47 protein-coding genes (2 of these 47 only partly in view) are annotated in these 57,671 nt (G+C 42.7%); 40 read left to right on the top strand and 7 right to left on the bottom strand.

What is annotated here, in order from left to right; translation table 11 throughout:
• From dgoD to AC58QC_RS03745, 12 genes are all read left to right on the top strand, one after another.
• Positions 1 to 346, top strand: partial view of a galactonate dehydratase gene (dgoD, locus tag AC58QC_RS03800; protein WP_497413863.1) — the end only. It extends 803 nt beyond the left edge of the window; 346 of the gene's 1,149 nt are visible here — the last part of the coding sequence; the start codon falls outside the window, past its left edge; it ends in the stop codon at positions 344 to 346.
• A 4-nt stretch (positions 347 to 350) separates the two neighbouring features.
• Positions 351 to 992 carry a bifunctional 4-hydroxy-2-oxoglutarate aldolase/2-dehydro-3-deoxy-phosphogluconate aldolase gene (locus tag AC58QC_RS03795; RefSeq protein WP_497413862.1) on the top strand — a complete coding sequence of 214 codons (642 nt, stop codon included), beginning with the start codon at positions 351 to 353 and terminating at the stop codon, positions 990 to 992.
• 94 nt (positions 993 to 1,086) lie between these two features.
• Positions 1,087 to 2,007, top strand: a complete 921-nt coding sequence (locus AC58QC_RS03790) for an ArsR/SmtB family transcription factor (RefSeq protein ID WP_497413861.1) — start codon at positions 1,087 to 1,089, stop codon at positions 2,005 to 2,007.
• 215 nt (positions 2,008 to 2,222) lie between these two features.
• The gene (locus AC58QC_RS03785) at positions 2,223 to 4,943 is read left to right on the top strand and encodes a glycoside hydrolase family 2 protein (protein WP_497413860.1); all 2,721 of its coding nucleotides are present in this window, start codon (positions 2,223 to 2,225) and stop codon (positions 4,941 to 4,943) included.
• A 222-nt stretch (positions 4,944 to 5,165) separates the two neighbouring features.
• A complete protein-coding gene (locus AC58QC_RS03780) occupies positions 5,166 to 6,479 on the top strand; it encodes an extracellular solute-binding protein (RefSeq protein WP_497413859.1) in 1,314 nt (437 codons plus the stop codon).
• An 81-nt stretch (positions 6,480 to 6,560) separates the two neighbouring features.
• Complete coding sequence (locus AC58QC_RS03775; RefSeq protein WP_497413858.1) at positions 6,561 to 7,427, top strand: carbohydrate ABC transporter permease; 867 nt, start codon at positions 6,561 to 6,563, stop codon at positions 7,425 to 7,427.
• Positions 7,428 to 7,464: 37 nt separating this feature from the next.
• Positions 7,465 to 8,301 (top strand): carbohydrate ABC transporter permease, encoded by an 837-nt coding sequence (locus tag AC58QC_RS03770; RefSeq protein ID WP_497413857.1) that lies wholly within the window; start codon positions 7,465 to 7,467, stop codon positions 8,299 to 8,301.
• A 112-nt stretch (positions 8,302 to 8,413) separates the two neighbouring features.
• The gene (locus AC58QC_RS03765) at positions 8,414 to 9,559 is read left to right on the top strand and encodes an enolase C-terminal domain-like protein (protein WP_497413856.1); all 1,146 of its coding nucleotides are present in this window, start codon (positions 8,414 to 8,416) and stop codon (positions 9,557 to 9,559) included.
• A 42-nt stretch (positions 9,560 to 9,601) separates the two neighbouring features.
• The gene (locus tag AC58QC_RS03760; protein WP_497413855.1) at positions 9,602 to 10,573 is read left to right on the top strand and encodes an aldo/keto reductase; all 972 of its coding nucleotides are present in this window, start codon (positions 9,602 to 9,604) and stop codon (positions 10,571 to 10,573) included.
• Between the two features lie 70 nt (positions 10,574 to 10,643).
• Entirely contained in the window at positions 10,644 to 11,561 is a 918-nt protein-coding gene (locus AC58QC_RS03755) for an NAD-dependent epimerase/dehydratase family protein (RefSeq protein WP_497413854.1), read from the top strand.
• 183 nt (positions 11,562 to 11,744) lie between these two features.
• On the top strand, positions 11,745 to 12,062 hold the full coding sequence (locus tag AC58QC_RS03750; protein ID WP_497413853.1) for an HAD family hydrolase: 318 nt from the start codon (positions 11,745 to 11,747) through the stop codon (positions 12,060 to 12,062).
• Positions 12,059 to 12,400 (top strand): glycosyl hydrolase-related protein, encoded by a 342-nt coding sequence (locus AC58QC_RS03745; RefSeq protein ID WP_497413852.1) that lies wholly within the window; start codon positions 12,059 to 12,061, stop codon positions 12,398 to 12,400. The genes AC58QC_RS03750 and AC58QC_RS03745 overlap by 4 nt, the downstream gene beginning before the upstream one ends.
• A gap of 202 nt (positions 12,401 to 12,602) precedes the next feature.
• Here AC58QC_RS03745 and AC58QC_RS03740 read toward each other — a convergent pair whose 3' ends face one another.
• On the bottom strand, positions 12,603 to 13,490 hold the full coding sequence (locus tag AC58QC_RS03740; RefSeq protein WP_497413851.1) for a LysR family transcriptional regulator: 888 nt from the start codon (positions 13,488 to 13,490) through the stop codon (positions 12,603 to 12,605).
• 239 nt (positions 13,491 to 13,729) lie between these two features.
• Between AC58QC_RS03740 and AC58QC_RS03735 the strand changes: the two genes are divergently transcribed.
• From AC58QC_RS03735 to AC58QC_RS03685, 11 genes are all read left to right on the top strand, one after another.
• Complete coding sequence (locus tag AC58QC_RS03735; protein WP_497413850.1) at positions 13,730 to 15,511, top strand: cache domain-containing sensor histidine kinase; 1,782 nt, start codon at positions 13,730 to 13,732, stop codon at positions 15,509 to 15,511.
• Positions 15,508 to 17,163 carry a response regulator transcription factor gene (locus AC58QC_RS03730; RefSeq protein ID WP_497413849.1) on the top strand — a complete coding sequence of 552 codons (1,656 nt, stop codon included), beginning with the start codon at positions 15,508 to 15,510 and terminating at the stop codon, positions 17,161 to 17,163. The genes AC58QC_RS03735 and AC58QC_RS03730 overlap by 4 nt, the downstream gene beginning before the upstream one ends.
• Before the next feature lie 37 nt (positions 17,164 to 17,200).
• On the top strand, positions 17,201 to 18,805 hold the full coding sequence (locus AC58QC_RS03725; protein WP_497413848.1) for a type 2 periplasmic-binding domain-containing protein: 1,605 nt from the start codon (positions 17,201 to 17,203) through the stop codon (positions 18,803 to 18,805).
• 151 nt (positions 18,806 to 18,956) lie between these two features.
• Positions 18,957 to 19,922: an ABC transporter permease gene (locus tag AC58QC_RS03720; protein ID WP_497413847.1), complete on the top strand. Its 966-nt coding sequence runs from the start codon at positions 18,957 to 18,959 to the stop codon at positions 19,920 to 19,922.
• Positions 19,923 to 19,946: 24 nt separating this feature from the next.
• Entirely contained in the window at positions 19,947 to 20,843 is an 897-nt protein-coding gene (locus tag AC58QC_RS03715) for a carbohydrate ABC transporter permease (protein ID WP_497413846.1), read from the top strand.
• A 60-nt stretch (positions 20,844 to 20,903) separates the two neighbouring features.
• Positions 20,904 to 22,526: a type 2 periplasmic-binding domain-containing protein gene (locus AC58QC_RS03710; RefSeq protein ID WP_497413845.1), complete on the top strand. Its 1,623-nt coding sequence runs from the start codon at positions 20,904 to 20,906 to the stop codon at positions 22,524 to 22,526.
• Positions 22,527 to 22,824: 298 nt separating this feature from the next.
• On the top strand, positions 22,825 to 23,133 hold the full coding sequence (locus AC58QC_RS03705; RefSeq protein ID WP_497413844.1) for an L-rhamnose mutarotase: 309 nt from the start codon (positions 22,825 to 22,827) through the stop codon (positions 23,131 to 23,133).
• A gap of 69 nt (positions 23,134 to 23,202) precedes the next feature.
• Entirely contained in the window at positions 23,203 to 23,949 is a 747-nt protein-coding gene (locus AC58QC_RS03700; RefSeq protein ID WP_497413843.1) for an SDR family NAD(P)-dependent oxidoreductase, read from the top strand.
• A 15-nt stretch (positions 23,950 to 23,964) separates the two neighbouring features.
• Positions 23,965 to 25,065 (top strand): enolase C-terminal domain-like protein, encoded by a 1,101-nt coding sequence (locus AC58QC_RS03695; protein WP_497413842.1) that lies wholly within the window; start codon positions 23,965 to 23,967, stop codon positions 25,063 to 25,065.
• Positions 25,062 to 26,192: an SGNH/GDSL hydrolase family protein gene (locus AC58QC_RS03690; protein WP_497413841.1), complete on the top strand. Its 1,131-nt coding sequence runs from the start codon at positions 25,062 to 25,064 to the stop codon at positions 26,190 to 26,192. Before AC58QC_RS03695 ends, AC58QC_RS03690 begins: the two co-directional genes overlap by 4 nt.
• A gap of 55 nt (positions 26,193 to 26,247) precedes the next feature.
• Positions 26,248 to 28,104, top strand: coding sequence for a heparinase II/III family protein (locus tag AC58QC_RS03685; RefSeq protein WP_497413840.1), 1,857 nt, complete (start codon positions 26,248 to 26,250; stop codon positions 28,102 to 28,104).
• 94 nt (positions 28,105 to 28,198) lie between these two features.
• On the opposite strand, the gene AC58QC_RS03680 is transcribed toward AC58QC_RS03685, so the two are convergent.
• The gene (locus AC58QC_RS03680; RefSeq protein WP_497413839.1) at positions 28,199 to 29,089 is read right to left on the bottom strand and encodes an AraC family transcriptional regulator; all 891 of its coding nucleotides are present in this window, start codon (positions 29,087 to 29,089) and stop codon (positions 28,199 to 28,201) included.
• Between the two features lie 138 nt (positions 29,090 to 29,227).
• On the opposite strand from AC58QC_RS03680, the gene AC58QC_RS03675 reads away from it, so the two are divergent.
• The 11 genes from AC58QC_RS03675 to AC58QC_RS03625 all read left to right on the top strand — a co-directional run bounded on the left by AC58QC_RS03675 (position 29,228) and on the right by AC58QC_RS03625 (position 45,838).
• Positions 29,228 to 30,064, top strand: a complete 837-nt coding sequence (locus AC58QC_RS03675) for a phytanoyl-CoA dioxygenase family protein (RefSeq protein WP_497413838.1) — start codon at positions 29,228 to 29,230, stop codon at positions 30,062 to 30,064.
• A gap of 148 nt (positions 30,065 to 30,212) precedes the next feature.
• Positions 30,213 to 31,058, top strand: a complete 846-nt coding sequence (locus AC58QC_RS03670) for a hypothetical protein (RefSeq protein ID WP_497413837.1) — start codon at positions 30,213 to 30,215, stop codon at positions 31,056 to 31,058.
• Between the two features lie 605 nt (positions 31,059 to 31,663).
• On the top strand, positions 31,664 to 31,876 hold the full coding sequence (locus AC58QC_RS03665) for a helix-turn-helix transcriptional regulator (protein WP_497413836.1): 213 nt from the start codon (positions 31,664 to 31,666) through the stop codon (positions 31,874 to 31,876).
• Between the two features lie 182 nt (positions 31,877 to 32,058).
• Positions 32,059 to 34,386, top strand: coding sequence for a helix-turn-helix domain-containing protein (locus AC58QC_RS03660; protein WP_497413835.1), 2,328 nt, complete (start codon positions 32,059 to 32,061; stop codon positions 34,384 to 34,386).
• 181 nt (positions 34,387 to 34,567) lie between these two features.
• A complete protein-coding gene (locus tag AC58QC_RS03655) occupies positions 34,568 to 39,592 on the top strand; it encodes a family 20 glycosylhydrolase (RefSeq protein WP_497413834.1) in 5,025 nt (1,674 codons plus the stop codon).
• A gap of 237 nt (positions 39,593 to 39,829) precedes the next feature.
• A complete protein-coding gene (locus tag AC58QC_RS03650) occupies positions 39,830 to 40,774 on the top strand; it encodes an ABC transporter permease (protein ID WP_497413833.1) in 945 nt (314 codons plus the stop codon).
• Positions 40,768 to 41,670, top strand: a complete 903-nt coding sequence (locus AC58QC_RS03645) for a carbohydrate ABC transporter permease (protein ID WP_497413832.1) — start codon at positions 40,768 to 40,770, stop codon at positions 41,668 to 41,670. The genes AC58QC_RS03650 and AC58QC_RS03645 overlap by 7 nt, the downstream gene beginning before the upstream one ends.
• 26 nt (positions 41,671 to 41,696) lie before the next feature.
• Entirely contained in the window at positions 41,697 to 43,301 is a 1,605-nt protein-coding gene (locus tag AC58QC_RS03640) for a type 2 periplasmic-binding domain-containing protein (RefSeq protein ID WP_497413831.1), read from the top strand.
• A gap of 64 nt (positions 43,302 to 43,365) precedes the next feature.
• Positions 43,366 to 44,256 carry a sugar phosphate isomerase/epimerase family protein gene (locus tag AC58QC_RS03635; protein WP_497413830.1) on the top strand — a complete coding sequence of 297 codons (891 nt, stop codon included), beginning with the start codon at positions 43,366 to 43,368 and terminating at the stop codon, positions 44,254 to 44,256.
• Entirely contained in the window at positions 44,253 to 44,948 is a 696-nt protein-coding gene (locus tag AC58QC_RS03630; RefSeq protein WP_497413829.1) for a histidine phosphatase family protein, read from the top strand. Before AC58QC_RS03635 ends, AC58QC_RS03630 begins: the two co-directional genes overlap by 4 nt.
• 107 nt (positions 44,949 to 45,055) lie before the next feature.
• Complete coding sequence (locus tag AC58QC_RS03625; RefSeq protein WP_497413828.1) at positions 45,056 to 45,838, top strand: MgtC/SapB family protein; 783 nt, start codon at positions 45,056 to 45,058, stop codon at positions 45,836 to 45,838.
• A gap of 241 nt (positions 45,839 to 46,079) precedes the next feature.
• Here the strand turns inward: AC58QC_RS03625 and AC58QC_RS03620 are convergent, their stop codons facing one another.
• Positions 46,080 to 46,529, bottom strand: a complete 450-nt coding sequence (locus tag AC58QC_RS03620) for a hypothetical protein (RefSeq protein WP_497413827.1) — start codon at positions 46,527 to 46,529, stop codon at positions 46,080 to 46,082.
• Positions 46,530 to 46,823: 294 nt separating this feature from the next.
• On the opposite strand from AC58QC_RS03620, the gene AC58QC_RS03615 reads away from it, so the two are divergent.
• From AC58QC_RS03615 to AC58QC_RS03600, 4 genes are read left to right on the top strand one after another with little or no spacing between them, the layout of a single operon-like run.
• Positions 46,824 to 48,284 (top strand): sulfatase family protein, encoded by a 1,461-nt coding sequence (locus tag AC58QC_RS03615; RefSeq protein WP_497413826.1) that lies wholly within the window; start codon positions 46,824 to 46,826, stop codon positions 48,282 to 48,284.
• A 34-nt stretch (positions 48,285 to 48,318) separates the two neighbouring features.
• Positions 48,319 to 49,080 carry an ABC transporter permease gene (locus AC58QC_RS03610; RefSeq protein WP_497413825.1) on the top strand — a complete coding sequence of 254 codons (762 nt, stop codon included), beginning with the start codon at positions 48,319 to 48,321 and terminating at the stop codon, positions 49,078 to 49,080.
• The gene (locus AC58QC_RS03605) at positions 49,056 to 49,886 is read left to right on the top strand and encodes an ABC transporter ATP-binding protein (RefSeq protein ID WP_497413824.1); all 831 of its coding nucleotides are present in this window, start codon (positions 49,056 to 49,058) and stop codon (positions 49,884 to 49,886) included. Before AC58QC_RS03610 ends, AC58QC_RS03605 begins: the two co-directional genes overlap by 25 nt.
• A gap of 57 nt (positions 49,887 to 49,943) precedes the next feature.
• On the top strand, positions 49,944 to 51,038 hold the full coding sequence (locus tag AC58QC_RS03600) for an aliphatic sulfonate ABC transporter substrate-binding protein (RefSeq protein ID WP_497413823.1): 1,095 nt from the start codon (positions 49,944 to 49,946) through the stop codon (positions 51,036 to 51,038).
• A 28-nt stretch (positions 51,039 to 51,066) separates the two neighbouring features.
• Here the strand turns inward: AC58QC_RS03600 and AC58QC_RS03595 are convergent, their stop codons facing one another.
• The 4 genes from AC58QC_RS03595 to AC58QC_RS03580 form a co-directional block, all read right to left on the bottom strand.
• Positions 51,067 to 51,765 carry a response regulator gene (locus AC58QC_RS03595; protein WP_497413822.1) on the bottom strand — a complete coding sequence of 233 codons (699 nt, stop codon included), beginning with the start codon at positions 51,763 to 51,765 and terminating at the stop codon, positions 51,067 to 51,069.
• Positions 51,766 to 51,770: 5 nt separating this feature from the next.
• Positions 51,771 to 53,303, bottom strand: coding sequence for a sensor histidine kinase (locus tag AC58QC_RS03590; protein ID WP_497413821.1), 1,533 nt, complete (start codon positions 53,301 to 53,303; stop codon positions 51,771 to 51,773).
• Between the two features lie 127 nt (positions 53,304 to 53,430).
• Positions 53,431 to 54,309, bottom strand: coding sequence for a carbohydrate ABC transporter permease (locus AC58QC_RS03585; protein ID WP_497413820.1), 879 nt, complete (start codon positions 54,307 to 54,309; stop codon positions 53,431 to 53,433).
• A 34-nt stretch (positions 54,310 to 54,343) separates the two neighbouring features.
• Positions 54,344 to 55,285 (bottom strand): ABC transporter permease, encoded by a 942-nt coding sequence (locus AC58QC_RS03580; protein WP_497413819.1) that lies wholly within the window; start codon positions 55,283 to 55,285, stop codon positions 54,344 to 54,346.
• A 111-nt stretch (positions 55,286 to 55,396) separates the two neighbouring features.
• Here AC58QC_RS03580 and AC58QC_RS03575 point away from each other — a divergent pair, with 111 nt between their 5' ends.
• Positions 55,397 to 57,169 carry a sensor histidine kinase gene (locus tag AC58QC_RS03575; protein WP_497413818.1) on the top strand — a complete coding sequence of 591 codons (1,773 nt, stop codon included), beginning with the start codon at positions 55,397 to 55,399 and terminating at the stop codon, positions 57,167 to 57,169.
• On the top strand, positions 57,141 to 57,671 hold the 5' end (the start) of the coding sequence (locus AC58QC_RS03570) for a response regulator (protein WP_497413817.1). Its footprint extends 1,077 nt past the window's final position; 531 of the gene's 1,608 nt are visible here — the first part of the coding sequence; its start codon is at positions 57,141 to 57,143; the stop codon falls past the right edge of the window. The genes AC58QC_RS03575 and AC58QC_RS03570 overlap by 29 nt, the downstream gene beginning before the upstream one ends.

Here is a 57,671-nt window from a genome sequence, read left to right as displayed (position 1 = left end):
ACGCAAAATCGCAGCGATGGCGGAAGCTTACGACGTGGCATTAGCGCCGCATTGTCCACTAGGTCCAATTGCGCTGGCTTCTTGCTTGCATGTTGATATTTGTTCGCCGAATGCTTTTATTCAGGAGCAGAGTCTAGGCATTCATTATAATCAAGGCAATGATATTTTAGACTATTTAACAGACCCGAATGTATTTGACTATAAGGATGGTTTTGTCGAAAACTTGAAAGGTCCTGGACTTGGCATTGAAGTAAATGAAGAAAAAGTAAGAGAAATGGCTAAAATTGGACATAACTGGAAAAATCCAGTGTGGAGGCAAGCGGACGGTACGGTTGCGGAGTGGTAGAATGATGGATAATAACAAACAATTTGTTAATCTAGTCAAAAAAGAGAAATTAATAACGATTATACGCGGAGTTCCTCTTGAATCCATGGAGCCGCTCTTTGAGGCTTTGCAAGCGGGAGGAATTCGACTTGTCGAAGTAACGATGAATACAGCGGGCGCTTTAGCGTGTATTCGTGAGATGAATAAGCAGTTTGGTCAAGAACTGGTCATTGGGGCCGGGACCGTGCTGGATGAAGCTATGGCGCGTCAAGCAGCAGAAGCGGGAAGCCGCTTCTTGCTCTCGCCAAATTTGGATGAAGAAATGGTACGAACTTCGATTGAGCTTGGCTTGCCACCAATCCCTGGGGTGTTAACACCGACAGAGATTATGAACGCCGTGCGGTTGGGTGCACCGATGGTGAAGCTGTTTCCTGTTTCTTCCTTGGGCGCCAGATACATTCGTGAAATTTGCGCTCCGTTGAATCATATTGATATGATTGCTGTTGGCGGCATTGATGAATCCAACGCAAGTGAGTTTTTAGACGCAGGGGTTATTGGACTTGGTGTAGGGAGCAGCTTAATTGATAAAAAACAGATTGCTGCCGGTGATTTCGAGGCGATTAAAGAAAAAGCGAAACGGCTTGTAGCTGTTGTACAGCGCGGGTAAGCAGCTTTACTATATGCATTCGGCTATAGTAACGATGTATTTACGCAACTCTATTATTCGCGGTATAATAATGCAGCAGTAAAAGGAGGGATTTATGAGAACGTTACAGCTCACTTTAGACGAAGCGCTTGAAGTATGCAAAGCGTTATCGCATGAACATCGGATGCAAATTTTACATGCACTTACGCAGGGGCCGCTTAATGTAAACGAGCTAGCGCAATTGATGGAACTCCCTTTCTCAACTGCAGCCGTCAATATTAAGAAATTAGAGGACGCAGGACTCATTTCGACTGAAATGGTGCCAGGTCGAGGCAGTCAAAAAATTAATTCGAAGCGATATGATCGGATCATAATTAATTTAACACCTGCTGAGCCACAGCTTGAAAATCACCTGATTTTAGATATGCCTATAGGCGAGTATACGGATTGCGAAGTGGAACCGACTTGTGGTCTCGTTAGTGAGCACAAAATGCTAGGTATGAATGATGATCCGCGATCCTTTTATGAGCCTGAACGAAAAGAGGCGCAATTGCTTTGGTTCCGATCGGGTTTTGTAGAATATCGCTTTCCAAATCGTGTTCCTTATGGTTCCAAAACGGAGGAGATTGAACTTTCTGCTGAAATTTGTTCGGAAGCGCCGTACCATAAACTAGATTGGCCTTCCGACATTACGTTTTGGGTCAATGGTGTTGAAGTCGGTACATGGACAAGTCCTGGTGATTTTGGAGGTCAAAGAGGCTTTTTAACTCCTGATTGGTGGACAATCAATAATACGCAGTTCGGGCTATTAAAGAATTGGGCGGTTAATACGAAAGGCAGCTTCATAGACGGCAAACAGATTTCCGATGTGACGATAGCGGATTTGAATTTGACGGCTAAACCATTTATTTCTATTCGCTTGGGAATAAAAAAAGATGCCGTGAATGGCGGCGGTCTGAATTTGTTTGGTAAACGATTCGGAAATTATGAGCAGGATTTAATATTAAAAATAAAATATGCCAATGATCGTAAATAGATCGAATCATAATGAACGTCTTGCGCTTGCAAGGCGTTTTTTCATATGCAAAAAATGGTTTTTTAACCGAAACTATTGTAATAAAACAATAAAAAATGATATATTAATTAATGTGAAAAGTTGTTATTGGCTTTGGTTTTTATGAATGAAGTGATGATACAAATAAACATGTAAATGATGACATTGTGGTTAGTTTTATGAGGGAGAGATAAACGATGAGAAATCGATGGAGTCTTTCAGGAACATGGAATTTTGCCGTAGATCCGAAAGATATTGGTGAAACAGAGGACTGGTATCAAGGTCAACTGCCAACATGCAACGAAGTGCAGGTTCCCCATTTATGGCAAAGAGATGGGGGAGAATTGTTAAATTATTATGGTACTGCGTGGTACACGCGGAAGTTTAAAGTAACTGATCGCAATTGCCAAAAGCAGATGTTTCTGCATTTTGATGCTGTTGATTATATGGCACGCGTGTGGATTAACGGGCAATTCGTCGGAGAGCACGAAGGTGGGTTTACCCCATTCGAGTTCGATATTACGGATTATTTGAACGATCAGCAAGAACAGACATGTACAGTGCGCGTCTATGATCCACAGGATAACTCGGACATTCCAATTGGCAAACAGGGCACTTGGTATACGCGAGTTAGCGGCATATGGCAAGACGTATATATGGAAGAACGAGCAGGTTCATTTATCGATCATATCTGGATTACCCCCCATGTCGATCGCAGTCAAATTGATGTCAGATATCGTTTGAGCGGACGACAGTTAGCAAGCGGGGATCTTGCTTATGCCGTGAAAGTTCATTTAAATAATAATTCATCTATTATTACAGGAAAAATTGAAATTAAATCTGCGGATGGATGTTTCCGAGTCGAAATGCCAGATCCTATTTTGTGGGAACCAGAGAATCCTCACTTGTACGAACTTGAAGTTACATTAGCAAGCGGAGACGATTCTGATACGAAAACAGAGATCTTTGGTATGCGCAAGGTAGAGCATGCTGACGGTATGATCAAGCTAAACGATAAGCCATTATACATGCGAGGTGCTCTGGATCAGGCTTTCTACCCAGACACGATCTATACGGCGCCTTCCGACGAATACATTCAACGAGAAATTCAACTTGCGAAAGAAATGGGTTTCAATCTTTTGCGTAAACATATCAAAATTGAACTGCCGCGCTATTTGTATTGGGCAGACCGCATGGGCATGCTAATCTGGGCTGAGCCGCCAAATTACGTTAAATGGACACAAACAAGTCAACGTCGTTTCAGAAACGAATTAAGAGCTATGGTAGATAGAGATTACAACCGGCCTTCCATCATTATTTGGTCGATTTATAATGAAGAGTGGGGCTTGGAGTGGGATCTTGACCGTGATACCGAGAAACAAAGTCATGTTGCTGAAATGTATGATGAACTGAAAGAATATGATCCAACAAGACTCATTTGCGATAACAGTGGCTGGACACATGTGAAAACAGATATTAACGACCATCACCGCTATTTTGTATGCCCTGATCAATTAACGGAGTGGCAACATGATCTAGATGAATTTGTAATCGGCGATCCAAATAAAAATTTCGTGGGCAATTATCGGTCGAATGGTGAACCGATTATCGTATCTGAATTTGGTGTTTGGGGACTTCCAAGTATGGAGGCACTCAAAGAGCATTATGGAGATCAAGAGCCTTGGTGGTTTATTAACCAAGGGGAAGAAACACATCAAGATGACTACAAAAGGCCGGTAACTGCAGAAGAAAACTTCTCCAAATTTAAATTGCATAAAACGTTCGACAATTTCGAGAATCTCGCTGTTGCGTCACAAAGACGCATGTTCCGCGCAGTCAAATCAGTTATTGAAGAAATGCGCAAACGCCCTCAAGTCGCGGGGTATGTCGTAACGGAATTTACAGATATCGAATGGGAAACGAATGGATGGCTTGATTTTTTACGCAATCCGAAAGAAGGCTTCGAGCGGCTGAAGGATTTTAACGGTTCATTAGTTATTATGGCGAATAACGTAAAGCATAATCTTTGGTCCGGTGAAAACCAATCATGGGATATCATTATCTCCAATAATGACATGAAATCATTCGACGGCGTATTGCGTTGGCATATCGAAGGAACTGACCTTACAGAAACGATTCCGGTTAGTCTGGATGGGAAGCTTCACGTAACGATGAAAAATGCGATTAATTTTATTGCGCCAGAAGTAAGCGAACCGGGCTTTTATAAGCTTTCATTTGAGTTGTTGCATGGAACCAATCAGGTTGCATGTAATGAGGAAGAATTGACGATTTCTCCTGTGTCTACTGAAAATCAAGCTAGCGCTATTACGCCTTATCAATTACCAGAATCATTGATTCATCAATTGCAAACAAAAGGTTTCGATATTCAAACTGACTTACAGATGAATGCGGTCGTCCTCACTGATTGCTTAGATGAAAAGGTGTTGACTTTTGCAAGTCAAGGCGGTCAAGTCGTATTTTTAGCTGAACAAGGCAATGGGCTGCCGTCAAGAGGCCAATTTACATTTCGTCTTTTGCCTGAAGGGGAGAGCTGGCCAAGAGCTTCATCGTTTAATTTTGTTGATACTAAGTGGTTTGACAATATTCCGCTTCAACCAGAAATGGGTTGGGAAGTCGATGCATTAATACCTAAATACGTTATGCCGTTTCAAAACTATAAAATGGGTAATGGCCGCCGAACGATCTCCGTATTTGGTAACTCAAGTGTAGCCGAGTCCAGTGAAATTATTTCTGGATATTTCCAAGGTTGGATTGGTCAAGTAGGTGGCTCAATTGTACGAAAACCTCATGGCAAAGGGTCTATCGTAGTGGTGACTTGGAGGCTTATGGAAAACTACGCCAAACATCCGATTGCTGGACAAGTGCTGCATAAGATCATAGAAAAGCTTTCTGTATAATTATGAATTATTGATCGTTAAGAATCATTTTAATCACAACTAAAGTTGTGATTAAAATGAGAAAAACACCAATTTACGCATTTTTCATTGTTATTCAACCTATTTATTCAATAAAATGTTGTTATATAATCACGAATGTGATAATATAACATTAATCGCATGAAAGCGTTTGCGATCGTGCGAAGTGGCCAATCATAATAGAATGTATACCAGGAGGGTTATATGAAAAAAATAGCTGTAATCTCAACTGCATTAACATTATGTGCTTCTCTCTTGGCAGGATGTGGTCAGTCTTCAACGAAGCCTAAGGCTGATGCGCAAAATAGCGCAACTCCAGCTGCTGCTGTCGCAAGGAAACCTGTAACACTTGATTACTGGCATCCGCTTACAGGCGGAGATGCGAAGTTCATGGATGAAATCGTTCAAAAATTCAATAGCGAAAACAAAAATGGCGTAACCGTCAAGCAAAACATTATGAAAGCAGATGAATTATCTCAGAAGCTGGCTGCTGCCAATTCAGCAAGCACTGGGTTGCCGCATATCCTTTATGTAGGTTCAAATGATGTCTATATGCAGCAAAGATCGAAACTATTGCTGCCAGTAGATGAATTGATGGACAAAGTGGGTATGAAGAAAGAAGAATCCTTAAAGCAATTGAACGATGCTGTTACGTTTGATAAGAAAATGTATGGCATACCTGTAGAAGTACACCCGTGGGTCATGTTCTACAATAAGAAATTACTTAACCAAATTGGTTATAAAGAAGAAGATTTGAAGAATCTTGATCTTAATAAACTAATCGAAATGTCAAAGAAGACGATGGCGCTTGGTAAAGATTACTTCGGGATTTCATTGAGCGGCGCTGACCCAGCGGTATTTTTCCGTTACTTCTACACGGCGATCTACCAAGGCAATTCCAATACAGTTGATCCAGCAAACCTTAAAGTGCCTACATTTAATAATGAAGCAGGCGTAAAGGCAATCGAGCAAGTTATGAAATTAAATGAATATACGGTTACCAAAGGAACAGCAGGTCGTCCTCCGTTTGTAGCGGGCAACGTATTATTCCACTTTAACGGTGTTTGGGAACTATCTCAGCTTGATAATCCAGAAGTAAAGGCAAAATTGGATTGGGGTGTTGTGCAGTTCCCTCAATTGTTCAGCAGTAAAAAAGGTGTATGGAGCGAAATTGGCGTAGGTGTCATGACGAAGGCAGCTGCAGACGAAAATACGAAATTGGCTTCCATCGAGTTCTTGAAGTTTATGCAAGACAACGGACTTAGCATGGCTAAAGCAGGACATATCCCTGCTAAAATTAGTCTGTTAAATAGTGAAGAATTTAAAAAGATGCCTTATTCCTTCTTCAAAGATAATATGGACGTTTTTGCAATTCCTCCAGCAGGTCCTGCAAACGATCCAATCAATAAAAAAGCGGTAGCAGCATTCATGCAGCTTTATTGGAAAGAAGCAACAGATGTAAAGAAAATGTTGGATGATGCAGCGAAACAAGCTAAGGAAATAGTCGATAATCAGTAGTTTTTAATGGCGAGAGAGGTTGGGACATCCTTACCTCTCTTTGCTACTTAAACTGCACCGAACTTAAGAGGTGAACTTCAAATGGCACAAAAAAAATGGACGCCGTATCTATATTTATTGCCAGTATTAATACCCTTCGCGATTTTCTTCGCTTACCCGTTTATTACTGCAATCTATTATAGCTTTACAAAATGGAATATGTACGGTCCTGCAGAGTGGGTTGGTTTTAGAAATTATCATACGCTGCTATTCAAGACCGATAGCGTGTATTACAAAGATTTTTGGAACGGAATGGGGAATACGTTTAAGTTTGCACTCTTTTCTGTTCCGCCTTTAATTATTTTTCCTTTTATTTTAGCCGTATTATTGAATCATAAAGTAAAAGGAACAGGCTTTTTCCAAAGTGTTTTTTATTTGCCAGGGTTATTCTCGGTTGCAACGATTGCTTTGATGTGGCAATGGCTTTTAGATGGGCGATTCGGAGCTGTTAACAAATTTCTAGGTGTGCATATCCCTTGGGCGGTTGAACAGCCTTATACATGGATCGCGCTAATAGGAATGACGGTTTGGTGGACGATTGGCGGTAATATGGTCATCTATTTAGCAGGGATGAGCGATATTTCTAAAAGTTTATATGAAGCTGCTTCGATAGACGGAGCTGGCGAATTCAAAAAGACATTATACATTACAATGCCAGGTTTAAAGCATCAATTCTCGTACACATTCGTATTAACAACGATCGCAAGTTTTAATGTTTTCGGACAAACCTATATGTTCAGTAAAGGCGGTCCGGCAAATTCGACGAAAACAGTAATTATGTATATTAGAGAGTATGCCTTTGCTAATCCTCCCGTGGCTGGTATGGCAGTCGCGATGTCAGTTCTACTTGGAGTTGTGATTTGTTTGTTCTCCATCATTCAGTATTTTCTGTTATCAAGGACGGATTAACTAAGGAGAGAGATGCCATACAGAGGGGAGTACCGATATGAAGAAAATAAATGCAACACAAACAAGCGTGTTTAGTATGCTTTCGATTTTTTCAGTCTTATTTATCGTACCTATACTTTTTGTTTTTATTTCATCATTCCGATCGAAAATGGATGTTACCATTTATCCGGATCAACTCTTACCGCATAAGTTTACGTTACAAAATTATATTGTCGTGTTGTTTGAAACTCCTTATGCGCCAGTATTTAAATGGTTGTGGAACTCTACGTTTGTAGCGACCGTACACACGGCATTACTGCTTATCCTTTGTTCGATGGCTGCTTTCGCATTTGCCAGAATGAAGTTTAAGGGCAAAGAAATCATTTTCTGGATATTGTTATCCTCGATGATGATCCCTAGCATCGTTAACTTTGTTCCGCTATATAAAATTATGTCTGATTTTAAATTGATTGATTCTTATTGGGCGCTGATTTTACCAGGCATTGAAAATGCTTTTGATATATTTTTAATACGACAATTTATGAGAGGGATTCCTAGGGAACTGGAAGAGTCGGCACATATGGACGGCGCCAATTCTTGGCAAATATTTACCAAGATGATCATACCTCTCAGTAGACCAGTACTTTTTGTTGTCGGATTATTTGCATTTCGAAACAACTGGAACTCCTTGCTGTGGCCGCTAGTAGCGACAAACAGTCTCGATAAAAGAACAATTACTGCGGGGTTAACTGTGGCGCAAGGAACATTTGAAAATGAATTTACACTAGTAAACACGATCACGGTGATGTCTGCTCTACCGCTTTTGATTATTTTTATTTTCGTTCAAAAGTATTTTACGGAAGGTTTATCCATATCCTCTGCGCTAAAGGAATAATGCCGCGCGGTATATTAGAAATGAAAGGACTGCTTCCTGATATTCTGTTGGGGAGCAGTTTGCACTTTCTTAAGCCCATGAAACTACTCAAATAGGCAAAGGGGAATAGAACATGACAAGCTTTAATGACTTGGAGAGCAGCTGGCGAATTGAGAAAATCGAAAGTGTACGTATGAAGGGGGAACGCCGGAGATCGGCGGGCTGTAATGCTAGACTGGGTGTACATGGCAAAGAAGTCAGCTTCACGTTGCTTCGAATCACAATCGGTGGAATTGTAGGCTATGGCTGGTCCAATATATCGCGTGAAGCTGCTAAAGCTTTGATTGGGGCTACTGTTAATGAAATCTTCTCTGAGGAGCAATGGATTCAGGATGGCTTTCAGAAAATTCAGTTTCCACTATTCGATTGGCTTGGAAATGTTAGAAAAATTCCGGTATATGAGCTGCTGACGAATAAAAAGTGGACATCTCCGCTTAGTGTTCCGTGCTATGATACTTCCCTTTATTTTGATGACCTTCATCTAAGCTCTGAGATTGATGCGGTTCGCTTGCTTCAAGAAGAAGCTATGCAGGGATATAATGAAGGTTTCCGAGGCTTCAAAATCAAGGTGGGCCGCGGTGCCATGCATATGGATATGATGGAGGGTACGAGAAGAGATATTGCCATCGTCAATGGGATCAGAGATGTAGTAGGCCCAGATTGCAATATCTCCATCGATGCCAACAACGGATACAATTTGAACCTGACGAAGCATGTACTGAAAGAGACGGCTCAGTCTAAACTGCTCTGGATCGAGGAAGCCTTCCATGAGGATGAGATGCTGTACCGTAATTTGAAGGAATGGATGGTCGAACAGAAGCTGAATGTTATGATTACGGATGGTGAGGGACTGGCTGCCGGACCTATCGTTGAATGGGCGGAGCAGGGCTTGATTGATGCCATCCAGTATGATTTGAAAGACTATGGAATTGTCAACTGGTTAAAGCTTAGCCGAAGACTGGCCAAAAGCGGCGTTAAATCGGCTCCGCACAATTACAGTGGCTTCTATGGCAACTTCGCTTCCGCCCAGGTGTATCCTGCTATCGAAGGATTTACATTTGTAGAATGGGATCAATCGGAAATTCCAGGAATTGATGCGTCCGGCTATTCGATTAAGGATGGCAAAATAGTGCTGCCAGCCGATCCCGGTTTCGGATTACATATTGACGAAGCTAACTATGAGAGTAAGGTTCGTGAACACGGTTGGATAGTTTGCTAAACCTATTATTCTTGAATTTCTAGGATGAAAGAGGCGATATTTTTGGAATACCGTATGTTAGGGCGTTCAGGTTTACGGGTAAGCGAGGTTAGTCTTGGCTGTTGGGCAATTGGTGGCCCGTCCTGGCGGGACGGGAATCCCGTCGGTTGGTCGGGTAACGATGATGAAGAATCTATTGCAGGATTACGACGAGCACATGAGCTTGGTATCAATCATTTGGATACGGCCGATGTGTATGGAGATGGGCACTCGGAGAGGGTGATTGGGAGATTTTTGAAGGGGATTCCACGTGATTCTGTCGTCATTGCCTCTAAAGTTGGCTGGTTCAAGGGCACAGCGCCTAATGCCATGCAGCCAGTTCATATTCGTCATCAGCTGGAGCAGACATTAACCAATTTGGGTACGGATTACTTGGATATTTATTATTTTCATAACGCCAATTTCGGTCCAAACGATCAATATCTTGAAAGTGCGGCTGACACAATGCGCGAGCTTCAAAAAGAAGGCAAAGTGCGCGTTATCGGCCAATCGGCTTACAGTTATGCAGACTTTATGCGGGTATGCCCGATAACTCGTCCAGATGTGCTGCAGTTCCACTATAACGCTTTCGGTAACCAATTCGATCAACCGGAAACTAATCTATTCCGTTGGGCGGAGCAGCAAAATTTAGGCATGGTTCTTTTTGGGCCGCTTGCACAAGGATTGCTGCTGGATAAATTCGATCCAGAACATCCGCCTCAGTTTGGTGAAGGGGATGTAAGAGCGACGAATCAATCCTATTCGAAAGAGCGTTTGTTAGAAATCCGGAATAAGCTACAGCCAATCAAAGAGCACTTCGGCAGCAGTGTACAAGATTTGATTCGCGCAGCCATACAATTTTCACTGGATCAATCTTCCAATTGCTGTGTAATTCCCGGGTTTAAAAACGCTCGTCAGGTGGAGTCTAACGCTCTAGCCACAGGCCAACCGCTCACTAAGCAAGAAGTCGAGATCATTCAAAAAGCATTGCGATAAATGGGAATATATGAAGAGCAGGCAACATATTGTTGACCTGCTCTATATGTTTATTGGAGGGAAGTGCAATATGAAAGTACTTATAACGGGCGCAGGTGGAAATCTTGGCAGGGTTCTTGTTCCCGCTTTGATTGAGAGAGGGCACGAGCCGATCCTGATGGACTATCGCATCATGGATACCCCCTATTCTTTTATTCAAGGGGATATAACAAATAAAACGGACATTTTAAAGGCCGCCGATGGAGTCGATGCAATTGTACATGCAGCTGCTTTACATGGGATCCACCTCTCCAAGTATACGAGGGATGATTTTTGGAACCTGAATGTACAAGGGACTTTTAATGTCTATGAAGCGGCTAGGCAATGCGGGGTGTCCAAAGTTTTATTGTGCAGCACAATGGGCGTCTATGGTCAAAGTATTAGTGAAATTCCGGATGGTTTTGCACAGGTAACGGAAAATCTGCCGTTGATGGCTGGTGATTTTTACGGGGAAAGTAAAGTATTGTGTGAACAAATTGCGCAATTTTACAGCCGAAAGGATCGTATTCAGACAATTGCTTACCGTCTAGGTATGTTTGTCCCAGAAAGTTTTATACCCTATGGCTTCCGATTGCTAAAGGGAGGGGTTGATGACCGCGATGTGGCACAGGCATTTCTACTGGGGCTTGAGAATACTACCATTGATTTTGAAGTCTTTAACATTATGGCTGAGGTTCCTTTTTCGGAGAATGAATTTACGAGATGGCGCAAAGAACCATTGATACTCATGGAGGAGCACTTCCCCGGCTTTGCCGAACTGATCGCGCAGCAAGGTGAAGACTCAGAAGAACTTTTGCGCAGATGGGGCTATACCTATTGGTCGATTGAAAAAGCAAAGCAAAAGTTAGGATATCAGCCGAAACATAACTTTCCGGAATTTTATTCTGCTTTAAAAGAAGGCAATGAAAAATATTACCCTTATGCCAATCTTTCATGGTGGGGAGTGTAGTGATCTTCCGCAACATCTTGGTATCTGGTTTAGTTCTAAGTCTGAGACCGCGTTACGATATATCCTGAGTCATCCTACTGGATCTACGGTCATTCTTGGAAGGTCTTGTTGATACATTTTACGAGCGAACCATGAGTCTCCGACTAAATTTAAACACGAGCCATTTTGGTATCGTGTTTTTTTGTGCAGAAAACCATAGTTTTGGTTATCGGCCATAACAAGAGCGTGTCCGAGAAAACTCTGAGATCTATTGAAGCCGCACTGCGTGTGGGGAAAAAAGTGATTCTGGCGACGGGTCGTCCCATCCAAACTGTAAGGGCTACGGCAGAAATGCTGGGATTAAATCTGCCCTTGATTATTAATAATGGAAGTGAAGTTTGGCGACACCCAGAGGAACTGCATCAGAGACATGTACTGAGGCCAGAGTTGATCAGTCGCATGCTTGGACATATCAAGGTGTATGAAGATCGGGTCAGCTTCTGGGCCCGGTGGATACAATGATCTCGGCAACTCGAGCCGTTTCATCCGTACTTGCAACGCCTGTCGTCGATTGTAAAGAAGAAAGTGCGGGTCAATTTGTTGAAGTAAGTGAAGATTGCATTCAAATATTCGATTTGAAGATGGAGGAAGGTAAGGGAGTGCTAGTACGCCTTATCAACCATTCTGACCAAGAAGTCAATACGACGTTGCGCTTTCCAAACCGAATGATCGAAACGGCATACAGAACGAATGTATTGGAAGAGATTCAATCGGAGATATCCAGTATTGATGAGGGATTTTTTACCATAAAAATGGAAGCCAAACAAATGCAGCATATTCACGTCAATCTGAAAGGATAACTTGGATCGTATGATCACGCATGATAGGCAGGTTGCAGAGTAGGCGTAGCGGGTTGTAAGGTTTCGGGATGGTAGGTTGGTTCATTAGATTGGGATTGAAAATGCAGTAATGGTTACTGGCCCTACGAGAAATCGTAGGGCTATTTGAGCTCGATAATTGAAAGGGAATTCATCATTCCTTGAATCTCACGCTTTTTTCTGCTTACCCCCGAAATTTATCGAAGTAGTCTAGAACAAACTCGTGAAACTTCTCAGCTGCATACGACAAGTAGTGCTTCCTTGACCAGGCTAGTCCTAACGTGATGTTGTCCTCGAGATCGGTTATTTTGAGTTTGTTCTGTTTTAAGTTCATTCTAGATCTCCAAGCCAAATCTGGGGCAAATGTAATGCCAAGCCCTTTTTTTAACAGCAATAGAACCGCATCCACCTCATCCACTTCAATTTTCGTATGAGGTGTAAATCCTGCGGCTTTCATACACATTCTATCCGTTAATTTACGGAACCAAAAACCCGATCGTAATCCAATGAATGATTCATCTTTTAACTCCTTTAATGAAACACATTCACGTAGGGCTAAATGATGTTGATCTGGTACGAGCAAATGGATCTTTTCTGTTCGTAATGCCCTCCACTCGATATCAGGATCTTCTATTTGCGCATAAGTGATACACATGTCGATGTCCCCGTTTTCAAGCAACTGCTTCATAACAGATGTTGGTTCAACCACTTGACGAAAGTGCACATTCGGATAAAGCTCCAAAAAGTCTCCAAGCATTTCCGGTAATAGGTTTGTAAGTGAGACAGCAATCGTTATGCTTCCAAGGTCCAGTCCTGACATATCTCGGATTTCCCGTTGCGCTTCTTCTAGTTCATGAAAGGCATTTTCTACTCGCCTAAGAAGCACTTTGCCATATGCGTTCAGTCGTATATTGCGGCCTAGTCTGTCGAATAGCGGAACGCCAATATGATCTTCCAGTCTGGCGATTGTTATGCTCAGCGAAGGCTGGGTGACGTTTAATATTTTCGCAGCTTTCGTAATTTGTTCTAGTTTTGCAGTCGTAAGAAAGTATTGCAATTGAAGTAGCTCCAAAGTATTTTACCCTCCTAATATATAGATCAAAATCTATATATTATAGCTTATTATATATTTTACAGTATTAACCACCACTGATATTATTAAACTCAAAACTCAATGGGAACTAAGCTGACCGCGTTCATTGAGGATGGGCGTCTGGTGTAGAATTAATTTAATGGTACCCCTTTTAGCGGCTTCGTATATTTAAGAAAAATAATAATAACGATTCCATTTGAACATATAGGGGGACAAAAATGAGAACGTTTCAATCTAAGCTGTTGCTATTATTTATCATAATGACGCTATTACCGGTTATCGCATTGGGGTCCTATTCCTATCTGGTATCTGTTAATGCTGCTCGGGAGAACGCAGGCCAAGGTATGCAAGCTGCTCTGGAGCAAATGGGCAAAAATCTTGATTTCCAGATGCAGTTGTACAAGAAATCAATGGATTTTATGGTTACATCGAAAGACCTCCGAACGATTTTGTTTCAGAACAGTTTTGACAAGTCGAAAGTGGAAACGATGGACGCGTATTTTAACATGGATAATATCATGGGATCGCTATTTTATAAGAGTGAACCGGTTGGACCGATCGTATTTTATAAAAATAATCAGTTGGTATATGCGTATAATACATCGGAAAACGATGTTCTAAAGGAACTTGGAAAGAGTGAAATGTACCAAACCGACATGGAACACGAAGGCAGCATTCAGTTGCACAACATACAAATTGTAAAGAGCGAAACCGGTAATAAATATGATTACTATGTATTTGGAAGGCGGTTATACGATTATAATTACCAAGTGAAAGAAGCATACAACGCAGGGGTTTATCTGTTTGTTGAAGAAAAGAATTTTTCTGATATTTTTAGTAATGTAAAAAAAAGCGGCGCTGGCACGGTCATGATCTCAAATGGCAGCGGTAAAATACTTTCACATACGGAAAAACAAAAAATGGGTGGTCGTTTATCTGATGAAGGAATTACGAACGTTCCGTCTGATTTATTAACTGGGAGTTTTACTTCATCGATAAATGGGCAGAAAGTGATCATTGGTTACTACAAGCTTCCCCAATGGGATTTACAAGTCGTGCAAATGGTGCCGGAAGCTTTCTTCACGGGCAACATTGGATGGATAGCGAAATCAACGATTCTGTTTAGTTCCATCTTGTTTATCATCTTGCTGCTTGTCTCCTGGATGTTGGCTAGACGGTTCTCCGAGCCTGTCCGAACCTTGGTTGGAGCCATGAAAATCATGCAATCGGGTAATTTCGATGTTCGAATCGAGAAGCAATTTGATAATGAATTTAACCTATTGTCCAAGTCGTTTAACTTCATGGTCATCCGATTAAAGGAAACGGTTAACAGACTTTTGGAGGAAGAGAAGCGACGCGGAGAAATTGAATTTCAAATGCTCCAATATCAAATCAATCCTCACTTCGTTAATAATACGATTGGCTCAGTTAGGATGTATGCGCTCGCAGAGGGAGCTGACAAAATAGCAGAAGTTCTGCTTGTGCTTGGTCGATTGTTCCAAAGAACGCTAGGCAGCTCATCTCGGCTAATTAGCATCCGTAAGGAAATTTTGAACTTAGAAGATTTCATTCGAATCGAACGCATGCAATACATGACACACTTGACTGTCAATTATGAAATAGAAAAAGCGTATATGGACTATTTGATTCCGAATCTGCTACTACAACCATTAGTTGAAAACGCGATTTTTCATGGTTTCAGTAAAAGCATAAATCAACCGACTTTAACGATTTCAATTCAATTAGAGGGAGAGGACTTCATTCTATCCCTGCGAGATAATGGTGTGGGGATGACTAAGGAGAAAATCGAAGAAATTATGAATGGTGGCGGAGACATCAGTCGCCGTCTGAACAGAATCGGGATCAAGAATGTAGACCAAAGGCTCAAATTGTATTATGGCGAGTCATATGGCGTTCATTTAGATAGCAGTATAGGAATCGGTACGGTGGCCGTCATACGACTTCCGGCGCGTAAGGAGAAAGAGGTGGATCCTTCATGAAAAAGGTTATTATTGCAGACGACAATCTGATGGTCGTGGAGTCGCTAGATCGCCTAATCAAATGGGAGCAACTTGGCTTTAAGGTCGTCGCCAAAGCATCTAATGGGGCAGAAGCATTGGAAGCTATCAAGGCATGGGGAGGCGTTGATATCTTGATTACCGATATCAAGATGCCCGTCATGGATGGATTGGCATTAATTCGCGATATTCGAATGCTTGGCATTGATCATAAATCCATCGTACTTAGCTCCTATAACGAATTCCAGTTGGTTCGTGAAGCCATGCGCCTTGGCGCCTCGGAATACATTCTTAAAACGGAGCTTGATCCTTCTTTTCTTACGGAACTTCTTGGTACACTTGCCGAACAGCTTGATCAAGAACGAGAAATTACAAGAAGAGTAAAGTCGTGGGATGCGAAGTTGGATTCTACTATTCCAAACCATGAGGAATCCAGTCATGAGCTGTATGTAAACCGTAGGCATATTAAGGACCAGATGTTCCGGGAGCTTTGTCTCGGTTATTTGTCAGAGGACCAGTTTCTTATGCGAAAAAAGGAGTATCTAAATATTCGTTACCTTGCAGGGCGACATGAGGTGCTCTATGTGTCCGTCGATTACTATCAAAAGTTACTCGAATTGCGGTGGAAAGGTGATGAGCATTTATTATCCTTCGCGATCATCAACGTGATGGGCGAAATTTTGGATTCGGTCGATGGGGCTGACTTGTTCTACAATGGTTCGGGAGATTTCGTGATTATTAGGAGTATCCCCGATGTAGAACAGGAATGGAGCGAGGAATGGAGCGTTATATTCGAAAGGTGCTCACAAGCGTTGGATCGTTATCTTCGCGTTCGAATTTCTGGAGGGTTAAGCTCGGAGCAGTTGTCAACCAAGGCGATCTCGACTTTGTATCTTGAAGCGATGAAAGTGTGTCAATACCGCTTTATACTTGGCAAGGGGAAATTAATAACGGATCAAGACATTCTACGCTTGGGAAGTACGACGCTCTCCTTAAAAAACAGCAATGAACGTGTTGATCTGCTGCGCAATGCGTTGTCTGCCTTTCACCCGCAGTTAATGGAGCGGACGTTAAGCTCCTTGTATGTCAAGCAAGAGGAAATCGGACCCAGCAACTTCAATGAGGTGCTTCGGTTGTACGAAAAGTACTCGTTTGTGCTTATGGATTTTATCGAGCAAAATGGGCTTAAAGCCGTATGCGGACCTAATCTGGACAGCTTTAATGAAGTTATTTATGACCGTGAAGCTGTACCGGAGTTGAATCGTCGGTTAAATGGAATTATTATGCAAATAGCTAAAAGTATGGAAACGGGTAATAGTCATGTCCGTCAATTAATTAAGTATGTACAGAACAATTTCAAGGAAGAAATCACCTTGCAATCCGCAGCAGAACAATTAGGTGTGAGCAGCCCTTATTTAGGAAGGTTGGTACAGCAGGAGCTTAACATTAGTTTTAATGATTACTTGAATAACTTTCGCATCGAGCGTGCCAAGGAGTTACTCACTGAGGGAAAACTTAAAGTTTATGAAGTAGCTGAACAGGTAGGTTACGCAAGTACAGAGTATTTTAGCCGCATGTTTAAGAAATTCGTAGGCTTGAATCCAAAGGATTTTTTATCAGGTAAATATTCGTAAGGAGTTAGTTGAAATTGGAGATTGGAGGTGCATTAAAATGGTAAACAAAAGCAAGATCGCAGCAATCCTTTCAACACTGCTTGTCACAGTGGCCTTGATTGGATGCGGATCATCATCTTCATCACTTAAGAACGTAGCCGAAAGTATTAAACCAGTTGAACAGAAGAAATACGACATTAGAGTGTTTTCGACCCGTATTCAACCGAATCCAGATTCGGAAGTAATGAAACAAGTACAAGCAAAGCTTGGGCAGAATTTGATTATTACGGCTGTACCTGATGTAAACTATGACGAGAAGATGAATTTGTATTATGCCTCCAACGATCTTCCAGATGTATTTAGTGTCTTCTGGACCGATGAAATCTTGCAAAATGCCACGGCTAAATTTACGGAAGAAGATTTTAAAACCTACATGCCGCAATCCTATGCGATAGCCTTAAAGCAATATCAGGATTACGGTGAGACGAAAGAATCCATCTTTAAACGCTTCACAGTGGGTGGTAAATTGGCCGGTGTGTTTATAGGGCAAACCTTCAGCACTTATCCTTATGGTCTTGTCATTCGCAAAGACTTACTTGACGAATTTAGTTTGAAAACACCGCAAACATTGAGCGATTGGGAAGCGTTTCTTAACGTTTACAAGCAGAAATATCCGAACAAGTATCCAATCAGTGCTAGAGGTAGAGATGTTATTACACAGTCATTCTATCCCGTACTCGCTTCTTACGGAATAACTTATAATAATTGGCAATTAAAAGATGGCAAGTTGGTGTATCCTCCGTTTATGCAAGAGATGCGGGATGCACTGACAACGCTAAACAAGTGGTACAAAGCCGGCTATATCAATCCGGAATGGATCACGATGGATAGTAACACGCTTAACAATGAGTGGATCAATGGAAATACCGTATATTATCAATTTGCTTATTTGGGTACTAAAATTCAGCAACCATTCGATCCTGGCTCGATCTTTGAACAGCAGCTTGCCAAAAATCCTCAAGCTAAATTGGATTGGATTCCGTTCCCGAAAACGAAGGATAACATTAAACCTGCCTTGGATACGCATGAAGGTGTTCTATACGCACCGCTTGCATTCGGCAAACATTTGGAGAAAGATCCAGATAAACTGCACGCCGCCATGAGCGCAATAGATCAAATCCTGAATGATAAAGATTTGGTTATGCTGTTGAGCTATGGTATCCAAGGTAAAACGTATGATCTCGTGGATGGCTTGCCAGTTGTGAAGAAAGAATTTAATAACAATGACGCAAGAACTAAAGAAGGGTTCGGTTGGAGCGTACCAGGCGGTGTTAACTGGGATATTCAAAAATCGCTTAGCCCGAAGTACGTTCTCGATAATATTAATAAATATGCGGAAGATGCAAGTGGACTCTATTCAAAGGCGAATAATGAGTGGGCCTTCAGCCGTGTTAACGGTCCATTGCTTTCACCGTCTGGTGAAAATCTAGATACGAAAGGGAAAACCAAATTCGAAGAATATAACCGGATGTTTGCAGAGGTAGTTATCGGAACCAAGACGCTTGCCGATTTCGATAAGTTCATTGAGCAGTATAAGAAAGAAGTAGGCAATGAGATGACGGAAGCGGCAAACCGTCTCTACCTAAAGCAATGGTTAAAATAAAATAGTAAGAAAAAACACAAGGAAATGAGGCGCTCATTTTCTTGTGTTTTTTTGTTTCACTCATAATTAGTTCAGTATTTGTGCAGTTTCTTCATTCACATATATTCGCTCAACTTATACAATTTAACTATAGAAATCAGGAGGTCAGCCTATGAATCAAGCTGTGATAACAGGAACTAAGGAACGAACTCGAAGCCAATCGAAAAGCAAAGTTAAACAAACACTAAGAACAATAATGAAACAAAAATATTTGTTTCTTCTCATGCTGCCTGGATTGGTATACTTTATCATTTTTAAGTATGGCCCCATGTACGGAATTCTACTCGCCTTTAAGGATTTTAATCCGATAGATGGGATCACAGGCAGCCCGTGGGTAGGATTTAAACATTTTAAACCGATCTTTGATCAACCGAGCATAACGCAGGTCATATACAATACGTTACGGATCAGCGCATTAAAAATTGTGATCGGATTTCCTTTTCCTATTATATTTGCACTTATGCTCAACGAGGTTATGTCGAGCGGGATGAAACGATTTGTTCAAACGATATCCTATCTGCCGCATTTCTTGTCTTGGGTAGTCGTTTCCGGAATTGTATTCCAGTTGTTTTCTCCTAGTTACGGTATTTATGGTTTTATTTACCACTTGTTTGGATGGAAGACAGAAGTATTACTTACACAGCCGGGTCCATTTATAGCCATTTTGATCGGTTCGGATATTTGGAAAGAAGTTGGTTTTTCAAGTGTTATTTTCTTGGCAGCCATTGTAGGGATTAACGCCGAGTTATACGAAGTGGCCAAAATCGATGGCGCAGGCCGCTTCAAACAACTATTATACATTACGCTTCCGAGTCTTCTGCCTATCATAAGCATCATGTTCATATTACGGCTAGGAAGTGTGTTGGATGCCGGTTTTGATCAAGTCTTGAGTTTATACAATCCGCTTGTTTTCGGAGTGTCTGATATCATCGATACCTATGTGTACCGGATCGGTCTTGAAGGCTTCCAATTTAGCTTCGCAACCGCTGTTGGGCTTTGCAAAGGGGTAGTTGCTCTGATACTGATTGTTTCCACGAACTGGATCGTGCGAAAATTTACGGATCATTCGATCTGGTGATGCGAAAGAAAGAAGGGGAAAGGCATGAAATCTAAACATACGTTAGCGGAAAAGTCGTTTAATATTATTAATATTTCTTTGTTGTTGTTCTTGTGTCTCACCATCGTGTATCCGTTCTGGCAGCAAGTCGTCATTTCGTTTAGCAAGCCAGATGAAGCGAGAGTTATCGGGTTGCATCTTTTTACAAGCCATCCGACTTTTGATTCTTACAAGCGAATTTTTCTCGATGGAACGATATTAAAGGCATATTATTGGACGATATACCGGACGGTATTAGGTACGTTCTTGACGGTCGTTGTAAGCGCAATGCTTGCTTATCCGCTGTCCAAGCCGCAATTATGGGGACGCAAGTTTTGGATGTGGATTGTCGTGTTTACGATGTTTTTTGGCGGAGGTCTCATACCGACTTATCTTCTAATTCGCAACCTCCATTTATTTAATACGATTTGGGCCTTGGTATTGCCTGGGTTAGTCACCGCGTGGAACATCATCATTCTGCGAAATTTCTTCTACTCCATACCAGAAGAATTGGAAGAGAGCGCTCGAATAGACGGAGCCAATGATTTGTTGATCTTCTTCCGTATCGTCGTCCCGTTATCCGCACCCGTCATTGCGACAGTTACGCTTTGGACGATGGTTGCTCATTGGAATGCCTGGTTCGATGCGATCATGTATACGACTGGCGGAAACATCAGAATTTTGCAAGTGGTACTTCGAGAAGTGCTGATTAATGCCAATGATATGTTAGGTGCACAAAATCTAACAAACATGACTGAGTTGCAAATGCAGGGGCAGCAGTATTCGCCTGAATCCGTTAAATCTGCGATTCTCATGGCTGTCATCATTCCGATCGTATGCGTTTATCCATTCCTGCAAAAATATTTCGTTAAAGGCATTATGGTTGGTGCTGTAAAAGGATAATGGTATATCGGTGTAAACCTTTATATATATAATTTTTCACAAAAACAGGAGGGTTCTTAAATGGCTAAAAAAACAGTAGTTGCTGCATCACTTTCTTCTTTACTTCTTGCATCTGCATTGACAGGGTGTGCCAAAGACAACTCGGCTAGCTCGACTAGCTCACCAGCAGCTTCAGCTGCAGCAACAGCTGCAGCTACACCGGCAGTAGCAAAAAAGTACGATATTAAAATGTTTATGGGTCGTTTCACGCCGAACCCTGATTCAGAAAATATGAAAGCGATTGTCGCAAAGTTGGGTCAAAACCTGACCATTACAGGAGCGCCTGATGCAGACTTCCCTCAGAAGATGAATCTGCTTTATGCTGCTAATGAAATACCGGATATCTTTGCAAGTTGGGATCCAGAAATGTTGAAGAATGCATCCGCTAAATACACGGAAGACGATCTTAAGAAATACATGCCAAATTTGTATGCGCTTGCACTAAAACAATATCAGGCAGCTGGTTTGACCAAAGAACAAGTCTTTAGTCGCTTTACGGTAGATGGCAAAATCGCGGGCTTCTTTGCTGGCCAACAATCATCTACCTATCCTTACGGGCTTGTGGTCCGTAAAGATATCCTTGATGAACTGGGTTTAAAAACACCGGTGACCGTGGATGACTGGGAAGCCTTCTTTAAAGCCTTCAAGCAAAAGTATCCAAACAAGTATCCGGTAACTGCCAGAGGCAAAGATGCGATGCAACAAACGTTGTACTTCTTACTTGCGGCATACGGTGTGAATTTCGATACGTGGCAAATTAAGAATGGCAAGATGGAATATTCCTTCTTTATGCCCGAAATGCGTGAAGCAATGGCAACAGCAAACAAGTGGTATAAAGCAGGCTATATCAATCCGGAATTTGTAACGATGGACAACGCTGCGCTCAATAATGAATGGATTAATGGGAATACGGTTATCTATCAATATGCAGCCTTAAACAACAAAATTGCAGCGCCGTTCGATCCAGGCTCCATTTGGGAACAAGCGACAACTAAAAACCCACAGGCTAAAATGGAATGGGTTGCTTTCCCGAAATCCAAACCTGATACGAAGCCGGCTCTTGGAACCTATGAACTTATTTTGGCTCAACCTTTGATCTTCGGTAAGCAATTAGAGAAAGATCCGGATAAATTGCACGCTGCTATGGGCGTTGTAGACAAGCTCAGAACAGACAACGAACTTCAAATGATGGTAGCCCGCGGAATTGCAGGAAAAACGTATGATATGGTTGATGGTGTACCTACGATCAAGAAGGAACTGAATAATGCTGATGCTTTCTTAAAAGAAGGTTTCAACATGCTTATGCCAGCTGGAGAGAATTGGGACTTTACAAAGACATTGTTCCCTAAGATTTACGGCGACAATATCAAAAAATACGCCGAAGATGCGTCGGGACTCTATTCGAAAACGAACAACGTATGGAATTTCACGAAAGTCAATGGTCCTCTGAAAACGCCAGCTGGCGAAGATTTGACTCCTAAAGTGAACACGAAGATTGCAGAGTTCAAACAAATGTTCGCAGCAGTGATAACAGGTGCTAAATCGTTAGAAGATTACGACAAATATGTTGAACAAACTAAGAAAGAAATTGGAAATGACATGACGGAAGCGGCAAATCGTTTGTATTTGAAGCAATGGCAATAATAGAAACAGCATGACGTATGGGGCAAGACACTGCAAAATCTTGGAACTAAACAATGTAGGGGGACCGTCAGACGCGGTCTCCTTTACTTTTTGAAATTCGTGTACGCGAGTACATTTTCTTATGAATTATTAATTTGTTCTGTTTATTATTAGTTTTTTCATTTACGCGAATACAGGTAGGTTGCTACGATGAAGTTGCCATTAATATCTTTTAAATGATTCCTTAAGAGACGAAAGTAGTGCAGCTGAAACTACACTTCTAAATTTAAGAAATGCGAAAAAGAAGGGGATTATTAAGTTGATAACAAACCGGAGAACAGAGATTAAGATTGCCAAACTGCATTCGGATCAGATAGAACAATATGAACTGTTGCATCGAGATATGCCGGCAGAAATGGATCAGCGACTAAGGGAAAGGTTTACCTTGATCCGATTATTCCGTGTAGGTACAGATTTGGTTATGATACAGGAAATAGATCCTGAATTGGAGAGGCAGGACCGGAAGTACGACGAGGCTATTATTAGTGAGTGGAACAGGCTGGTAGGAACTTGCTTCAGTGAGGATTGGAGGGATGTAACCGAAATCTATAAGTTAACAGTTGAATGAAGAACCAGTTTTATTGGTGAAATAGATTGTCACCAGCTATGTCGGTAGTGAACAAATAGGAGGTTCAATATGTCAGAAAGAGTAGCTTTAGTAACCGGAGGCGCATCGGGCATTGGGAGAGCCATCTCGATACGATTGGCTGAGGATGGATATACAGTCGTCATCGCAGACCGAAATTCTTCACTTATCGATGAAGTCGTCGAGTCGATAACCATAAACTCAGGTCGCGCTTACAAGCAGTTGATTGATGTAACGAATGAAGAGGCTCTCAATCAACTATTTCAGAATTGGGAAGCCAACTACGGTAGATTGGATGTTCTTGTAAATAATGCTGCAATAAGCAAGGCTAAACCGTTGGCGGATACCGAGCCAGAATTATGGGATGCCATAATGGATGTAAATCTAAAAGGGGTTTACTTATTATGCCGACATGCCTATCCTCTGTTGAAGGTCAATAGTGGCAATGTGGTAAACATATCATCCATTCAGGCTCACAATCTTGCCGAAGGGAACGCAACCTACGGCATATCCAAAGCTGGAGTAAATTACCTGACCCGAGTGCTCGCCAAGGAATGGCTTAAGGATAGAATTCGCGTGAACGCGGTTCTTCCAGCTGCTGTAGACACTCCTTTGTTTCGAGAAGTAGCGGGTGTGAATTCCGAAGAAACCTTGCGGAAGTTAGAGAGAAGCATCGAAGGAGGGGGAGTTCAAACATCCGAGCAAATTGCTGGTGTTGTTTCTCTACTTTTAAGACCTGAAGCATCAATTATTACAGGCACGTGTCTCGTAGCAGATGGCGGCAGCCAATTAAGATAATGGGGGACATGGAATATGAAAATTACTGACGTTAAAATTTACCTGCGCGAACAAAAGAAAGATACCAATAGATTCAGATGGCGTGATGGTTTAGCGGGACCTGAGGTGTATGGCAATACAAGCAATGCTGTTCTTCGAATCATGACGGATGAAGGCATTGATGGCTATGCTACCTACAGCAACGCGGATTATCTAGTTTATATTGCAAAAAAGTATTTCAAAGATTTGTTAATCGGAGCGGACCCTCTGCAAAAAGAACTGCTGTATCATAAAATTTGGGAGATCGACCGTCTTGATTATTTACCGCTGCAATTCTTCGGACTTGTTGATATAGCCCTGTGGGACATTACGTCCAAAAAAGCACAACTGCCTTTGTACCAGCTTCTCGGAGGGTTCCGGGAAAAAGCGGAAGCTTATGCCAGTACAGCCACTTACAACACCCTTGAAGAATTTATGGATATCGCTGATCAATGTTTGGAAAGAGGCTATAAAGGGATCAAGCTGCATGCGTGGGGTGATGCGCGTAGGGATGCTGAGCTGTGCCAAGCACTGCGGGCGAAGGTAGGCAAAGATCTCAAATTGATGTATGACGGCTCGGCCGGATTTGATTACCATGATGCGTTATACCTCGGCAAAGCGTTGGAAGAGGCAGATTATTATTGGTATGAGGAGCCGATGCGCGAGTATAGCATTTATGCGTATAGCAAGCTGGCAGATAAATTGTCCATACCGCTTCTCGTTGCAGAGACTTCACCTGGAAGCTTCTATAATTCGGCTGATTTCGTGCATTTTGGTAAAGGCGATATGGTTCGGGTAAGTCCCGGGTTAAAAGGCGGCGTCACGGGAGCTATGAAAATTGCCCACATGGCCGAATCCTTTAATCTTCGAGCGGAAGTACATGGCGGCGGAGAATTGTGTATGCAGATGATCGCAGCAATCAGAAACACATCCATGTATGAAGCTTTCATATGGGGCAATCCAATTACTGACACTCCAGAAGTTGATGCGAACGGATTCGTACATGTGTCTAAGAAGCCGGGATTGTCGGGCCATATTGATATCGAAAAGGTTGAGAAAGAGGCATACGCTACGTTTTCGGTATTGGATTTCTTATGAGGAAAACAGATTATTCTACCCGTAATGGATTAAGGCAGGTTGCCAATAAATTAACTATAGGACATCAAGCGACAGTCGCTTTCATAGGAGGATCGGTTACAGCGGGAGAGGGGGCTTCTGATTCAGAATCCACAAGCTACCGTGCACTGACATATCGATATTTAGAGCGCCGCTTCCCCGAAGTGGCGTTCAAGTTCATCAACGCAGCCATTGGAGGAACTAATTCTACTTATGGGGCGTTTCGTTTAGAAGAGCATGTACTCGACCGCGGTGATGTCGATCTCCTATTCGTCGAGTTTGCCGTTAATGATGCTGGAAATCGCACCGAATCCATTCGGGCGATGGAAGGCATTGTTCGTCATGCCAAGCGAAGCAATCCGCAAATCGACATTTGTTTTATTTATACCGCACGCCGATCGGGCTCCGAAAGCTATTCGGCAAATCGCAGGCTGCAGGACAATATTTATAACCACGAGGAAGTCGCTGATTATTATCGACTTCCTTCCGTTAACATTGCCGGTGCCATGTATAACAAGATCATCTCGGGGGATCTAAAATGGGAAGATATTAGCGGTGATGACGTGCATCCGAATGATTTCGGTTATGGTTTGTATGCAAGTGTGATGGAAGATTTCTTGGAAAAAGAGCTAATCCCGTACAATGAGAAGTCTGAAGAGCCTCTTGCACTCCCTTCGCCACTAGATTCGCTTTGTTATGAGAATGGAAAGCAATTGTCACCTTTAATAGCTCATACGAGTTCCAATTGGCGAATGATTGAAGGCTGGACAACCGAGAAACTCTTCAACTGGGCGCCAACTGCAGACATCTTTTTTGGGGAGTCACCCGGGGATGAGTTTCAATTCAGCTTTACCGGAACGGCAGTCGGCATCTCCTTGCTGGCCGGTTTGGATACTGGAGACATTGAGGTTTCACTTGATGGCGGAGCTTTTCGAGCCATACTGCTTTTTGATCGATACTGCTTAATGTTTTATCGACCAATCATGGTCATGTTTTCCACCCATCTGGATCGTTGCACACATACCGTAATCATACGCATCTTCAGTGAGAAGCATGAATCGAGCAGTGGGCATGCGATTCGATTGTTGAAGCTGCTAGTGAATGAATAGAGTTAAGCCTGCCGATATTATCCGCACACCAAAAAAAAAGCAAAGGGTTGATTATATGCTTAGCACATTAACGCTCCGCGAATTGAAGAATGCTCTAGAGCAAACACAGCCGGAATCGCGCAAGCTGTTTCCTGAAGCTGCATCCACTGAACGGTGGATGCAGCTAAGAAAGGTTGAACGGTATGCGTCGTTCTGGGAAGGGCTAGAGGAACAGGCTGCACGTATCCAGGAAAATCCAGCTTCTCTGCCTCAATTTTCCGATTATATCGTATTCGGTGAGACGGGTGACAACATAAACTTTGAGAATATACGTAATCAGTTGTATGCGGGGCTACACACGTTCAGTTTGCTTGCTATGACGGACGACCGTCCAGAATGGAAGACAGGGCTTGAGAATGCGATTTGGTCCGTGTGCAATGAATATTCCTGGGTACCGCCCGTACATGCCGGGCTGTATGTGAATGAATATCCGAAAGGCATTTGGGATCAACCGATTCCGCCCCGTGAAACCATCGATCTGCAGGCATCTGCAGTAGGCTTTGCACTGGCTGAAATCATCTACCATGTAGGACACCGTCTGCACCCTTGGGTAGTCTTCCGTGCCAAAGAGGAGATCGAGCGCCGCATCTTTCAGGTTTATTTCCATGATCCTGTTCCGCAAAACTGGGAGTTGAAAACGAATAACTGGCCGGCGGTTTGCTCAAGTAGCATCGGCGTCGCAGCGATTTATTTAACGGATGACAGCGAACGGCTGGGGGGGATGCTATGGCGGGTAATTGGCGTTTTACGCCAATATGTGTCAGGTTTTGACGAGGAGGGAGCGACCCCTGAAGGACCGGTATACTGGCAGTACGGTTTTTCGCACCTTGTGTATTTTTCCGAATTGCTGAAGGAGCGCACTGGCGGACGCATCAACCTGCTTGCTGAACCGAAAATTGAGAAGATTGCGAAATTCCCGCATTACTGCATGTTATCGAACGGCAAAGTCGTCAATTTCTCGGACGCTGCGGAAGAAATTCGTTTCCATACAGGACTCTTCCATCGTTTGCGCCAAACGATCCCTTCCCTTTCCTTACCGCCGGAAGCGTACCAAGCCAACCAAGTTCGGGCTTCTTGGATCGAAGCGACAAGATTATTGCTTTGGTCGTCGGATCAACCCGCTACTGAGGCAACGCCTGTTGCCGATGGGCAAGATCGGGTGGAGGAACGGATTTTCATCGGAAATCAGTGGGTGGTGTCAAAGGTTCGTCAGACGGATGGCAGTTTAGCCGCATTCGCAGCGAAGGGCGGGCATAACCAAGAACCGCACAATCATAACGATTTGGGGCATTTCATACTGCATGCTGGCGGAGTTAATGTGCTCGCAGATATTGGAATTGGCGTCTATACGAGGCAGTATTTTCAGCCAGAACATCGGTATGACATGATTCAACCGGGTTCTCATGGACATTCTGTGCCGATTATTAACGGTTGCCGACAAGGCTTTGGCCAAAAGTACAGTGCAGAAATAGTAAATCAAGACATAACCGAAGACGAGCTGCTATTTGAGCTGGATTTATCAAAAGCTTACGAGTGCCCCTCGTTACAACGATTTACTCGCCAGTTCCTGTGGCGCCGCCCGATGAACGAAAACTCGCAGCTGATTCTGACCGATCATGTCACGATGCTTGAACCTGCTTCCTCTTTCCAGGAAGTATTCATTTGCGGTGTTAAGCCGCAGCCAAAGGGGCCGGGCCAATTCTCGATTGGCGCAGTTATGATGACCTTTGATGCAAATGAGTGGCAGGTTGAAGTGGAAGCACAATTGACGGTTGCGCATCCTGCCACAGAAAGGACGTTTTATCGACTGCTGCTAACTCGTAAAGAAATGAGTAAGTCCATTACATGCCATTTTCGATTTGATGTCAGCTAAAGTCAAAAAGTCAATCGGGCTCTCGCTGGTCGGTTGCTAGCTGCGAAATAGAACAAAAAACGGCTGTTAACTTCTTTGAGTTAACAGCTGTTTTTTAAATCAATCGATATTGACGACGAAAGATCGTCGGGGCTACGCCTTCCATCTTTTGAAACAATTTGGTAAAGGCATGAACCGAGGAAAAACCAAAACGTTCGGCAATCACCGTTACTGTATCATTCGTACTAAGCAGGTCGTTCTTGGCTTTGTTGATGCGGCAACGATTCCAATACCATTTGGGCGTATAGCCGGTATGTGTCCGGAATAGAGCATGGAAGTGGCTCCGGCTAAGTCCGAGCTTCTCCGCCCAACTTTCGACGTCTTCGTATTCACCGCCCGCAAGCCGTTCCATCGCTGCGAGCAGCTTGGTGATACGCGGATCTGTGAGATCGAATTGGCGCTTAGCCAACCGGTAGACTTGGTGAAGCAGGAGATTAAAATGACCTGTGATGGCTAGCGAATTCGGATAATCCTCGTGATCGAGGATCGATAAATCAGGAGATACCGCCTCGAACTCGGACGTTACCGCTTCGAATAATCCCTTCCATACGCTGATCGAATCTACCACTAGCGAGACAGGTAATCCGCAATCGAGCTGTTCGTCCAACAACCGGTTATCTGATTCCTCTGTATGTTGACACAATAAATCACTGGGAAACCGTACACCAGACTTCACGCGATAGGACCATTCGAAGAATACACATCGAAAGGTGAGTGGACTGTCTACATCCACCTCCCAAGTGTGGGATATGCCAGGCTGGATAAAGAACAAAGTCCCTGGCTGTAATTGTAAATTCGGTCGGTCTTCGTAGAGGATGCTTCCGCAGCCGGATTCGATGAAATACAGGGAGGGGACATAGCAAAACCGAGGACCATACCGATCGCCAGCGAGCAGGGGGACACGGATTGAAAACCGTACAAAAGGACACATTAATGTAGAATTCAACTTTATCACCAGCCTTTATATTAATAGTATCATACAATTGGATAAATTGAATACTTTCAGACAAAGACAGGATGTCATGTGTTCAGTCATAATAGTCTTAATGCGAGAGTGAATTCGCGACGAGAGGATGAGCTGAAAGTGCCAAATGCGAATGTAATCCCAACGGAAGATGACGTTAAATTTTTCAAAGAAAATGGCTACTGGGTCTCTCCAAAGATTATAGACGATGAAAGACTGGCTAGGCTGCGCGAAAGAATGGAAAGAGTGTACCAGGAGGAATTCGAGACTGGAACGCCCCCCGAAACCATCTGGAGCTACAAGAAAGGTCACCCAAAAACGCTTCGCAAAACAGATATGGCGAGTTATGCTGACTTCACGATTCGCGCACTTGCCCAAGATCCAGTGATCGGTGAGATTGCCGCTGCTCTAACGGGTAAGGATACGATCCGGTTCTGGGCAGATCAACTGCTGCTCAAACCGGAACAATCTGGAGGTCAAGGCTCTAACGTCGGCTGGCATCAGGATTATACGTATTGGCAATGTTTCCACAACCCGGAAACGCTCCTTACGGCATGGGTCGCATACGATGATGTTGATGAAGAGAATGGCTGTATGCAGATGGTACCAGGCAGCAATCATTGGGGGCTGCTATCAGGAAGTGACTTTCATGAACAAAATTTAGATAAGCTCAAGCAAGGGATAAACGTGCCTGAAGGGCAGACTTTCCGAACTGTACCTATCGTAATGAAAGCTGGACAAGTCAGCTTCCATCACAGCTTAACCATACATGGGAGCGGACCTAACAGATCGGACAGGGTACGTCGTTCGTCGGCGCTTCACCTTATGACGGGCGAAGCGCGCTTTCGGGATGATGAGCGATTCCGATATATCTCGATCAATCAATTCATGGCTTCTGGCGGTAAAGATGGCGATATTGCTCAAGGAGATATGTACCCAGTCATATACAAAAAGTGAAAATTATCGCTGATTTTAGTCAGGGGGAGGAGAGGAACTAGGCTAAACCAATTAACATTTCGACAGTTTAAGAATGCTTTGGAGGAGACGCAGCATTTGCCGCACTCCCTATTTGTAGAAACAAAGTCTCCGGAACGGTGGAGGCAAAGTGGTCAATTTTTCCGATTCATGGGATAGTCTTCAATTCAATCTCGGTCTTATACATCGTCTACAATCATATGCGCCTTCACTCCGTCTGCCTTCTGTAGATTATCGGGGCGCTCCGGTCTTTAATAATTTGGTGGATGCTGCTAGGTTTATACTTTGGTCGCCAGATTCATTCCCAGGGGAAAGTGCAGAAGAGCAAGCACGTGTCGAGGAACAGATTTTCACCGGTACTCAGTGGGTTATTTCGAAAGTCAGGAGACCTGATGGACGAATGGCCGCATTTGCTGCTAAAGGCGGTTACAACGAAGAGCCGCATAACCATAACGATTTGGGCCATTTTATTTTACATGTTGATGGTGAGAATGTTCTTGCAGATATTGGTATCAGTGTATATAGCAAACAATATTTTCAACCTCAATACCGCTATGAAATGATAAATGCAGGATCTCATGGACATTCGGTTCCTATCGTTAACGGGTGCAAACAAGGCTTTGTCAAGGAGTATCGTTCTGAAATCCTATATAGTCAATTCACTGAGGATGAAGTTCAATTTGGGTTGGACTTAACAAAAGCCTATGAGTGTGACTCATTGGAGTTGCTTACAAGAGAGTTTATATGGAGATGTCCAGAGAACGAGGATCCTCAATTAGTCATTAGAGATAAGGCTAATTTCTCGAAAATGCCTGAATCTTTTCAAGAAGTTATCATAAGCAGTGTACCAACACAGGAGTCAAATTTAGGTCGAATTCAAATGAACACAGTGATAATGCACTATGATCCCGAACAGTGGAAGGCTGAAGTAGAACGGATATTAATTGATACAAACTCAAAAGATGGATACAATTAAACAAGCAATTTAGATAGGTGACCACAAAATATTAAATATAGGTATGGTTGGATTGCTTTTAAAAAAAGATTTCAAAAAAGAACACGAACCTTATATGGGCAATCGTGTTCTTTTTTGTTTAGGGTAAGATGCAATGAGGCAAATGTAAACCCAAAGCTGGATTTATTATTTTATGCATTATTATGAATGATTATATAAAGTTGTATTTGCGGATAGTCTCAATAATTATGACAATTACGGTATCTTTGAGGAGTTGAGTATGAAATAATTATCACTAATTATGAAAACGACCCTTGACAGATCAACGTTTTCCGTCAAACGTTTCTCAGTAATTATGACACCACACAATGTTGTTTCTTCTTATCATTTAGCTTTTAGCCAATTATGCGCTTAGGGCTAAACATTACGCGCATGGTCATTTCAAAGAACATTAATTATATTTCTATAATATTAATTTTTTATCAATTTCAAAATCTAAATGGTGGTATAATTCACACCAAAATCTGATTACTTTTATCGAGAAAAAGGGATATGCGGTCATTGAGGATCTGAAATCCGAAATAAGTCACAAACAACAAGCTTATCGGTTAAACGATTATAAAGCCATGTTTGAACGATGGTTAAATGAATATCATTATATGGGGACACATCGGATAGAAATAGTAATAGCATTAAACTATATCCATGAACAATATCAAACTAAGTTCACTTTGGATGATATCTGCAATCACATCAACATAAATCGATCTCATTTTTCTAAGTTATTAAAAGAACATCAGGGAGTATCCGTTATTAAATATTTGGAAGGGTCCGAATGAAACAAGCCAGAGTACTTTTACGGACAACGCCATTAACCATCAGTGAAATAGCCGATAGAATCGGTGTACAAGATATATTTTATTTCAGCAAACTATACTAATTATCATCGATGCCTAACGAGATGGTGCAAGTGATACCGAAGAGGGATCTAAGAGAACTGAACCAAAGGGGAGAAATTACATTGATTAGGACAATCGCGGGAGTCGGAAAGCGAAAATGGACAAACCGTTTCTATTATTATTTATTTTCCTACATATTACTCGTCGTAACGCTGCTTTCATTTGTTAGTTATGTTGTTTATCAATCATTTATAACTTCATTAAGCAGTGAAATCGAAACTTCGATCGTTTTGAGAATGAGCAAAATCAAAGATGAGATGGATACGAGAATTGACGAGATGAATCGGATCGCGTTACAAATCGGTTCTGATTCATCACTTTCCCAATATAGAGTCTCAGAGGATGCGTATGCTCCGTATAGGACGGTTAACGAACTGAAGAAATTCAAATCGACTAACCTGTTTATTCATGACATCGTTCTATTTTATAATTGTGTATCCTGCACATCGATGTACGCAGCAAGTGGAACATACGATACGAATAGCTTTTTTAACCAATTATACAATTATCAGAATTGGAGCAGGGAGCATTTTTTATATACATTACCCACCATGATTGCACCTGTCATGCGCCCGTTGGAACAGATTAAAGTTATCGGGCAGTCTACGAATATGTCTACTTATATATATCCGATTTCCAATAATTCAACAAAACCATACGGTGCCGTCCTATTCTTAATTGAAGAACGGACACTCACTCAATTAATTCAAAGTACTTTGGGAAATTATCAAGGGTTCACGTTTATTTTAAACGGAAGCGAAATCATTGCGAATCATGCTAATGGTGAAACCGACAATAATGCGAGCTATATTCAGCAATGGATTAAAACAAATTCGCTAACGCCCCCTATAAGTGAAGTCAAGATAAATAATCATACATATACCGTAATCAACGTTAAATCAACCTTTAATGGATGGTCCTATATCACCGTAATGCCGAGAGAGCAAGTGATGAATAAAGTCGATCGGAGCCGTTCGTTGTTTAATTGGACAATAGGTGCCGTATTTTTGCTGGGGATAATCATGGCTATATCTTTTTCAACAAATAATTACAGGCCGTTGAAGAAGCTGATGACGGCTATTAGGAACGATCAGAGTTCCCCTGTGAAGGATTCATCCAGCAAATCGAATGAGATTGAAGTGATATCCAATTATGTTTCATATATGAATAAAGAAAATGATAGTTTATCGGCTAAATTGCAAAGCCAAGCAGGAATCGTAAAAGAACAGTCAATCATCAAAATAATAAAGGGTCATGCAACCGAATATGAACAACAAGATACGAGCGCTGCCATATCGAGGCTGCAGTTGGATAAACCGTATTTTATCGTATTATTATTTTTAATTGACAAGTCTCAGCAGTATCCACAATCGATGCAAGAATTAATAAGATTTAGTCTTATTAACATTACGGAAGAGATGGCTTTAGAGCAGGGCATCGGCTACGGGGCAGAATTGACGGATGAACAAGGTATTGTGTTTTTGTTAAATTTGAATGAAAAGTATGCTGAGATCGAGCAGGTTAAAGATTTAGCAGTCAAAGTGAAAAGCTTCTTCATACAAAAGTTCCGTCTGACGGTTACAGTTAGCATCGGAGATATGTGTTCGGAATTTTCGAACATTCATCAATCCTTTTTGCAAGCTAAACAGGCTATGCGTTATCGCTTTATTAAAGGATGGGACAAGGTTATTTGTTTCAGTGAGCTGCACCGCATGCAGAATTCCGAAAAGTGGTATCCGATCGAACTGGAATCGGATCTTTTAAAGGCGATCAAGCAAGGAAACGGCTTGGAAGTACAACGCATTATTAAGGGTACAATGGACAATATTGCAATGAGGCAAATGTCTCTAGAGGCAGTTGAATTTATTTGTTTTCATATTGTGAATACGATGATGAAAGCACTTATTGAATTAAAAATTGAAACCGATCAGGGGATCGAACAAACATTAGAAGAACTATACATTCCAAGGTTTGAAACCATTGAAGAAATGGAATGTTTCATCATCGATTTTTGCCGTAATGTGTGTAATCGTATTGTGCATCAAAAAGAAAGTAAAAATTTCACACTGCTTGAAAATATGAAGGAGTACATTTACAACAATTTTCGTGACAATACGATTGATCTTAATCGAATAGCGGATACCTTCGGTATTTCTGCATCTTACGCTACCAGATTTTTTAAGGATCATACGAGCTATTCGATTATGCGTTATATCGACCAGTTAAGAATGGATGAATCCAAAAGTTTAATTGGTACGACAGATCTGACATTAAATGAAATCATGAATGAAGTGGGTTACGTCGATTCAAACAATTTTATTAGGAAGTTTAAAAAAATCGAAGGTGTTACACCAATGGAGTATAGGAAGAGTATTAGTGGAGGACTGTAATTTTGTGATTTTCGTGTACTTAAGTGGGGCTGGGGGATATCCAGCCCTATATTTATTGCCAACAACCGGCATTGTAAAAATTAGCAGATGGGCGAAATTACTACCTATGGTGAAAATTCAAAAAGAATTATATAGTTGCTATGAAAAGTCTCAAAATTTAGAACTGGGGGAGCGAAGAAATTTGAAAAAAGGGCTAATGAGTAAGCTTCTTTCAACTGCAGTAGCAGCTTCAATGGTTTTTGGCGCAGTAATGGTGTCACCTGCAAAGGTGATTTTGGCAGAGATGGTGAATGCGATGCCGCCGATTATTCCCAAACCTGCAAGCTTTACAGGTAAAACAGGTTCCTTCACCGTAACGGGAAGCACTACGATCTATGTACAAGGCAAAGATGCCACAGAAACCCAAGAAATTGCGGATAATGTGGGGGCATATCTGAAAAACAAATTCGCCACAGCAGCGGGATATACGTTAAGCATTGTACAATCGGCACCTTCCGGAACAAACTTTATTTTCTTTACAACAACTGGTGACGACAATTCTTCATTCGGGAACGAGGGTTATAACCTCGATGTGGCTGCAGAGCGCATTACGGTAACAGCCAACAAAGCAGCAGGATTGTTCTATGGTATGGATACCATCAGACAAATGCTTCCCCCTGACATTGAAAAAAAATCTTTGGTGAGTGGTGTGACGTGGAGCATTCCTTGTGCGACCATTAACGACAACCCAAGATTTGGATATCGTAGTTTTATGATTGACGATGCCAGAAATTTCTTTGCTGTCGATGAAATCAAACGTCAAATCGACAATGCGGTCCAGTATAAGATGAATACGTTACACCTCCATCTGAGCGATGACCAAGGTTGGCGTTTGGAGTTGAAAAATTATCCGCAGCTTGCCAAGATCGGCGGTTCTCAAGTCATTGACGACTTCTATTATAGCGGTGATTTTCCCCCTGGATTAGCCAAAGGTACCGCTGCCTATTATAAAGCAGCTACTGGCCCAGCAGGAGGAAATACGGGATTCTATACACAGGATGAATTCAAAGATATCATAGCCTATGCACAGGCGCGGTATATGCAGATTATTCCTGAGTTTGACGTACCTTCGCATACCAATGCGCTTTTGTCAAGCTATGGCTTTTTAAACCCAAATGGTCAAGCCAGTGCTCAGTCAGGTAACACAGGAAAGAACCTTCCAGCGAATCCATATACCGGTAATGGGGTTGGATTCAACTCATTGACAGCCAAAGACCCAGCCACGATGGTATTTTTGGATAACTTATTCGCAGAAGTAACAGCCATCTCCCCATCTCCATATATTCATTTGGGTACGGACGAAGCGCATGATACAACATTAGCCGACCGTAACTGGTTTATTGATTATCTGGTATCTCTTGGTGTTAAGTACAACAAAACCGTAATAGGTTGGGACTCAGCGGATGCTGTAAATGCATCTTATCATGTTCCCGATGTACTACAGTATTGGCATAATACAGATCGATTGAGCATTCCTGCTAATGCCTTTAACCAAGGCAAGAAGGTAATTGTATCCAATCAGAACTATTCCTATCTTTCCAAAAGAGTGACTACCAATATGCCGGTAGGTAGAGGCGGCGGTGCTTGGCCTAATGGTCTGCCTACCGACATAGCTTACTATGATGACCCTCGTAATCTGGTGGGTGCAACCAGTGACGACCAAATTCTAGGCGTGGAAGCTTGTTTATGGGGTGAAACCGTAGGTACCCCCCAAGGCTTAGACATGCAGTTCTATCCAAGACTTCCTGGTTATGCGGAAATAGGTTGGTCACCTAGAGGCACCAGCGGACCTATTGGTTGGAATGATTATAAGGAGAGACTAATTGCCAATACGACAAGAATGACCTACCAGGGAATCGGTTTCTTTCCTGACCCAGCCGTATTTGCTGTACAAGTGCCTGCTTCGACAGGTAGTGCAAGTTCTTACTACAATATGAATGAAAAAACCGCAACAACCGGTTCAACGCTTGAAGACGTTATCAACGGTAACAACGCAACAATATCCGTAGCAAATGGCGTTACGTTTACAGGAGCCATTACAACGGTACCTAACGATTTAAGTCCAGCACTTGGAAATGGCTTGTCTTTTAACGGTACCAAAGGAAATTATGTCAATATAGGCAAGCCGGATATACCTAAAGGGAATGATTGGACGGTAACTGCTTGGGTTTATAGAGAAAATATAACACCTGCTCCTACGACTGTAGTTCTGGTCGCTGGCGATGGCGCCGTTATTAAGAGTGAGCAGTATAATGGCAGTAAAAAGGTTGGAATTACTGGCCTCGATGTTAATGGTACCAAAAGAGACTTCCAGTTTAAGAACTATAGCGGATTACCTGTAGGCGCATGGACACATCTTGCTTTCGTTGGTACATCCACAGGTACAAAACTATATGTAAACGGTACATTAGCAGATACACTGACTGTTGGGGCACAAGGTACTACAACTTCCGGTACAGCTACAATCGCTGCATTTCCTGGTCCTAGAAAAACGATTGGTGCCGAAAATCCAACTTCCGCATCTACAAGCTTCAAAGGCAAAATGGACGAGTTGAGAATCTTTGAAAAAGCACTGAGCGCCGCTGAAATTACTGCTATTGCAACAGTGCCTTCTTTATCGGAACCAGCATTATTTGAGGATTTTGAAGCAGGTTTTGGCAATTGGACATCCGTAACAGGAACACCTTCAACCGATGCGTCACTAAAAATAAACGGTACAAACAGCTTTGTTGTTAATGAAGCCAAAGATACGATTTCCCGCACACTGCTACAACCAATTAATGGGATTGCAACACTGTGGTTCTACGATACAGGATTGTCAGAGCTTAACCAACAGACGTTGGTCTATGATTCTACAAACCCAATCGGTCTTATTGGAGTTGGCATCAATAGCAATATCAACAATAATTATTATACAGTCACAACCAGTACCGAACAGAGCGCAGCTACAACAATTGCAAGAAAAACGGGTTGGCATAAAGTGATGTATGATTATACGTCCAATAGCGCTGTAGATATATATTTGGACAACAAAAAGATAGGTACTGTTTCAGGGTATGCCAAATTTGATACGATTCAATTGGGAGATAACTCATCAAGCACATACTCTGGTACACCTACAGGATATTATGATGATGTTCAGATTAATCATTTCTCGGCATCTCTGGCTGTACCACCATATTTTTCACCAGACTCAAGCTTAAGCGCCCTTATGTATAATAACGGAACACCTGTTTCTGTTGATTATTTCACAGGGGGAATGAAAACATATGATGTGAAGTTGCCGGCTGGAACCACTACGATTCCAACGGTTACCGCAACACCAACAGTGGCTGCTTCCAAGGTGGTTATCACACAGGCTGCGACTTTACCAGGCACAGCAACTGTACAGGTAACAGCATTAGATGGTTCTGTATCCATATATACAGTTAAGTTCACAGTACTTCCTCAACTTGTTCCTGCAACTATACCATCTAGTTACAGTGCAACTACGATCATCAACACACCGGTTTCAGGTAGAGTAGTACCAACAGGTGCACAGCCTGAATATCCGGCAATCACCTTCGCAACAGTCGCTCGCAATACGAAAAGTGAATATGGGACGGTTGCTACTACAAATGGAAAAGTGCTTGTAAATAAAGATGGTACGTGGGTTTACAATCCTAAACCAGGGTTTACTGGAACGGATAGCTTTAAGATTGATGTAGACCAAGGTACTGGCACAGCGGTAGCACAGACTACAGTAAACATTACGATAAATGCGAATACACCTCCTACAGTCAGTGACTATAGTGTGGATGCCATTCCTGTTGTACCAGTTACCGGCACTGTAGTAGGAAGCGACGCAGACGGGGACATCTTGGTTTATAGCGTATTAACCCAACCGACAAAAGGTGCGGTTACGCTACAGGCTAATGGAGCATGGTCCTATACGGCTAACAACGGTTCATTAGGCGCTGACAGCTTTGTAGTTAAGGTGGATGACTATAAAGGTGGGGTAGTAAACTCAACCGTGACAGTCAATGTAAGTGACATGACGCCTAGCATTACAACTGAACCTGTTGGTGCTGCTTACTTTGTAGGCGATCAAGCAAACCCATTGACTGTAGCGGTTGCAACAACGAATGGCGCCATCACTTACCAATGGTATTCGAATACCACATCATCAACAACTGGCGGAGCGCCGATAAGTCATGCAACAAATGCTGCATTCACACCTCTTACAACAAATGCAGGCATTACTTACTACTATTGTGTTGTAACGAATACCTTTAGCGGAGTCACAGCAACTGCAACCTCTGATATTGTTGGTGTTGAAGTTATTGAAAAGCCTGATGTTACATCACCATTAACTGAAGCCGCTTTGGACGGCGTGAATGGCACTGAAGACTGGTTTACTTCAGACGTAAAAGTAACGCTTCAAGCTCAAGACGATAAGACGGGTGTAGCGTCTACTGAATATGCGTTAACCGTCTTGCAGAGCGTATACGGCATGGAATCAACAAACGGCTTCGTACCATACACTTCGCCGTTTGTGCTTAGCGACGGGATTTATGAAGTGCAATATCGTTCGACAGATAAAGCTGGAAATGTAGAGGCTGTCAAGTCCGTTACCGTTCAGTCTGATACAACGGCGCCGACGTTCACGGTATCGGTGAACGGAAATCCACTTATAGAGGGTATGGTGTTCGAGGATAGTCAGACCGTTACGCTTGCTTTGCAAAGTACGGATAACTTGTCCGAAATCGCTTATCAATCCGTAACGGTAGATGGAAAGTCTTATGAGTCCGGATCGGCGCTGAATTGGGCAGGTCAGCTCGGTACTCATGTCATTCAAATTTCCGTAATGGATCAAGCGGGGAACACGAGTCAACAGACGACGAAAGTAACTGTAACGACAAGCGGCAATTCGATGCAGCTATTATTGGCCGCATTCTCTGGAAGTGGAGATGTTAGCGGGGCGCTGCAAGTCCAGTTATCTAACAGCTTGACTCAAGCTCTAGATCAGTATGCTAAAGATCATAAGGAACAGGCAGTTAAACACATGCAGAATTTGCTTAAGCATATGTCTAAGATGGATCAAACTCAGCCGGGTAACATTTCTGACAATGCGAAACAGGTTTTGACCACCGATGCGAATTCGGTAATTGCAGCCTGGTCAAATTAAGCATGAAGATGATATGAAATTAGCTGAGTAACATGCGTAGTGGGGCTGTATCGCCACGATTTTAAAAGAAAATCATGGCGATACAGCTGTTTTTTTACAAAAACAAGGCATTGTAAATTTCAGCAGGTGAACGAAATTATTGCAGATGGCGTAAATTCATATCGTAGACTATATTCAAAACAGCAGCTGCACTAAATTTTGAAAATAACGATTCAGGGGGGAGTGATAAACAGGCGAATGGAAGCAATTCTAGCAAACATAACTGCACAGATCCGTCAAACAAGAGTAAAAAAGATGATTGTGAAAAACTGGCGATTATACGTAATGCTTACGCCAGTAATCTTGTACTTTATTTTATTCTATTATGTTCCTATGTATGGAGTTCAATTGGCGTTTAAAGATTTTATTGCAACAAAGGGGATTTTCGCAAGTCCTTGGGTTGGTTTCAAGCACTTTGAACGCTTTTTCGACAGTTATTATTTCTGGAGGCTCCTAAAGAACACGCTAGGTATCGGTTTATATGAACTAGCTGTCGGTTTCCCAATTCCAATTGTATTAGCGCTTATGATCAATGAAGTTGGAAGCAAGTTTTATAAACGGTTCCTTCAAACGGTCACGTACATGCCACATTTCTTATCTACTGTTGTCATCGTAGGAATGATAACGATATTTTTGCAACCGGATACAGGGATCGTGAATGTATTTATCAAGCTGTTTGGCGGAGAGCCGATCCGATTTTTAGATGCACCCGCTTGGTTTAAATCGATCTTTGTTTTGTCAGGCGTTTGGCAGCATATGGGATGGAGTTCGATTATTTATTTGGCTGCACTGAGCGGAATTGATATGCAATTGCACGAATCGGCCAAAGTCGATGGGGCGTCCAGATTGCAAAGAATTTGGCACGTCAATATTCCTGGCATCATGCCTACGATCGTTATATTGCTCATCTTAAAAGCAGGCTCCATTTTAGGAGTTGGTTTCGAGAAAGTTTTCCTAATGCAAAATAGTTTAAATATGGAAAGCTCCGATATCATCTCCACGTTCGTTTATCGCAGCGGAATATTGGATGCCCAATACAGTTTCGCGACGGCAGTCGATTTATTTAACTCGGTCATCAATTTAATTATGCTCGTAACAGTCAACTATATTGCCAGAAGAGCAGGGGGCAGCAGCTTATGGTAAAGAGCGCCTCTACATTATTGACAAAATCTAAAGGTGATCGCACGTTTGATATGTTGAATTACGCGATGCTATTCATCATTCTTATGATCATCATATACCCGCTAATTTTTATTATCAGTGCATCAATTAGCAATCCACAGTTAGTAAACAGCGGACAAATGTTATTCTGGCCAAAAGATCTCACTTTACTCGGCTATAAGAAATTATTTCAAAATGAAAATATTCTAATCGGGTATCGAAATACTATTTTTTATACCCTATTAGGAACGGCAATTAATCTCGTCATGACAATTCTTGCAGCTTATCCATTATCACGAAGAGATTTGGCAGGAAAAAATATCGTGATGGCTCTGTTCGTCGTTACCATGTTTTTCAGCGGCGGGCTGATTCCAACTTATTTGTTGGTCAAAAAACTCGGCATGCTAAATACAATCTGGGCACTGGTCATTCCAAATGCGGTTTCGATCTGGAATATCATCATCATGCGCACCTTTTTTCAGCAAAGTATTCCGAACGAGATCCAGGAGGCGGCAGCGATCGACGGTAGCTCTGATTTCCATATGCTTCTGAAAATCATTTTACCGTTGTCGATGCCAATTATCGCTGTCATGACGTTATTTTATAGTGTCAGTCATTGGAATGCGTTCTTCAACGCGCTCATTTATTTGACCGATCGGAACATGTTTCCGTTGCAGTTAATTTTAAGAGAAATCTTGATTCAGAACCAAATGGATAATATGGCGGGAGGCGCTGATGCATTGACCGATCAGGTTCTCTATGCACAAACGATCAAATATGCGGTTGTTATCGTTGCGAACCTGCCGGTGTTAATGTTATATCCGTTTTTGCAAAAACACTTTACCAAGGGAATCATGGTCGGCGCAATTAAAGGATAAAAAAATAAAAATAGGAGGTCTTTACAATGAAAATGATGAAAAAATGGATTGCCGTAACGTTGGGGACGACTTTGACTTTAACACTTCTGGCTGGTTGCGGCAGTAAAGATAACACTTCTGCGCCTGCAAATGCAAATACGACTACAAAAAATTCGAATGTAACTGAAACAGGATTACCAATTGTGAAAGATCCAGTTACGATCAAAATTTTTGCACCAAAGCGATTTGCATCGCAAAACCTGAATGATATTATGCTCTGGAACGAATATAAGAAATTGACGAATGTCAACGTGGAATGGACAGATGTAATCAGAGAGCAAATGGTAGAGAAAAGGAATATTGTTCTGGCAAGCGGGGATTTGCCCGAAGCGTTTTATGGAAACAGATTTACAACTGCAGACCTGCAAAAATATGGGCAGCAAGGTGCTTTTATCAAACTTAACGATCTCATTGATAAGTATGCACCTAATTTAAAGAAACTTATGAATCAAGATCCTAATATCAAGAAAGCAATCACAATGGTTGACGGAAATATTTACTCCGTCCCTACATTGGTTGACCCAAATTTCAAAGCCGTGAAATCAGGGCAGTTCCTGTGGTATCAAAAGAGTTTGTTGGACAAGCTTGGGGTGTCAGCACCTAAAACGACGGATGAGTTCTATAGTTTTCTGAAAAAGGTCAAAGAAACCGATCCTAACATCATTCCGGTTGGCGGTGGTGCAGTTGATAAACTAATCACGGTCATCCAGGGTTCATGGGGTCTTGCCAATCGTGGGATGAGTCATCCGTACGTAGACGTTGATCCAAAAACGAAAGCTTTGCGATTTATTCCGGCTGCTCCAGAGTATAAAGAGATGCTTCAATATGTTAACAAGCTTTATACCGAAGGATTGTTGGATAAGGATACTTTCTCCGGTAGCAGCGATCAGCAAATCGCAAATGGTATAAATGGAAAATACGCTGTTCACGCTGGTTATGATCCGGGACCGGTATGGAAACAGAATGGTTATGTAGGCGGAGTGACTTTGAAAGGGCCGCATGGGGATGAACTATTCTCAAACACGGTTTCCAATATATTCCATACAGGGAATTTTGTTATGACCAAAAATAATAAGAATCCTGAAGCTACCATGAGATGGGTCGACAATTTGTACACCGACGAAGGCTCGAAATTATTCTTTATGGGTACGGAAAACACCACATTTAAAAAGCTGCCGGATGGCACGTTGGATTACGTGGATTCCATTAAAAATAACCCTAATGGTTTGACGCAAGACCAAGCCGTTTCGCAATACTTGACATGGGTTGGTGTCGGTTATCCTGGAATTTTAAAGCAAGAATTCTTTAAAGGAGCGGAAGGAACAGCGAAATCCGTTCAGGCCATGAAGAATGTAGAAGCCCAGCTGCCTAAAGAGGTTTGGATGCCATTCGTCTATACGCAAGAGGAAACAGACAGAATGAATGCTCTGAAAGCGGATATTGAAACGTATGTGAAAGAATCGCTAGCAAAATTCATTACGGGCAACGTCTCTTTTACAGAGTGGGATAAATATGTATCGACTTTACAAAAAATGGGTCTAGATGAATATATGAAAATCTACAAAGCTGCTTATGACCGTTATAGCAAGTAATAATTATTGATCAACGCCCCTCCTGAGGCAGGAGGGGACATCTTTTATAAGGAGTGGTTATCGGGTGAACGTATCTACCTCATTAAACATTAATTGTTCTGTATCCAGGCTGGAAGCGATTCGCAAATGTGCTGAAGCTGGCTTTCAAGTATTGGATATGAATTATTGGGATTTGCAAGCAGAGATGCTGCAAAAAAGCTGGAGCGAGGAAGAAGCATGGGCTAAGGAGATACGCGCTTGCTCCGAACATTACGGGGTCCGGTTCAACCAGATACATGGACCTGTTCACGGTAAAACATTTACGGACCTCGTTCGGGGATTGACACTGGATTCGTTTATGCCTATTGCGGAGAGATCGCTGCGTTCGGCAGCCATAATAGGGGCTTCATGGGCCGTATGTCATCCCACTGATATCTCCATGAACGGGACAGAATCGTTCGAAGAAGTGTTGGACTTTAATATTAATTTTTACCGTCGCTTGATTCCTGTTATTGAAGAAACAGGGGTAGGCATCGCCATCGAAAACGGGTGCTATGTTCAAGAAGGTTTCAATCGCTATTTCACGATTGCGGAAGAACTTGCTCAGCTCGTCGACGCTCTCGATCATCCGTTGATCGGCGCTTGCTGGGATACAGGACATGCCCATGTGCAAAAGCTTGATCAGGCAGCTGAAATCTCAGTGCTTGGCAGCCGATTGAAAGCGACTCATATCCACGATAACGATGGCGGATACGACCAGCATCTTCTGCCTTATCAAGGCACAATCAATTGGGCCGAGCTGGTAGGAGCGCTTAAACAAAACCAATATAGCGGAGATTTTACTTATGAAGCGCATAACGGCCTAAACAAATTTCCAGATGGGATACAGGGTGCAGGCTTGAAGTTCGCACTTGAACTAGGAAAATATGTAACTTCATTAGAAAAAGGAATTGGCCAACTGGAGTTTATAAAATGAGAATTTTAATCATCCGACACGCCGAACCTGATTATCCCAATAATACAATCACTGCAGCTGGGCATCTGGAAGCGCAGGCTTTGGCTCAGAGGCTGAATAAGGAAGGGATCGATCGGATCTATAGCTCCCCAATCAACCGCGCGGTCCATACTATGCAATATACAGCCGAACTGATTGGATTGGAACCGATCATCGAACCTTGGACCCGCGAGTTGAGTTTGAGTTATGTAAATGACTCGGGCACTAATGTAGCCTCTTGGAATATTCCCGGTGAAATGGTTCGGGCGACAAAACCTTATCCAGGTCATGAAATATGGCCAGAGCAAGCTCCTTATTGCGACTATGTACAGGATTACGAGAACTTAAAAGTAGATTCCGACGATTTTCTTCGACGTCATGGATACGGTAGAGAAGAGGGGAAATACCGCATCTTATCGGCTAACCGCGAGACAATCGCCGTATTTTGCCATCTGGGGTTTGGTCTGACCTGGCTGGCACATTTGTTGGAAATCCCTTTACCGTTGGTATGGAGCGGATTTTGGCTTCCGCCAAGCTCCGTCACTACGATTTTGTTTGAGGAAAGAAATAAGGAATGGGCAGTTCCACGTTGCACCGGTCTGGGAGGTATAGCTCACCTGCATGAGGCGGGGTTGAATATATCGACAGCGGGACTTTTGGCTAATAATGATTGAAGAAATTAATAATATGTATATTTTCTGAGCTGCGGGGCAATACCCCGCTCTTTCTGTTATTCAAAGAAAATTTGATTCGAGACCGCTAGACAAGGAAGTGTAAAGCTATGGAGGATGTCTCTAGCATATGGAGTATTTCGCACGGAGAGTTACTATTACGGATGGTCTTAGCTGCAGTTCTTGGTGGATTAGTAGGCTTAGAACGAGAGTGGCATAACCACGCTGCTGGATTTCGCACGCACATTCTCGTTTGCCTCGGTTCTGCTATGATTATGCTGCTTTCCATCTATGGCTTCTCCGAATTTGTTAATGAGCCGAATGTCCGAATCGACCCAGCGCGTTTAGCGGCACAGGTAATTAGCGGCATTGGCTTTTTAGGTGCCGGAGCTATTCTTCGTAATGGCTCTGCGGTCAGCGGTCTTACAACGGCAGCCTCTGTTTGGGTCGTTGCAGCAATCGGTTTATGCGTGGGAGCGGGTTTCTTATATCCAGCAGTTTTTTGTACACTGATGGTTTTGGTCAGCCTTTTGCTGCTTAACAAGTGGGAGAAGCATCTGATGAGACATCGCAGAAATCATGAAATAAAGCTAAGAGCATTTGATGTTCCCGGCGTACTTGGTAAAATCGCTTCTACCTTCGGAGAGCAGGGAATTCAAATTGAAAATATCAAAATGGAAAAGGACCTCGAAGTATCTGGGGTGATTGATAAGAATGAAAAGCAGCCATCTGTTCAACTTTGCTTCCAATTGAAGGTTCATAGTCAGGATAAATACATGGCTGCAATTGAGCAGATCAAAGCCCTTTCTTTTGTGCAAGGGATGGAATTCTCAGGTACTGTTTCAACTTTTGCACGTCCAAAGCATCGATTGGAGAGGGTACATGTGAATTAGCGCCGTTGTTGCTTCTGTTTGTTGGTTATGCAACATTAAGGCATCTTAGGATTACATTGTTGTAAATTTAAACACGAACCAAATTTGGTATCGTGTTTTTTTGTGCAGAAAAACATCTAAAATATTAATATTTCATCAATTTCAAAATCTAAATGGTGGTATAATTCGCTGGATTGTGATCGTTGATGTAAATGGAACTGTGTTAGAGGTTAATGAAGATGCCCCTCGACTATATCAGTCCTTAGTAAAAGGCGAGCGAATCAAGAATTTCGAAGCGATAAAACTTAGAAAAGACGGATCTACATTTTACGTTGTTGTTGTTGTTGTTGTTGTTGTTGTTGTTGTTGTTTGCGGCGCCAGCTGTTTTGTTTTTTTCTTCTCGTGTATAAATTTCGTGAAAAAACACAATGTTTTCCGCATTGTACGGATTAAAAGTAGAGCTTTTTTCATTTATAACAGTTGTAAGTTGAGCTTCATAAAGCTGATAATGAGGGCATCTTATTATGTTACTTTTCTGGCGATGATTGTAAGCCGCTCCCGTCGTTTGTTGCGGTTTTGAACAAAGACGAGTTTGACCGGCATGCCGCAAGAGGTATGGACAATAACAGTACTCCAGATGGACGATCGCTTGTTTTTTTTGCAGGATTCGGTAAAGCTCACTCAGCGTCAGGCGTTGAGCTTGGGTAAACATAGCGTTGCTTCATTTCCTTGATCATTGCGATCGTGAAATGGTGACGATGATGATGCGCGCATAAATTCGTACCTTCAGGCGTATCTACGCGTGCCTCAAAGATGTATGAGTTGAACGAAAAAAAGGGCGAGGAATGTTTACATTCACTTGCCCTTTTTTCATAGTGAATATGTTGAATTCATTGCCGAGTGACAAAGAGGTGGAAAAAAATTCAACCTTATACGGATACATATTTATACATACAATGGAGTCATCTTCATCAATATTATTCGTAGCATCAGGAGGTAAAGCCCTATGAGAATTATCTACTTAGATATCGATTCGCTTCGTCCTGACCATATGAGTTGTTATGGCTATAACAGGAAGACGACGCCGAATATCGATACCATTGCTGCAAGCGGGATGATCTTTAATAGCTGCTATACAGCATCCTCCCCTTGCGTGCCATCCAGGGCAAGCTTCATGTCTGGACGGTTCGGCATAAACCATGGAGCATTGACACACTGGGGACCAGGAGGAGAATTCCAATATCCGGAGGGAGACGGACATAGCGAGGAGATTCCGTTCTTCACTAGACATTTACGCAACGCTGGGTACAAAACAATCACCTTCTCCACGTTCGGAGATCGGCACCATGCTTGGTGGTACTTTGCAGGATGGAACGAAGTCCACACGCACACGCTAAAGGAGGGGAACGAGAACGCGGATGAAGTAAACGCTTCCGTAGTTCCGTGGCTGAAGCAGCACGGGAAGGAAGATAACTACTTCCTGCACATCCAATACTGGGACCCTCACTCTTTCTATACGTATCCAATCGAATATATGGAGCAGTTTAAGGATGAACCATTGAAGCCTTTCCCTGATGAGGCTGAGATTGCAAGTCAACAGCATCATAGCTTCCCGCGATCAGCGGCGTTCTTGCATTGGGGCAATAAGTACCCAGCTACAATGCCTGGGCAAATTGCGAACCGCTCGGATTTCAAGCATCTTATCGATGGTTATGACGGTGGAGTCAGCTATATGGATAAACACGTGGGCGAGCTTTTGGATACGCTGCGGGAGTTGGGCATCGAAGATGAAGTCTGTTTCATCATCAGCGCGGATCATGCAGAGTCGATGGGCGAGCAAGGTATTTATGTTGAGCACCCAAGCGCAACCGAAGCCGTCCATCATATACCGCTCATCATCAAAGTGCCTGGTGTTACCAACCCGGGGCAAGTAGTAGATGGCTTTGTCTACAATGTAGATGTGATTGCCACGATTACGGATTTGGTTGGACTTAAAGTTCCATCCGGTTGGGACGGTAAATCATTCCTTCCAGCGCTGAAGGGCGAGCATTGGCAAGGCCGTGATTACTTGGTTATGGATCATGCGCTTTATGTGTGCCAACGGGCAGTACGGGATGAGAAATGGTACTTCATCCGAACCTACCATCCTGGCTTATACATGCATTTCGATGAAGTCACTTTATACGACATGGTCAATGATCCGAATCAGACTCGTAATGTGGCGAGCGATTACCCAGACGTTGTGAAAGAAATGGATCACCGACTCGCCGCATGGCAGCATGAACAAGCACGCAGACCGGACTATAAGGTAGACCCTATGCAGAAAGTACTGGAAACAGGTCCGTGGAAATATTTGAAAGCGGAAGACTGGGTGCGCAGATTGGATCAGGCAGGTTGGAGTGAAGCAGCGGACACCATCAGACGAAAATACAAGAAAGAGGCACTGCAGCCTGCATATGACGGCTAATGCCTTCTAATCGGACCAAGAAGGAGGATATTCTATGAAAAAATTCCCTAGCTGGCTATTGACCGTCGTTTCCATCGTTATCGGAATTGTAGTCTGGTACTTACTTTCAGCCATACCTGCGGTTGGAGCGATTATCACGAGTCCAATAAAAGTTGTAAAAACATTGATAGTCGAAATTGAGAGCGGACGTATGTTGTCGAATATATGGGCAAGTCTGCTGCGTGTCATTGGCGGGTTCTCGCTTGGATTACTTGTTGCAATTCCAGCCGCTTTCCTTATGGCTTGGTACGCCTTTGTCCGTGCGATTGTTGATCCTTGGATCCAATTTTTCCGTACGATTCCGCCTATTGCTTTAATCCCTCTCGTTATCGTTTCTCAAGGTGTAGGGGAATCCGCAAAGATCAGTGTTATTTTTGTGGCGACGTTCCTCGTCATGGTCATCTCGATCTTTCAGGGAGTTCGTAACGTTGATCCGACGCTCATTCGAGCGGCAAGAGTACTGGGTGCGACGGATAAGCACATATTTCTGGAAGTTATTGTTCCAGCATCGTTTCCCTATATTCTTGTCGGAGTCAGGCTTGGACTTGCGGCAGCTTGGACAACATTAGTAGCTGCTGAGCTCACAGGCGCAAGCAAAGGTTTAGGCAATATGATTATGGAAGCAAGCTTATACTTCCGAATGGATGTCGTTATTCTCGGCATTATGGTAATTGGCCTAATCGGATTAAGTATGGATAAATTCGTACTCTTCTTAGAAAGGAAGTTGACAGGATGGCAGGAACTGCGGCAAGGATAATAAGCGATGTAAATGTTCAACGTGGAAATGCGCCCGTTAAAATTGATATTCGAGGACTTTCCAAGGTCTACAAAGGCCGTAACGGAGATACGGTAGCCTTGCAAAATACGGATCTTACGATTATGCAAAACGAGTTTGTAAGCGTTGTCGGACCCAGTGGCTGCGGCAAAACGACGCTGCTGAACATTATTGGCGGTCTAGAGCCGTCTACCTCCGGCTCGGTCAAGGTTGATGGTATCGAAGTGAAGGGCCCGGGCAAGGATCGCGGTGTAGTATTTCAGCAATACGCGTTGTTTCCCTGGAAAACCGTTCAGAAGAACGTAGAATTCGGCTTAAAGCTTAGAGGACTGAGTAAGCAGGAGCGCAAAGAGAAGGCCGAGCATTACTTGGAGCTCGTCGGTCTTAAAGATTTCGCAAATGCTTACCCAAAGGAACTTTCTGGCGGTATGAAGCAGCGTGTGGCAATTGCGAGAGCATATGCCGTTCAGCCTGAAGTGCTGTTAATGGATGAACCATTTGGTGCTTTGGATGCTCAGACAAGAGCACAGCTGCAAGAGGAACTGCTGAAGACATGGCAGAAAGAGAAAAAAACTTGCTTCTTTATTACGCACGATGTGGAGGAAGCTGTGATTTTGGCTCAACGCGTTATTATCATGAGCGCAAGACCGGGCAGAATTAAAGAAATTATTGATATCGATATTCCTTACCCTCGAGATCAATCAACCAAGCTGGATCCACGGTTCATAAGTATTAAAAATGAAATTTGGTCCAAAGTATACCGTGAATATCTTGAAGTTTCGAAGTAAGGGGATCCAAAGGCGAAAGCCAATATAAACTAACATACATTTGGGAGGTCTTTATCCATGGTTGCTCAATTTAAATCTCTTTCCAGGCTTACGGTTACATCTGCATTATTCAGTGTGACAATTCTTCTAAGTGCTTGCGGCTCAGGCAGCACGCCTACGAACGCTGGTAACGCCACACAGACGCCTGGTGCACCTGCCACTTCAGCTGTCAGTACGCCGACACCAAAGGCCGAATTGAAGGTGGAGACGATTAATTTCGCGTATATGCCGAATATGGGAGGCGCTGCTCCGGTGGCGTTAGGTGAGGATAAAGGTTACTTCAAAGAACAAGGCATTAAGTTGAATGCGGTTAAATTTCTAAGCGGTCCTCCTGAGTTTCAAGCTATGGCATCAGGTGATATCGACATCGCTTATATCGGTCCTGGCGCTACGTTTTTAGCCGCTCAAGGCCAAGGCAATGTTATTGGTCTGGTCTCTCTTGGAAAAGCTGATATGGTTCTTGCAACGAAAAAATCCGGCATTAAAGAGTGGAAGGATTTGAAAGGCAAGACTGTTGGCGTTCCGAAAGGAACTTCTGGCGAGATGGTCCTCAACCTTGGACTTGAGAAGGCCGGTTTAAAGCAGGCCGATGTAAATATTGTAACCATGGATGTGGCAGGAGCTGTTTCCGCTTATGTGGCTGGCAAAGTGGATGCCGTTGCGATTTGGTCACCATACACGGTGGAAATCGAGAAGCAAGTAGGAAAAGAAAACATCGTGAAGCTAGGCGATAATAGCACCTTTTACCCAGATTACAGCTTCCCGTCTAGTTGGGTGGCTAGTCCGAAATTCATGAAAGAGAAGCCTGAGCTTGCTGAACGATTCATGAAAGCGATGAACAAGACGACGGATTATAAAATTAGCCATTTGGATGAAGCTGTTAAGTTGACAGCAGCGTTTACGCAAGTGCCTGAGGACAGCCTGAAGCAAGAGTTGGATTCCATCGATTGGATTGACAGCAAGAAGCAAGCGCAAGTATTTAAAGATGGAACTGCCAAAAAATGGTTTGATAACTTGCAAAAGCTATTCGTTGACACTGGCAAAGTGACAAGCACAGTTCCTTCTGAGAAGTTTATGACAACAGAACCTGCGATAAAAGCAGTACAACCTTAACATTTACTGAATGAATAAAGAGGAGGACTCATAGTCCTCCTCTTACTTTTTGTATAAAAGGCGTAACGTTCAGTTCTCGAAGCAGGGCAGTCACTTCTTTGGTTCTCTTCTTGTTGAACTTTTTCAAAATCACATTAATTTGCGATTTGATGGTGGATAATTCGACTTGCCGTTCCTTTGCGATTTCCGTTATTTTCATATCTTTGAGAAGAAGATCTAGAATAACTAGCTCCGATGGGGTCATCTGAGAAAGAATTAACGTCGCATTCATCAACGATTCCTGATTACGGCGGATCCGAGAGAACTCATTTTTGATTTTATAGGCAAACTCAGGACGGACTTGTACATTTCCCGCGTGAGCAGAACGAATGCTCTGAATAATGGCTTCGCTGGAGCTTGTCTTCAGCACGTAATCGACAGCACCTGTTTCGAAAGCGCTGAATACCGTTTCATCATCTTCATGCACCGTAAGGAACACGATTCGTGTTTGCGGATGAAGCTCAAGCACTTTTTGTGCGGTGATGATCCCGTCATGTCTCATTTTCATCTCGATATCCATGAGGATCAGATCAGGCCCTTCCAGCTCGGCTATCAGCTTCAACACTTCTTTGCCGCTGGAGGCATGTCCGATGACCTTCAAATCATCTTCTCGATCGATCAGCTCACAGAAATGCTCCCTCAGAACATCCAAATCTTCAGCAACAATAATACGTATGGGTGCTATCATCTCCATCAACCTTTCTTAGCCTCTGGTTTCAACACATATAGCGGCATAATAATTTGGAACGTGCTGCCTTTTCCAGTTTTGCTGTCAAGATGAATGCGTCCGTAATGTCCAAGCACGATATGCTTCACGTACGATAAACCGACGCCCCAATTTTTATTTGTATTTTTACTTGTATAAAAGGGATCGAAAATCTTATCCTGCAGATGATCAGGAATACCAGGACCGTTATCCGAAATTTTGATGATCACCCAATTATCTTCTTCGTACAGGCAGACCTGAATAACGCCCGAAGTGTCGGATGCAATCGCTTCAACCGCATTTATCAGCAGATTATAAATGACTTCCGACATATGATCAAAATCAGCCAAGATCACGGTTTCAGTTTCAGTTCCAGTACATTCAATGATGATGTTCGAAGGTAAAGAGGGCATCCTTTCCAGCGTATGAACAATAAGCTTTTGCAGGGATTGGGGTTTCAGTTGGAGATGGCTTGTTTTAAATGACTTGTACAACTGATCGAGTCTTCCGAGTGTTTGGTTCACAATGACGTCCGCTTTGCTGAGCGCCGTCTCCACCTTTTGAACATCTGCAGTTTCACCGTCGTGCAGGCCTGTATTAGCTTGCTTGATAAGGAGCTGAATCATGATCAGTTGATTTTTCACGGCATGTGTGAACACTTGAGCGCCCATATTAGCGGTATTTAGCTTTCGCTCCAGCATGAGGTCCTCATTGCCCATTTTCTTTTCAATTTCTGTATAACGCCAAACGGAGAAAATGCTGATAACAGATAAAATACCTGTAATGCTAATGCTTATATACCACTCAAGCAGGGTTAGAGGCGGGTTGAAATTAGAGAAATCCGAATACAGCACGTAGAAAGTACGTACGTCGAAGACCTGTAAAGGACCCATGAAGCCAAGGTAAAAATAAAACAGAACTAGCGAGAGCACGCCGAGGATAATAAACTGGCTTTGTCTTTTTAACCATGGAATCGTTACTCGCTGATATTTCCAAATCATGATAGAAACGGCTGCTGCTGCAGATAGAACAAGCCATCCCCGTGTTACCCAACCAACGATATAGGTATGATTGCGGTCCATTACGGAAAGAGCCCATTTGTAAATGATGGGATCATAGAAAACTAGATTGGCGAGTGCAGGCAAGAGAATTAAAACATATACCTTCCACATGCGCCTCGCCGTTTTGAAAGACAATAAGGATATCGACAGTCTGATCAAGCTAAAAATAAAAAGCGACCGTCCAACCGTAAGCATACGGCTAATTCCCTCAATTTTGATAGGAGCATTTAACAGCATATTGCGGATCGTGTCGTTGAAAAACAATACGCTATTTACTCTGTAATAGAATCCGCCGAATTTGGCAATAAACAAAATCAATCCGGACATGCTAAGAAACCATCCGACTAGCACAAGTCCCATCCAATAGGCTGAAGGATTGCGCGCTTTGGCAATAAAGAGCGTAATGGCTGCAATCATGAGCAAGATAAGGAGTATTGTCATCGTGTCACCTGTTTTCATAAATAGTAACTCTAATATAACACATCATGACAGTACTGACTCTCATGGAAACTTTTCTCAATAATCAAATGAAAAGAACTAGCCTCAAGTTATAATCTTGAAGGCTAGTTCTCTCTATAAGATCACGTTATTCTTTTACCGATCCAATAACCAGTCCATTGACAAAATAACGCTGCATAAAAGGGTAAACAATGAGGATTGGCAGAATGGATATAAAGATTTGTGCAGCTTTGACAGAACGGTTAGAGATTTGATCCAAGGTGAATTCATCAAAGCCGGTTTTATTGAAATCTTGCACGATGACAATCGTCTGAAGCAGCGTCGCAAGCGGCCATTTGGCTGGATCGTTCATATAAATCATTCCATCGAACCAAGAGTTCCAATGGCCGACCATTGAGAATAAAGAGAGCGTGACGATGGCGGGAAGGGAGATCGCCAAATAGATGCGAAACAGGATCGTAAAGTAGTGTGCGCCATCCATGGTCGCTGCTTCTTCAAGTTCCCGAGGGACGCCACGGAAGAAGTTCATCATCAGAATAAGGTTCCACACATTGAGTAGTCCAGGCAAAATGAGCACCCAGAAATGATTCATTAAGCCGATTTTCTGAATGACCACATACGTAGGAACAATCCCTCCGTGGAACACCATTATAAATAAGAAGAACCATGTATACGCATTTCGAAATCGGAATTTTTTGGAGTCAAAAGCGAGCGGGAAAGCAGCCATGATGGTGACTAGCATCCCAAGAACGGTGCCAATCACAGTTCGAAGTACGGTTATTTGCAGTGAGTTGAAAAAGTTTTCATTGATTAATGATTTCTCATAAGCTGCAAGTGTGAAATGAACGGGCCATAAATTGACCAAGTTCCCATCAGCCGCAGATTTATCACTAAGTGAGACGGCTAATATATGAATTATGGGAAGGATACATAGGATCGCTGTAACCGAAAGCAGCGCAACAATGAAGTAATAGGAAAGCCGGTACGTAGGGTTTTTATAGTACATGTCGATACCTTCTTTTCATCAAAGTAGTGTTGATCTAGAACACTCTGTATTTCGCTACTCGATAGGCAAAGTAGTAAGCGCTTGTAATCAGAACGAAACTTACTGCGGACTTAAATATGCCGACTGCGGACGCATAGCTGTAATTACCGGATCTGAATGCAGCGTAAACATAAGTGTCGATAATATCTCCTTTACCTGCGACTAACGGATTGAGCAAGTTATATACCTGATCAAAATTGGCATTAAGCACGTTGCCAAGCGAGAGCGTAAGAACAACAACAATAATAGGGAGCATAGAAGGAATCGTTACGTAAAGCGTTTGCTTCCACCGTCCTGCTCCATCAATTTCGGCAGCCTCGTAAAGCGCTGGGTTAATATTGGATAGAGCTGCGAGGAAGACGATCATCGAGAATCCGAATTCTTTCCAGATATCGCTGACAACAAGAACAACGCGAAACCAATTACCATTGGCTAAAAACTGAATGGAAGAAAGTCCCATCAATTGTATGAGCCTATTAACCATGCCTTGAACGGAAAGCAGGTCTAGCAATATACCGGCAAGGATCACCCAAGACATAAAGTGCGGTAAATAGACAAGCGTTTGTACCCAGCGCTTTAAAGCCATCTGCCGTATCTCATTCAGCAGGAGTGCGAAGAAAACGGAAACAAACAGGCTAATGGTCAGTTTAAGTCCAGCGATGATGATAGTGTTCGAGATTACCTGCTTGGAGTCATGAAGGGAAAAAAACAGCTTGAAATTGTCCCAGGCTACCCATTTCGAGTTCATAAAGCCGATCCAAGGCTTGTAATCTTGAAATGCAATAACAATGCCTGCTAACGGTATGTAATGAAATACGATAGCCAGGATTACGGCCGGAAGCAGCATCACATGCAGCATCCACTTGTTACTTACAGAGAATCGCGCAGACCGATTGCCAGTGCGAGTCCTTGGTGTTATATTTTGTCTTGAAATCATTTGTGTGAACACCCTCTCAGAATTAGTAATTTAATTCTATTCTGTACACGTATGACTTCATAGTGATCGATTCTAAATATAACCACCATTTTCTTAAGGGGAATGATCCGAATGAGACTTCATCAATCGATTTTATTTAAGCTGAGCGGGGTCACCGTAGTGCTCTTGATACCGGTTTTTTTATTGGTTTATTTATTTAATCAGACGAATGTCCGGATCATCAGCGATGAAATTTCTTCCAATTCCTCTAATCAACTGCTCCTGTTGAAGAGCCAGATCGAATCCGGACTCGAGAATATGATGCTGCTCCCAGGCGTTTTGGCTAGAGATTCTAAACTGGTCGCGTTGAGGAAAAGCATTGTGCTTAATGAGTATTACAATATTACGCAGCAACAAATCACGCTTCAGGAATCATTGGCGCTTCACACGTATTTGCTGAACTGGTCGCCTAGAATCGATATTTATCTCACCGAATCCAAACGCCGAATTTCGTCCTCCGGCGAGGAAAACTATAACGAAGATGTGTTGAAGCAGGCCAAATACGGTCAGTGGATTTATAAAAAAGGTGTCAATACACAGTCCTCTTACTTCGACTTTTTCTTTACCGAATCGCTGCCAAATACCAATAACAGCTCCGCAGGCAAAACGCTGGACAGCACCATTTTTCAGATTGAATTCAAAGCTTCAAGCATACAGAACTTACTAGAGCAATATGGGACTAAAAGCCATAAGGCCCCTTTTCTTTTGATCAATGACGCTTCGATCGTGACGACCCAATTCGGGGACCATGAACTTATCGGCAAATTGACGAAACATTTACATCTTACGGATGAAACCGGTCATGCCCATATTACGCTTGATGACAAAAACTATTTTATGACGTATGTGTATGTCCCGCAGATTCGCTCCTATCTGGTTGACTATGTCCCTTTAAAAGAAATATTGGGACCGATCAATCACAATCAAACCATTTTTTACATCATCATTTTCCTATTGCTGTTTTTAGGATTAGCTTCATCCTTCATGCTGTTCCGTCAAGTTCAGAAGCCAATCAGTGTGCTGACGCAAGGCTTGAAAAAAGTGCGGTTGGGCGATTACTCTCACCGGATTGAAACCAAATATCACAATGAGTTTGACTTTGTGACGGTGGGCTTCAATGAGATGGGCATACAGATTCAGCATCTCATTGAGAACGTGTATGAAGAAAAGAATCGCTCTCGACTTGCGAGCATGAAACAACTGCAATCTCAAATCAATCCTCATTTTCTCTATAACAGCCTTTCTTTCGTTTCGGCATGCGCTAAACTGGGTGAGAACGATACCATCATTCAAATGTGCCATCATCTAGGCGATTATTACCGTTACTCAACCCGGGTTGAGAATCAGAATCCGACGATCCTGGAAGAGATGGAATTTGTTCAAAATTTTTTAGAGGTCATTCATATGAGATTCGGAAGAATTAAGTATGATTTCGATGTCCCGCCAGAGTTAACACAGGAAGTGATTCCTCGTCTTCTCATACAACCTGTCGTAGAAAACGCCATAGAGCACGGACTCGAAGGAAAAGAGGGAGTCGGGAACATTCATATAACCGCTTCCAGACAAGCCGGTTGTATCGTCTTGGCGGTAGAAGACAACGGTACTGGAATGTCTGAGGAGCAGATGGAATCATTACGGGAGGAGCTCAAGCAACCGATTACGGAAACGACCGGATGCGGGTTGTGGAACGTTAACCAAAGACTATGTATCGCATTTGGAGGGAGATCGGGTATTCGTCTTTCCCATTCCACCGGTAGTTCAGGCGTCCGCGTAGAGCTAATTATCGATCAATCCGAAGATGAAAGCAGGGATGAACATGTACAAAATATTAATAGCAGACGATGAACCGATGCAGTTAAATAGCTTGGCAGCGTTGGAATGGGATCAGCTGGAGGTTACTCAAATCTATAAAGCTTCGTCAGGTAAAGAAGCGATAGAACTTCTGGAGAAGTACCCCGTTGACGTTGTGATTACGGATATACGTATGCCGGGCGTAGACGGGCTGGCACTCAGCCGGCATATTCATGAACGGTATCGTCAGACCAAATGTATTATCGTCTCCGGATACGCCGACTTTGAGTATGCCCGCAAAGCTCTTCAATACAGCACAATCTCCTATTTACTGAAGCCTGTTAAAGATCAAGAGCTTATAGATGCCGTTCGCGAAGCGTTGGCAAGAATCAATGAGGATTGGCAAATGATTAGTTCATACGATAATGCGATGTCCGTTTTGCGTCAAAATTTGCCGACGCTGCGCTCTGCCCTTTTATCGGACATACTCGCTGGCAAAATAGATTTCACTTCGAAATTATCAGATAAGCTATCGTTGTACGAAGTCCCTTATGCG

It is taken from the genome of Paenibacillus sp. J22P51 (genome assembly GCF_059692215.1).
This window is presented reverse-complemented; position numbering and strand designations above follow the sequence as displayed.

Coding starts and splice junctions, on each gene's coding strand:
- AC58QC_RS03595 (WP_497413822.1), bottom strand. CDS start 51,765: ATGATAGCACCCATACGTATTATTGTTGCTGAAGATTTGGATGTTCTG.
- AC58QC_RS03775 (WP_497413858.1), top strand. CDS start 6,561: ATGGCACAAAAAAAATGGACGCCGTATCTATATTTATTGCCAGTATTA.
- AC58QC_RS03590 (WP_497413821.1), bottom strand. CDS start 53,303: ATGAAAACAGGTGACACGATGACAATACTCCTTATCTTGCTCATGATT.
- AC58QC_RS03575 (WP_497413818.1), top strand. CDS start 55,397: ATGAGACTTCATCAATCGATTTTATTTAAGCTGAGCGGGGTCACCGTA.
- AC58QC_RS03585 (WP_497413820.1), bottom strand. CDS start 54,309: ATGTACTATAAAAACCCTACGTACCGGCTTTCCTATTACTTCATTGTT.
- AC58QC_RS03605 (WP_497413824.1), top strand. CDS start 49,056: ATGGCAGGAACTGCGGCAAGGATAATAAGCGATGTAAATGTTCAACGT.
- AC58QC_RS03770 (WP_497413857.1), top strand. CDS start 7,465: ATGAAGAAAATAAATGCAACACAAACAAGCGTGTTTAGTATGCTTTCG.
- AC58QC_RS03645 (WP_497413832.1), top strand. CDS start 40,768: ATGGTAAAGAGCGCCTCTACATTATTGACAAAATCTAAAGGTGATCGC.
- AC58QC_RS03695 (WP_497413842.1), top strand. CDS start 23,965: ATGAAAATTACTGACGTTAAAATTTACCTGCGCGAACAAAAGAAAGAT.
- AC58QC_RS03730 (WP_497413849.1), top strand. CDS start 15,508: ATGAAAAAGGTTATTATTGCAGACGACAATCTGATGGTCGTGGAGTCG.
- AC58QC_RS03665 (WP_497413836.1), top strand. CDS start 31,664: ATGTTTGAACGATGGTTAAATGAATATCATTATATGGGGACACATCGG.
- AC58QC_RS03715 (WP_497413846.1), top strand. CDS start 19,947: ATGAAATCTAAACATACGTTAGCGGAAAAGTCGTTTAATATTATTAAT.
- AC58QC_RS03615 (WP_497413826.1), top strand. CDS start 46,824: ATGAGAATTATCTACTTAGATATCGATTCGCTTCGTCCTGACCATATG.
- AC58QC_RS03685 (WP_497413840.1), top strand. CDS start 26,248: ATGCTTAGCACATTAACGCTCCGCGAATTGAAGAATGCTCTAGAGCAA.
- AC58QC_RS03690 (WP_497413841.1), top strand. CDS start 25,062: ATGAGGAAAACAGATTATTCTACCCGTAATGGATTAAGGCAGGTTGCC.
- AC58QC_RS03610 (WP_497413825.1), top strand. CDS start 48,319: ATGAAAAAATTCCCTAGCTGGCTATTGACCGTCGTTTCCATCGTTATC.
- AC58QC_RS03745 (WP_497413852.1), top strand. CDS start 12,059: ATGATCTCGGCAACTCGAGCCGTTTCATCCGTACTTGCAACGCCTGTC.
- AC58QC_RS03720 (WP_497413847.1), top strand. CDS start 18,957: ATGAATCAAGCTGTGATAACAGGAACTAAGGAACGAACTCGAAGCCAA.
- AC58QC_RS03725 (WP_497413848.1), top strand. CDS start 17,201: ATGGTAAACAAAAGCAAGATCGCAGCAATCCTTTCAACACTGCTTGTC.
- AC58QC_RS03765 (WP_497413856.1), top strand. CDS start 8,414: ATGACAAGCTTTAATGACTTGGAGAGCAGCTGGCGAATTGAGAAAATC.
- AC58QC_RS03640 (WP_497413831.1), top strand. CDS start 41,697: ATGAAAATGATGAAAAAATGGATTGCCGTAACGTTGGGGACGACTTTG.
- AC58QC_RS03785 (WP_497413860.1), top strand. CDS start 2,223: ATGAGAAATCGATGGAGTCTTTCAGGAACATGGAATTTTGCCGTAGAT.
- AC58QC_RS03700 (WP_497413843.1), top strand. CDS start 23,203: ATGTCAGAAAGAGTAGCTTTAGTAACCGGAGGCGCATCGGGCATTGGG.
- AC58QC_RS03710 (WP_497413845.1), top strand. CDS start 20,904: ATGGCTAAAAAAACAGTAGTTGCTGCATCACTTTCTTCTTTACTTCTT.
- AC58QC_RS03790 (WP_497413861.1), top strand. CDS start 1,087: ATGAGAACGTTACAGCTCACTTTAGACGAAGCGCTTGAAGTATGCAAA.
- AC58QC_RS03580 (WP_497413819.1), bottom strand. CDS start 55,285: ATGATTTCAAGACAAAATATAACACCAAGGACTCGCACTGGCAATCGG.
- AC58QC_RS03600 (WP_497413823.1), top strand. CDS start 49,944: ATGGTTGCTCAATTTAAATCTCTTTCCAGGCTTACGGTTACATCTGCA.
- AC58QC_RS03620 (WP_497413827.1), bottom strand. CDS start 46,529: ATGTTTACCCAAGCTCAACGCCTGACGCTGAGTGAGCTTTACCGAATC.
- AC58QC_RS03650 (WP_497413833.1), top strand. CDS start 39,830: ATGGAAGCAATTCTAGCAAACATAACTGCACAGATCCGTCAAACAAGA.
- AC58QC_RS03625 (WP_497413828.1), top strand. CDS start 45,056: ATGGAGGATGTCTCTAGCATATGGAGTATTTCGCACGGAGAGTTACTA.
- AC58QC_RS03755 (WP_497413854.1), top strand. CDS start 10,644: ATGAAAGTACTTATAACGGGCGCAGGTGGAAATCTTGGCAGGGTTCTT.
- AC58QC_RS03780 (WP_497413859.1), top strand. CDS start 5,166: ATGAAAAAAATAGCTGTAATCTCAACTGCATTAACATTATGTGCTTCT.
- AC58QC_RS03795 (WP_497413862.1), top strand. CDS start 351: ATGGATAATAACAAACAATTTGTTAATCTAGTCAAAAAAGAGAAATTA.
- AC58QC_RS03630 (WP_497413829.1), top strand. CDS start 44,253: ATGAGAATTTTAATCATCCGACACGCCGAACCTGATTATCCCAATAAT.
- AC58QC_RS03735 (WP_497413850.1), top strand. CDS start 13,730: ATGAGAACGTTTCAATCTAAGCTGTTGCTATTATTTATCATAATGACG.